Source organism: Salmonella sp. SAL04214, from assembly GCF_046550615.1.
Classification (GTDB): domain Bacteria; phylum Pseudomonadota; class Gammaproteobacteria; order Enterobacterales; family Enterobacteriaceae; genus Salmonella; species Salmonella enterica.
In genome coordinates this window covers 115,343-172,032 of the sequence record NZ_JBGDXT010000010.1, presented here as the reverse complement: position 1 = coordinate 172,032, position 56,690 = coordinate 115,343, and the positions used below count along the sequence as shown (strand labels likewise).

At 54.3% G+C, this 56,690-nt stretch carries 55 protein-coding genes (2 of these 55 running past the window's edge); 23 read left to right on the top strand and 32 right to left on the bottom strand.

What is annotated here, in order from left to right; all coding sequences use genetic code 11:
• The 8 genes from ACLJQD_RS17420 to ACLJQD_RS17385 form a co-directional block, all read right to left on the bottom strand.
• A protein-coding gene (locus tag ACLJQD_RS17420; RefSeq protein WP_077907239.1) for a glutamine--fructose-6-phosphate aminotransferase crosses the window boundary here: on the bottom strand, positions 1-334 show its start. 710 nt of this gene lie to the left of the window's left edge; only the first 334 of its 1,044 coding nucleotides appear in the window; it begins with the start codon at positions 332-334; the stop codon falls past the left edge of the window.
• A 32-nt stretch (positions 335-366) separates the two neighbouring features.
• Positions 367-1,221: a PTS system mannose/fructose/sorbose family transporter subunit IID gene (locus ACLJQD_RS17415; RefSeq protein ID WP_000005802.1), complete on the bottom strand. Its 855-nt coding sequence runs from the start codon at positions 1,219-1,221 to the stop codon at positions 367-369.
• A 2-nt stretch (positions 1,222-1,223) separates the two neighbouring features.
• On the bottom strand, positions 1,224-1,967 hold the full coding sequence (locus tag ACLJQD_RS17410) for a PTS mannose/fructose/sorbose/N-acetylgalactosamine transporter subunit IIC (RefSeq protein WP_000927523.1): 744 nt from the start codon (positions 1,965-1,967) through the stop codon (positions 1,224-1,226).
• A gap of 14 nt (positions 1,968-1,981) precedes the next feature.
• Positions 1,982-2,452, bottom strand: a complete 471-nt coding sequence (locus ACLJQD_RS17405) for a PTS sugar transporter subunit IIB (RefSeq protein ID WP_000594177.1) — start codon at positions 2,450-2,452, stop codon at positions 1,982-1,984.
• Positions 2,430-2,879 (bottom strand): PTS sugar transporter subunit IIA, encoded by a 450-nt coding sequence (locus ACLJQD_RS17400; RefSeq protein ID WP_001216659.1) that lies wholly within the window; start codon positions 2,877-2,879, stop codon positions 2,430-2,432. Before ACLJQD_RS17400 ends, ACLJQD_RS17405 begins: the two co-directional genes overlap by 23 nt.
• Before the next feature lie 199 nt (positions 2,880-3,078).
• Positions 3,079-3,732, bottom strand: coding sequence for an oxygen-insensitive NAD(P)H nitroreductase (gene nfsB, locus ACLJQD_RS17395; RefSeq protein ID WP_017441641.1), 654 nt, complete (start codon positions 3,730-3,732; stop codon positions 3,079-3,081).
• A 96-nt stretch (positions 3,733-3,828) separates the two neighbouring features.
• Positions 3,829-4,197 (bottom strand): MmcQ/YjbR family DNA-binding protein, encoded by a 369-nt coding sequence (locus tag ACLJQD_RS17390; RefSeq protein ID WP_000348999.1) that lies wholly within the window; start codon positions 4,195-4,197, stop codon positions 3,829-3,831.
• Complete coding sequence (locus ACLJQD_RS17385; RefSeq protein WP_000113609.1) at positions 4,197-4,778, bottom strand: TetR/AcrR family transcriptional regulator; 582 nt, start codon at positions 4,776-4,778, stop codon at positions 4,197-4,199. Before ACLJQD_RS17385 ends, ACLJQD_RS17390 begins: the two co-directional genes overlap by 1 nt.
• Positions 4,779-5,066: 288 nt before the next feature.
• Here ACLJQD_RS17385 and ACLJQD_RS17380 point away from each other — a divergent pair, with 288 nt between their 5' ends.
• Positions 5,067-5,408, top strand: coding sequence for a RamA family antibiotic efflux transcriptional regulator (locus ACLJQD_RS17380; RefSeq protein WP_000155633.1), 342 nt, complete (start codon positions 5,067-5,069; stop codon positions 5,406-5,408).
• Between the two features lie 6 nt (positions 5,409-5,414).
• On the opposite strand, the gene ACLJQD_RS17375 is transcribed toward ACLJQD_RS17380, so the two are convergent.
• From ACLJQD_RS17375 to ACLJQD_RS17360, 4 genes are all read right to left on the bottom strand, one after another.
• Positions 5,415-5,663, bottom strand: coding sequence for a DUF1158 family protein (locus tag ACLJQD_RS17375; RefSeq protein WP_000682497.1), 249 nt, complete (start codon positions 5,661-5,663; stop codon positions 5,415-5,417).
• Between the two features lie 66 nt (positions 5,664-5,729).
• Complete coding sequence (locus tag ACLJQD_RS17370; protein WP_001529047.1) at positions 5,730-6,848, bottom strand: YbdK family carboxylate-amine ligase; 1,119 nt, start codon at positions 6,846-6,848, stop codon at positions 5,730-5,732.
• Between the two features lie 11 nt (positions 6,849-6,859).
• Positions 6,860-7,564 carry an enterobactin synthase subunit EntD gene (gene entD / locus ACLJQD_RS17365; protein ID WP_017441642.1) on the bottom strand — a complete coding sequence of 235 codons (705 nt, stop codon included), beginning with the start codon at positions 7,562-7,564 and terminating at the stop codon, positions 6,860-6,862.
• A gap of 45 nt (positions 7,565-7,609) precedes the next feature.
• Positions 7,610-9,865, bottom strand: coding sequence for a TonB-dependent siderophore receptor (locus tag ACLJQD_RS17360; RefSeq protein ID WP_001034952.1), 2,256 nt, complete (start codon positions 9,863-9,865; stop codon positions 7,610-7,612).
• Positions 9,866-10,053: 188 nt separating this feature from the next.
• Here ACLJQD_RS17360 and fes point away from each other — a divergent pair, with 188 nt between their 5' ends.
• The 4 genes from fes to wzz(fepE) all read left to right on the top strand — a co-directional run bounded on the left by fes (position 10,054) and on the right by wzz(fepE) (position 16,784).
• Positions 10,054-11,268, top strand: a complete 1,215-nt coding sequence (fes, locus tag ACLJQD_RS17355; RefSeq protein ID WP_000656603.1) for an enterochelin esterase — start codon at positions 10,054-10,056, stop codon at positions 11,266-11,268.
• Positions 11,269-11,298: 30 nt separating this feature from the next.
• Entirely contained in the window at positions 11,299-11,517 is a 219-nt protein-coding gene (locus tag ACLJQD_RS17350; protein WP_000396006.1) for an MbtH family protein, read from the top strand.
• Positions 11,514-15,398: an enterobactin non-ribosomal peptide synthetase EntF gene (gene entF, locus ACLJQD_RS17345; protein ID WP_017441643.1), complete on the top strand. Its 3,885-nt coding sequence runs from the start codon at positions 11,514-11,516 to the stop codon at positions 15,396-15,398. Before ACLJQD_RS17350 ends, entF begins: the two co-directional genes overlap by 4 nt.
• A 249-nt stretch (positions 15,399-15,647) precedes the next feature.
• Positions 15,648-16,784, top strand: coding sequence for an LPS O-antigen length regulator Wzz(fepE) (wzz(fepE), locus tag ACLJQD_RS17340; protein ID WP_017441644.1), 1,137 nt, complete (start codon positions 15,648-15,650; stop codon positions 16,782-16,784).
• 52 nt (positions 16,785-16,836) lie between these two features.
• Here the strand turns inward: wzz(fepE) and fepC are convergent, their stop codons facing one another.
• Genes fepC through fepD form a run of 3 tightly spaced genes read right to left on the bottom strand, consistent with a single transcriptional unit; the run spans position 16,837 to position 19,624 of the window.
• A complete protein-coding gene (gene fepC, locus ACLJQD_RS17335) occupies positions 16,837-17,631 on the bottom strand; it encodes an iron-enterobactin ABC transporter ATP-binding protein (protein ID WP_000140620.1) in 795 nt (264 codons plus the stop codon).
• The gene (gene fepG, locus ACLJQD_RS17330; protein ID WP_000480064.1) at positions 17,628-18,617 is read right to left on the bottom strand and encodes an iron-enterobactin ABC transporter permease; all 990 of its coding nucleotides are present in this window, start codon (positions 18,615-18,617) and stop codon (positions 17,628-17,630) included. Before fepG ends, fepC begins: the two co-directional genes overlap by 4 nt.
• On the bottom strand, positions 18,617-19,624 hold the full coding sequence (gene fepD, locus ACLJQD_RS17325; protein WP_001277880.1) for a Fe(3+)-siderophore ABC transporter permease: 1,008 nt from the start codon (positions 19,622-19,624) through the stop codon (positions 18,617-18,619). Before fepD ends, fepG begins: the two co-directional genes overlap by 1 nt.
• A 110-nt stretch (positions 19,625-19,734) precedes the next feature.
• On the opposite strand from fepD, the gene entS reads away from it, so the two are divergent.
• Positions 19,735-20,979 (top strand): enterobactin transporter EntS, encoded by a 1,245-nt coding sequence (gene entS / locus ACLJQD_RS17320; RefSeq protein WP_017441645.1) that lies wholly within the window; start codon positions 19,735-19,737, stop codon positions 20,977-20,979.
• A 62-nt stretch (positions 20,980-21,041) separates the two neighbouring features.
• Here entS and fepB read toward each other — a convergent pair whose 3' ends face one another.
• Complete coding sequence (fepB, locus tag ACLJQD_RS17315) at positions 21,042-21,998, bottom strand: Fe2+-enterobactin ABC transporter substrate-binding protein (protein WP_001238992.1); 957 nt, start codon at positions 21,996-21,998, stop codon at positions 21,042-21,044.
• A gap of 307 nt (positions 21,999-22,305) precedes the next feature.
• On the opposite strand from fepB, the gene entC reads away from it, so the two are divergent.
• The 7 genes from entC to ACLJQD_RS17280 all read left to right on the top strand — a co-directional run bounded on the left by entC (position 22,306) and on the right by ACLJQD_RS17280 (position 29,691).
• Positions 22,306-23,481, top strand: coding sequence for an isochorismate synthase EntC (gene entC / locus ACLJQD_RS17310; protein WP_017441646.1), 1,176 nt, complete (start codon positions 22,306-22,308; stop codon positions 23,479-23,481).
• Between the two features lie 9 nt (positions 23,482-23,490).
• Positions 23,491-25,101 (top strand): (2,3-dihydroxybenzoyl)adenylate synthase EntE, encoded by a 1,611-nt coding sequence (entE, locus tag ACLJQD_RS17305; RefSeq protein WP_017441647.1) that lies wholly within the window; start codon positions 23,491-23,493, stop codon positions 25,099-25,101.
• Positions 25,102-25,114: 13 nt separating this feature from the next.
• Positions 25,115-25,972 (top strand): isochorismatase, encoded by an 858-nt coding sequence (locus ACLJQD_RS17300; protein ID WP_017441648.1) that lies wholly within the window; start codon positions 25,115-25,117, stop codon positions 25,970-25,972.
• A complete protein-coding gene (gene entA / locus ACLJQD_RS17295) occupies positions 25,972-26,727 on the top strand; it encodes a 2,3-dihydro-2,3-dihydroxybenzoate dehydrogenase EntA (protein WP_000145518.1) in 756 nt (251 codons plus the stop codon). The genes ACLJQD_RS17300 and entA overlap by 1 nt, the downstream gene beginning before the upstream one ends.
• 2 nt (positions 26,728-26,729) lie before the next feature.
• Complete coding sequence (gene entH / locus ACLJQD_RS17290; protein WP_017441649.1) at positions 26,730-27,143, top strand: proofreading thioesterase EntH; 414 nt, start codon at positions 26,730-26,732, stop codon at positions 27,141-27,143.
• A gap of 181 nt (positions 27,144-27,324) precedes the next feature.
• On the top strand, positions 27,325-29,430 hold the full coding sequence (cstA, locus tag ACLJQD_RS17285; RefSeq protein WP_001043108.1) for a pyruvate/proton symporter CstA: 2,106 nt from the start codon (positions 27,325-27,327) through the stop codon (positions 29,428-29,430).
• A 63-nt stretch (positions 29,431-29,493) separates the two neighbouring features.
• Positions 29,494-29,691 carry a YbdD/YjiX family protein gene (locus ACLJQD_RS17280; protein ID WP_000460619.1) on the top strand — a complete coding sequence of 66 codons (198 nt, stop codon included), beginning with the start codon at positions 29,494-29,496 and terminating at the stop codon, positions 29,689-29,691.
• Between the two features lie 35 nt (positions 29,692-29,726).
• On the opposite strand, the gene ACLJQD_RS17275 is transcribed toward ACLJQD_RS17280, so the two are convergent.
• Positions 29,727-30,815, bottom strand: coding sequence for an oxidoreductase (locus tag ACLJQD_RS17275; RefSeq protein WP_017441650.1), 1,089 nt, complete (start codon positions 30,813-30,815; stop codon positions 29,727-29,729).
• 126 nt (positions 30,816-30,941) lie between these two features.
• Between ACLJQD_RS17275 and ACLJQD_RS17270 the strand changes: the two genes are divergently transcribed.
• Complete coding sequence (locus ACLJQD_RS17270) at positions 30,942-32,102, top strand: pyridoxal phosphate-dependent aminotransferase (protein WP_001245604.1); 1,161 nt, start codon at positions 30,942-30,944, stop codon at positions 32,100-32,102.
• Here ACLJQD_RS17270 and ACLJQD_RS17265 read toward each other — a convergent pair whose 3' ends face one another.
• The 4 genes from ACLJQD_RS17265 to dsbG all read right to left on the bottom strand — a co-directional run bounded on the left by ACLJQD_RS17265 (position 32,103) and on the right by dsbG (position 36,059).
• A complete protein-coding gene (locus ACLJQD_RS17265) occupies positions 32,103-32,720 on the bottom strand; it encodes an IbrB-like domain-containing protein (RefSeq protein ID WP_001164755.1) in 618 nt (205 codons plus the stop codon). It lies immediately after the preceding gene.
• Positions 32,693-33,928 carry a phosphoadenosine phosphosulfate reductase gene (locus ACLJQD_RS17260; RefSeq protein ID WP_000118142.1) on the bottom strand — a complete coding sequence of 412 codons (1,236 nt, stop codon included), beginning with the start codon at positions 33,926-33,928 and terminating at the stop codon, positions 32,693-32,695. The genes ACLJQD_RS17265 and ACLJQD_RS17260 overlap by 28 nt, the downstream gene beginning before the upstream one ends.
• 165 nt (positions 33,929-34,093) lie before the next feature.
• The gene (gene citR, locus ACLJQD_RS17255) at positions 34,094-34,996 is read right to left on the bottom strand and encodes a DNA-binding transcriptional repressor CitR (RefSeq protein WP_017441651.1); all 903 of its coding nucleotides are present in this window, start codon (positions 34,994-34,996) and stop codon (positions 34,094-34,096) included.
• A 316-nt stretch (positions 34,997-35,312) separates the two neighbouring features.
• The gene (dsbG, locus tag ACLJQD_RS17250; RefSeq protein WP_000597128.1) at positions 35,313-36,059 is read right to left on the bottom strand and encodes a thiol:disulfide interchange protein DsbG; all 747 of its coding nucleotides are present in this window, start codon (positions 36,057-36,059) and stop codon (positions 35,313-35,315) included.
• A 440-nt stretch (positions 36,060-36,499) separates the two neighbouring features.
• On the opposite strand from dsbG, the gene ahpC reads away from it, so the two are divergent.
• The 6 genes from ahpC to ACLJQD_RS17220 all read left to right on the top strand — a co-directional run bounded on the left by ahpC (position 36,500) and on the right by ACLJQD_RS17220 (position 43,356).
• Positions 36,500-37,063, top strand: a complete 564-nt coding sequence (ahpC, locus tag ACLJQD_RS17245; protein WP_000052802.1) for an alkyl hydroperoxide reductase subunit C — start codon at positions 36,500-36,502, stop codon at positions 37,061-37,063.
• 241 nt (positions 37,064-37,304) lie between these two features.
• On the top strand, positions 37,305-38,870 hold the full coding sequence (gene ahpF, locus ACLJQD_RS17240; protein ID WP_017441652.1) for an alkyl hydroperoxide reductase subunit F: 1,566 nt from the start codon (positions 37,305-37,307) through the stop codon (positions 38,868-38,870).
• A gap of 332 nt (positions 38,871-39,202) precedes the next feature.
• Entirely contained in the window at positions 39,203-39,763 is a 561-nt protein-coding gene (locus ACLJQD_RS17235) for a molecular chaperone (protein ID WP_017441653.1), read from the top strand.
• Positions 39,756-42,035, top strand: a complete 2,280-nt coding sequence (locus ACLJQD_RS17230) for a molybdopterin-dependent oxidoreductase (RefSeq protein WP_017441654.1) — start codon at positions 39,756-39,758, stop codon at positions 42,033-42,035. Before ACLJQD_RS17235 ends, ACLJQD_RS17230 begins: the two co-directional genes overlap by 8 nt.
• Positions 42,032-42,589, top strand: a complete 558-nt coding sequence (locus ACLJQD_RS17225) for a 4Fe-4S dicluster domain-containing protein (protein WP_001250381.1) — start codon at positions 42,032-42,034, stop codon at positions 42,587-42,589. Before ACLJQD_RS17230 ends, ACLJQD_RS17225 begins: the two co-directional genes overlap by 4 nt.
• Positions 42,589-43,356 (top strand): dimethyl sulfoxide reductase anchor subunit family protein, encoded by a 768-nt coding sequence (locus ACLJQD_RS17220; RefSeq protein WP_017441655.1) that lies wholly within the window; start codon positions 42,589-42,591, stop codon positions 43,354-43,356. Before ACLJQD_RS17225 ends, ACLJQD_RS17220 begins: the two co-directional genes overlap by 1 nt.
• Positions 43,357-43,423: 67 nt before the next feature.
• Here ACLJQD_RS17220 and uspG read toward each other — a convergent pair whose 3' ends face one another.
• Positions 43,424-43,852: a universal stress protein UspG gene (uspG, locus tag ACLJQD_RS17215; RefSeq protein ID WP_000278499.1), complete on the bottom strand. Its 429-nt coding sequence runs from the start codon at positions 43,850-43,852 to the stop codon at positions 43,424-43,426.
• Positions 43,853-44,074: 222 nt separating this feature from the next.
• Between uspG and ACLJQD_RS17210 the strand changes: the two genes are divergently transcribed.
• Positions 44,075-45,313, top strand: coding sequence for a zinc-dependent alcohol dehydrogenase (locus ACLJQD_RS17210; protein WP_000646118.1), 1,239 nt, complete (start codon positions 44,075-44,077; stop codon positions 45,311-45,313).
• A gap of 82 nt (positions 45,314-45,395) precedes the next feature.
• On the opposite strand, the gene rnk is transcribed toward ACLJQD_RS17210, so the two are convergent.
• The 9 genes from rnk to citC form a co-directional block, all read right to left on the bottom strand.
• On the bottom strand, positions 45,396-45,806 hold the full coding sequence (gene rnk, locus ACLJQD_RS17205; protein ID WP_000089748.1) for a nucleoside diphosphate kinase regulator: 411 nt from the start codon (positions 45,804-45,806) through the stop codon (positions 45,396-45,398).
• Between the two features lie 234 nt (positions 45,807-46,040).
• Positions 46,041-46,847 (bottom strand): ribonuclease I, encoded by an 807-nt coding sequence (gene rna / locus ACLJQD_RS17200; protein ID WP_001092569.1) that lies wholly within the window; start codon positions 46,845-46,847, stop codon positions 46,041-46,043.
• Positions 46,848-46,956: 109 nt separating this feature from the next.
• Positions 46,957-48,420: a citrate/succinate antiporter CitT gene (gene citT, locus ACLJQD_RS17195; protein ID WP_000059029.1), complete on the bottom strand. Its 1,464-nt coding sequence runs from the start codon at positions 48,418-48,420 to the stop codon at positions 46,957-46,959.
• A gap of 37 nt (positions 48,421-48,457) precedes the next feature.
• Entirely contained in the window at positions 48,458-49,354 is an 897-nt protein-coding gene (gene citG / locus ACLJQD_RS17190; protein WP_017441656.1) for a triphosphoribosyl-dephospho-CoA synthase CitG, read from the bottom strand.
• Complete coding sequence (citX, locus tag ACLJQD_RS17185) at positions 49,326-49,877, bottom strand: citrate lyase holo-[acyl-carrier protein] synthase (protein ID WP_001236063.1); 552 nt, start codon at positions 49,875-49,877, stop codon at positions 49,326-49,328. Before citX ends, citG begins: the two co-directional genes overlap by 29 nt.
• A 3-nt stretch (positions 49,878-49,880) precedes the next feature.
• Complete coding sequence (gene citF / locus ACLJQD_RS17180) at positions 49,881-51,410, bottom strand: citrate lyase subunit alpha (RefSeq protein WP_000192323.1); 1,530 nt, start codon at positions 51,408-51,410, stop codon at positions 49,881-49,883.
• Positions 51,411-51,419: 9 nt separating this feature from the next.
• The gene (gene citE / locus ACLJQD_RS17175) at positions 51,420-52,328 is read right to left on the bottom strand and encodes a citrate (pro-3S)-lyase subunit beta (RefSeq protein WP_000622342.1); all 909 of its coding nucleotides are present in this window, start codon (positions 52,326-52,328) and stop codon (positions 51,420-51,422) included.
• Entirely contained in the window at positions 52,325-52,621 is a 297-nt protein-coding gene (gene citD / locus ACLJQD_RS17170) for a citrate lyase acyl carrier protein (RefSeq protein WP_000700679.1), read from the bottom strand. Before citD ends, citE begins: the two co-directional genes overlap by 4 nt.
• On the bottom strand, positions 52,618-53,694 hold the full coding sequence (citC, locus tag ACLJQD_RS17165; protein ID WP_000467874.1) for a [citrate (pro-3S)-lyase] ligase: 1,077 nt from the start codon (positions 53,692-53,694) through the stop codon (positions 52,618-52,620). Before citC ends, citD begins: the two co-directional genes overlap by 4 nt.
• Before the next feature lie 385 nt (positions 53,695-54,079).
• Here citC and dpiB point away from each other — a divergent pair, with 385 nt between their 5' ends.
• Entirely contained in the window at positions 54,080-55,741 is a 1,662-nt protein-coding gene (dpiB, locus tag ACLJQD_RS17160; RefSeq protein ID WP_017441657.1) for a sensor histidine kinase DpiB, read from the top strand.
• Positions 55,710-56,390, top strand: coding sequence for a two-component response regulator DpiA (gene dpiA / locus ACLJQD_RS17155; protein ID WP_000138786.1), 681 nt, complete (start codon positions 55,710-55,712; stop codon positions 56,388-56,390). The genes dpiB and dpiA overlap by 32 nt, the downstream gene beginning before the upstream one ends.
• Before the next feature lie 53 nt (positions 56,391-56,443).
• Here the strand turns inward: dpiA and dcuC are convergent, their stop codons facing one another.
• Positions 56,444-56,690, bottom strand: the 3' portion of a protein-coding gene (gene dcuC, locus ACLJQD_RS17150; protein WP_000958619.1) for an anaerobic C4-dicarboxylate transporter DcuC. It continues 1,139 nt past the right edge of the window; only the last 247 of its 1,386 coding nucleotides appear in the window; its start codon lies off the right edge, out of view; it ends in the stop codon at positions 56,444-56,446.

Sequence of the window (56,690 nt, the reverse complement as noted above, 5' to 3'; positions counted from 1 at the left end):
CCATTGAGGCGGTGATATGACCAACATTGCGGGCGCGCTCCATCGCCGCCAGCGTTGAGAGGCTGCCGCCGCCCTGGGAGATGCCGACAACCAGCGCCTTGCCGCTGCGGGCAAGCGTCTCGTCGTCAAGCATAAACGGCCAGCAGACATCCACCGGCAATGCGCACCAGCGCTGCATAAACGCGCGAGCGGTCAACGCGCCGTGGTATGACGTGCCGGAGCCTGTCAGAATAATGCGGGTGACGCCGCGTTCCGTTAGCGCCTGCGCCGCGCGCCAGAGATCTTCCCGCGTCTGCGTCAGCATCTCCAGCAGGCGAAGGGGCGTCTCGTTCATATAGTCTTCTACTTGCATAGTGTTACCTCTCGTCAAAGCAGGCCCAGCGCGCTGGCAAGAAGCCCAAACGCGACGGTGCCTAACAGGATCCAGTTAATGTTCACGCCCTTACGGATAAGTTTGTACATGCCGAGCGTGAAGAGCAGCGGCAGCAGGGAAGGGAGGATTTTGTCAATAAAATCCTGCACTTTCATGGTAGTCTGCCCGGCGGTAAAGCTCAGCGGGGTTGTAATGTCGATCATGCTGGCGGTCATGGCGCCGACGACCATCAACCCGACGATTGACGCGATATAAGTCACCCTGTCCATCAGCCCGCTTTGCCAGAGGCGCATCAGCCAGGTGGTCCCCGCCCGGTAGCCCAGTTTGAGGGCGTACCAGCGGCAGAGGATGTGCGGAATGTTATAGACCAGTAGGGCGAGAATCGGCCCCAGAATGCTGCCCTGCTGGGCAAAGTAGATCCCCATCCCGGCGGCGATAACTTTCAGCGATCCCCAAAAGATGGAATCGCCGATCCCGGCCAGCGGCCCCATCAGGCTGGTTTTAACGGCATTGATCGACTCTTCGTTAAAGTCCGGGTTGCGTTGATTTTCCTCCTCCATCGCAATCGACAGGCCAAAGACAAACGTTGACAGATGCGGCGTGGTATTAAACAGCACCAGATGGCGCTGTAAGGCGCGCCCCAGTTCGGCGGGGTCCTGGTAGATACGCTTTAGCGCTGGCGACATAGCGAAGGCATAGCCCATATGCTGCTGGCGTTCATAGTTCCACGATCCTTGCAACGTAAAGGAGCGCCAGAACACGCTGCGTAAATCGCGGGCGGTGATGCGGCTTTCGCTTTGCGAGTGAGCCTGTGCGTCGTCGATCAGGGTCTGCGTCACTTCACTCATGATTAGCCCTCCTGTTGGGATGTGTTAAGAAACTGGCTGATAATGAAAGCCAACACCACGGCAAACAGCGCGATGGCGATGATGTCCAGTTTGGTATATGCGGCGATCAGAAAGCCCAGCCCAAGGTAAGGCATTAATTTGCTGCTAAGCATCATGCTGATCAGCAACGCGAAACCCAGCGCCGGCAAAATCTTACTGGCGACAACCAGGCCATTGGTAATAAAGGCGGGAATGGCGTCGAGGAACCAGGTGACGGCGGCAGAACCGAGCAAAATGGCGAAAAAGACCGGCAGAAAACCGCTTAGAAAATAGAGCAGCGTTGGGCCCCCCAGGTGCATAACGGCAACCATCCGGGTATTACCCTGCGCCGCATAACGATCGGCCATGTGGCCAAAGCGGGCGTTAACTACGCGCACCAGGACGCCGAGGGTCTGCGCCAGCATAGAGATAGGAATCGCGATGGTCAGCGCCGCTTCGGGCCCGCGCCCGGACATAATAGAAAACGCGGTCGCCAGTACCGAACCGGTGACGACATCAGGCGGTACCGCGGCGCCGATAGCGACATTACCTAAAAAGATCAGTTCCAGCGTCGCGCCGATCAGAATGCCTTCGTGTAAATTGCCGCAGACCAGACCGGTGAGGGCGCACATCACCAGCGGACGGTCAATCATCGACACGCCGAGTAAACGCCCGTCAAGAATGCCCAGTGCGGCAATCAGGCCGAGCAGCGTTGCGGTGAGCAACATAGTGACCTCCAGGTTCAGAGTTTATCGTTAAGCAATTCGGCGGAATGGGCCGGAACCTGGCGCATTTCCAGACGGATGCCTTTGGCTTTTAGCGCCTGGCTATCGGCAATCTCCTGCTCGGTCAGGTATATGGCTTTGCCGAACTGCTGCGCGCCCTCTTTTTGCGCGATACCGCCGTAGTTGATAACGCTAATCCCTGGCACTTTCTCGACGAAGGCGAGGGTTTCAGCGGTATTTCCCAGCACCACCATCACTTTTTTGTGATCCAGCTTGCCGCTGGCGAGTTTTTCCGCCGCCTGTTCCACCGTGATAATGTCCAGCGACACGCCAGCGGGTTTTGCCAGACTTAATGACATAGAGACAAACGCGTCGCCGGCGGCGTTGGCGTTAGCGACGATGATATGGTCGATATCCAGCGCCCGGGTCCAGGCGAAGACCACCTGGCCGTGCAGCAGGCGGTAATCAATGCGCACTAATTTGATCATGGGATTCTCCCTGTAGGTCAGCGGATGGTTGTGTTATTAGCGTGTTGATAAAGACAATGGATTCACGCGCCGCATTGGTGGCGTAGGTAATGGCCGCGTCTGTGCTTTCTTCTTCACAGAGTAAAAACTCCAGCAGCAGGGTCATGTTGACGCCAGCCACCACAAAAACGTGACGGTGACGCATCAGCACTTTCGCGGCGCTATTGTTGATGCTGCCGCCGAGCAGATCGGTAAACACCACCACTTCTTCGCCGTTGGCTTGCGCGATCAGATTTTCGAGGGTTTGTTCAAGCTGCTCCGTGGTGACAATATCGCCATCGTAGGCGCAAACCGGTGTCACGCCGTGTTCGTCGCCAATCAGCAGCGATAGACTGTTAATAAGTCCGCGGGCAAAAGGGCCATGGCTGGCTACATAAACATGTCTCACCCGTTTTCTCCTTCATCCAGATAGGGGGTATCCAGATATGGCAAACGGCGTGCCAGTTTTAAATGTTATTTATTTTCAATGTCTTGAAAGAGAAAGTTAACACTAGCGATGTAAAACCTGGCACTTCGCGCCATTGATCATTGGGGAACCTGGCAGAAAGGTGAAAAAAGCCGGACGGGCGTCCGGCTTAGGCAGGGGATTAGACTTCCGTCAGTGTGGTTTCAAGCGGCAGACGTGATTTCGGCAGCCCGGCGTTGAAATCCTCGACGCTATGATGGCCGACCGGCACCACGACCAGACTGGTATAGCCTTTTTCTTTCAGACCAAATTCAGCGTCGAGCACCTCGGCGTCGAAACCTTCAATGGGGACGGCGTCGAGACCCATCGCGGCGACGCCCAGCAGAAAGTTGCCGACGTTCAGATAGACCTGTTTCGCCATCCACTGGTGGTCATCTTTTAGCGAGACGCGGTGCATATCGGCGAAAAAGCGGCGACCTTTATCATTTGCTGCTTTAGCTTCCGGCGTAGCGAAACGGCCATCGGCTTCTTCCTGATCGACGACGCGCTCAAGCCATGCGTCATCCATTGCGGTTTTCGCGCAGAAGACCACCACATGGGAGGCGTCCAGCATTTTGCGTTCGTTGAACGTGTAGTTTCCGGCAGCGGATTTTGCTACGCGCGCTTTGCCTTCTTCCGTACTGGCGACAATAAAGTGCCACGGCTGGGAATTGGTGCTGGAGGGGCTGTACTGTAGTAGTGTTTTTATTTTATCCGCTTCTTCGGCGGTCAGTTTTTTGCTGGGATCGAACGCCTTAGTGGAGTAGCGCTTTAAGGCGACAGAAACGATATCCATAAATGCTCCTGGTTGGTTTAGTACCCTTTTGTATCAGCAGGGTACCGGGTTATCGGTAAAAAGATAAGGGAGGAAAATGCGAAAACGGTTATTGCATCAGCGCGGCCGCAGGCGCAGTTGCTCTCTTTTAGGCAGCCCGTCTACGACCAGATTCCATGAGTCATTTATCAAATCGTTGAGTAGCGAGACGGTGATATCCTCGCCCGCATAGACTGAAATCCAGTGTTTCTTATTCATGTGATAGCCAGGCGCAATGCTGGGGTAAATTTGTTGATTTACCAGGGACTTTTGGGGATCCGACTTCAGGTTCACCACTGGGCGACAGTGATGTTCAGTGAACAGCATGAATATTTTGCCGCCGACTTTAAACACATCGTACTGTGGGCCGAAAGGCCAGCAGTGTTCGGTAAAAGGCAGTTCCAGCGCAAAGCGTTTTGCCCAGGCGTGCAGTGTTTGACCGTCCATTATTGCTCCTCGCGAGTCAGCGCGCGCCACATGGCTTCGAATCCCAGCGCAATATATTCGCCAGCGCGAGCGGGATCGCGCGCGGCGAAATCCATTGTTGTTTCAGCCAGCGCCAGAAAAAGGCCGTCGCCGAAGGCGCGGTACTCATCCGACATAAATACCATCAAAACGGAACGATGACATAAATCGCGCAATTCGGGGAACATATCGTCGGCCCGTTGTTCCGTCTCTTTGGTGAGCTTTTCGCTGACGGCCAGTTGACGGATCGCCCGATGGCGCGCGGGATGGTTCAGACCCCAACTGATGTAACTGTTCCAGATAAAACGAGTCATCATTTTGGCATCGGTAATGGATCGATCCAGCTCCATTATCATTGACTGGCAGAGATCCTGCTTTAAATGCAAATACAACGTGTTAATCAGCTCATCTTTGGTCGCGAAATAGCGAAACAATGTTCCTTCTGCAACACCTGCGTTACGTGCAATCACCGCCGTTGAGGCGGCGATACCGGATTGCGCTATCGCCTGGGTTGCCGCTTCCAGTAATGCTTGTTTTTTGTCTTCACTCTTCGGACGAGCCACTACACGTTACCCTTATGTCTGTAAAAACATGATTGAATCATGCCCGTTGTCGCGTCGCAACGGTGAATGTCAACCTTTGAAAAGTACCTTGACGGCGTATCTTTGCTTTCTATAATGAGTGCTTACTCACTCATAATCAAGGGCTGCCGCATGAAGTGGTAGAAAAGCATATTGCAGGCCATGCGATAAGCCGTCTCACAATTTGTGTGGTTATTACTATGCTTATTGCTGTTGCCGTAAATGTGCGGTGCGGGAGCCGCTGACGAGTTTGATAGAGGGGAGAGCACGATGACCATTTCCGCTCAGGTTATCGACACGATTGTCGAGTGGATTGATGATAATTTGAATCAGCCGTTACGTATTGATGATATTGCCCGTCATGCGGGATATTCCAAGTGGCACCTGCAGCGCCTTTTTATGCAGTACAAAGGGGAGAGTCTGGGGCGCTACGTGCGTGAACGGAAGCTAAAACTGGCGGCGCGCGACCTGCGCGACACCGACCAGAAGGTGTATGATATTTGTCTCAAGTATGGTTTTGATTCGCAGCAAACCTTTACGCGCATTTTTACCCGCACGTTCAACCTGCCGCCAGGCGCTTATCGTAAAGAAAAGCATGGCCGTACGCATTGAAATGTTTTAATCGGCCAGCGAAAACCAGCGCCGCCAGATAAAGCGAATAACATAATATTCCAGCGCGCCGAGCAACAGAAACCATAAACAAAACAACAAAGTATAAAGCTGGTTGAGATCCATAAGATGAAAGATCCCGACCAGTTTTTGCGCCAGCGCAAGGCCGAGCGAAGGGGCGGGCAGCAGCAGGCTGGAGAGCAACGCCATCAGCAAAATACCGGCAGCGGTCATCAATGATTCAAGCGGGTGTTTCATGGCTTTGTTAAACGTAAGTTAAAACGCCATTGTCCGGGATATCGCCTGGTAAGGCAAATATGCTGTCTATTGTCCCGCCCAGATTTCACAATGTTTTTGTACCAGACCTATCAGCGATCCGCCGTCGGCAATAAACTCCCGCATATATTGCGCTTCGTTACCGCCTTTTTTCACCTGCAGACGTAGCGCGTCAATGGCGCTGTCGGCGCCCAGCTTGCGCGCAGAGGGGGTAACGTTGTCCAGCAGACGCAGCGTATCATCTGCCAGGCGACGGCGGTCGCCGGTATAGGCATCGGTTAGCACGCCCTCCAGACCATAGCGGCAAGCCTGAAAACGGTTGAATTTATATAACAGATAGTCTTGTTCCTGCGGTTTAAAGGGACGCTCGGTCAGCAGCCAGTGCGCGGTCGCCTGAATCAACCCTGCCATATTGATGGCATGATCAAGGGTGAGCGGCGTATCCATCACCCGAACTTCTACCGTGCCAAAGGCCGGGCTGGGGCGGATATCCCAGTGCAAATCTTTGATGCTGTCGATCATCGTGGTGTAAGACAGACGGCGAAATAGTCCGGCAAACTCTTGCCAGTTACTGACCCACGGCATGGGACCGTTATCGGGAAAAGCGGAAAAAATATTCAGGCGCGCGCAGGCAAAACGGGTGTCAGATCCTTGCATATAGGGGGACGCGGCGGAGAGCGCAATAAAGTGCGGCACAAAATGCGACAGCCCGTGTAAAAGATAAATCGCATCGTCGCCGTTCGCGCAGCCGACGTGGACATGCTGACCGAAAACCGTTGCCTGTTGAATTAAGTAGCCGAAATTTTCCAGCGTGCGTTGATAGCGTTCATTATCACAGACCTCCTGACGCTGCCATTTTTGAAAAGGGTGCGTACCGCCGCCGCAAATGCCGAGATGGTGTTCCGACGCCGCCTGTAAAATAACGTGCTGCATGGCAGAAAGTTGGGCCGCCACCTGGTCAATATCGCGGCAGACGCCCGTGGCCATCTCCAGCATACTTTCGGTGATATCGTGCTTAATTTCTCCCGCAGTAAGTTGGGGCTTAACGGCGTCGATCAGCGTAGAAGAGTCCTGGCTTAAATCGTAGCCAGGTGGATTGATCACCTGCATCTCCAGCTCAATACCAAGCGTATAAGGTTCAGAAACGTGAAAATCATTCAGCGCCATAGCGATCTCATTTATCGGGGGATTGCGCTAAGTATAGAAGCGGGAGCGCTCCTGTCGTGGGGAAAGCGCGTTATTGCAGAAACTAGAGTAATAACGCTATTGTCACGTTGAAACCATTCTGTACGGACGGTACGTTCAGCCATCGTGGCGGCAAAGGCTGGCAGCAGATGTAACGAGATGTGCGTGGCGGTAAGCGAGGTAACTTTTGCGCTATTGAATCCCGGGAGCGTGACGCGGTCTGAAAAGGCTTTATAAACGCTCTCTTTGGCGGAGAAAGCCAGCGTCAGGGCAAGCGGAAAAGGGAGCGAGCTCGCCTGGAGAATTTGGCGCTCATCGCTATCGATAATGGACGGCGCCAGCTCTGTCGCCGTGTGCTGACTCATGATTTTTTCTATATCAATGCCGATACGCTGTCGGGATATGACGGCCAGCGCCGTTGTCGCACAGTGGCTGATGCTGCCAAATAGGCCGTCCGGCCATAGCGGCTGTCGCTTGTCGCCAATACCGGGCACTGTCCTGACGCCCACCTCGCGTAGCGCATGAACGGCGGCGATGCGGCCTGCCAGATGTTCAGCTTTACGCTTGCGTCCGGCAGACCGGAGCCGATCGTGATGAGGCAGCCATAGCAGGTCGTGTTCGTGAAAGCTGCTCGCATCAAAGTCGACGATATGCAGCCTGTGTCCGGCAAAGGGAAGGGGAAAATGAGATGTCAGCATCGTTTTTGCCAATTCCCTCCCCGAATGAGGGAGGGAAGGTTGCCATCAGAAATGGGTATTAATGCTCATATACCACGTACGCCCCGGTTCGTTATAGGTGTACGCGCCAGCGCCCGCCATATAAGCGCCAGTTTGAGTATCCCTGACGGTTTGCGCGTTACCTTCACGCCACAGACGTTTGTCAAAGAGGTTATCCACGCCACCGGTCAGGCTGACATTTTTGGTCACGTCCCAGGTCGCGCTCAGGCCAACAATACTGTATGGGCTGACCGCTTGCTTATCTGTTCCGGTAACGGGGTTACCCTGATAATCATATTTCTTCGGCTCTTGTTTGCCGTACCAGGTGAAGGTCGATTGCAGAGAAACGTCCTGACGTACCTGCCAGCTCAGGGTTGAGTTAAGCGTGTACTGTGGAATAATCGACAGGCGTTCGCCGGTCTCTTTGTTTTTGCTCTGCAGCATATACGTAACGTTATTCGTCCAGTTGACGGTGTCGCTAACCGGTACGTTTAACGTGCCTTCCAGACCTTCAACGACCGCTTTCGGCACGTTCTCCCACTGATAAACATCCGTTTTGCCGTTGTTGATACGCTGCAACGGCACCGTACCCGCTTCGATCTTATTGCGGTAATCATTGCGGAACCAGGTGATGCCGGCCAGCCAGCCATCGCGTTTAAATTCCAGACCGATCTCTTTATTGATGCTGGTTTCGGCTTTCAGATCATCGTTACCCATCATATAGCAGCCGATGCCGGTACCCGCGCCAGTCGCGTAGCAACCCTGACCTTTACTGTACAAAATATAGTTTGGGTTAGTCTGGTACAGACTCGGGGCTTTATAAGCGCGGGCGATTCCCATTTTCAGGGTAAAGTCATCCCCCAGACCTTGCGACAGGTTCAGCGACGGGCTCCAGTTATCCCCCACAATACTGTGATGATCGAAACGTAGCCCCGGCGTCAGCATGGTGCTGTCGGTCAGTTCCATGTTGTTTTCAGCAAACAGAGAGAAAATTTCCGCTTTTGAATAGGGGCTACGATTGGTACTGCTGTAACCCGGGATATTTCCCCCCATAAAGGTTTGCGAGTTGGAGAGCTCGTCTTTCATACGCTGTTGGGCCCATTCGGTACCCAGCGTCAGGTTTTGATTGACCAGCAGATCGAAAGGGAGGCTCACTTCGCTGTGTAGGGTGACGTCATTCAAATCGGCATCGGCATATTTTTGCGATGCTTTGGGATCGAAAATTCCTTCGGTGCCGCCTGCCAGGCCTTCCGGCATCCGGGAGTTACGGGTATGTTCGTATTGCACCCAGTTACTGGTGGTTACGCCATTATTCCAGCCGCCGTTCCAGGTCAGAGAGTAGTTCTGCCGATAGAGGCGGTTCGTCTCTTTTCCGTAATTATCTTTCACCAGTTGGTTCGTATTGGTGTTCTGAGTATCGCCGGCATAGAGGTTGCCCTGGCGACTGTAACCGGCCTCCAGTTCCAGAGACTGAAGCGGAGCAAAATCCCAACGAACCACGCCGTTGATATCTTTGTTAATGACCCCCTCGCGTCCTGCCGGTAGCGTGTCGGCGTAACTCCCGGTACGTTCAGACTGATGCCCCTGGTTAATATTACGCGCATCCGCCTGCGTTTTGTCGAGGTTGCCATACAGACGGAAGCTGAAATCCCCGCCCAGCGGGCCGTTCAGGCTAAAGTTAGTGCGTTTGGTCGCGCCTTCGTCTTTATGTTCCGGCGCGTTGAAATAGGTATTCCAGGAACCGTGCCACTCGCTACCGCCTTTTTTGGTAATGATATTGACCACGCCACCCGCCGCGCCGTTACCGTAGCGTGCAGCGGCAGGGCCACGCAGCACTTCAATGCGTTCGATCATCTCCGGCGGCACCCACGCGGTATCGCCGCGGGTATCGCGTTCGCCGCGCCAGCCCAGGCGCACCGAGTTACGGCTGGTGACGGGTTTACCGTCTATCAGGATGAGGGTGTTTTCCGGCCCCATGCCGCGAATATCGATTTGGCGGTTATTCCCGCGCTGACCGCTGGTGGAGTTGCCGGTCAGGTTTACGCCCGGCATGGTGCGGATGATTTCTGACACGTCGCGCGCGGGCGGATTTTTGCGGATCTCATCGGCGGTGATGGTGGATACGCCTGGCGCCTGTAGGTTTTGCTGGGCAGCGGTCACCACGATGGTGTCTTCATTGGTGAGCGCAGCGCTATCGGTTTTGTCTTCCGCCATCACGGGCAGAGCGGCCCCGTAAATCCCTAAATTGACCAGTAAGGTCAGGGAATGAATCTTCTTGTTCATTGTATATCCTGCTTTTCTTTAGCCACATAAGCCAAAGCGCCCGTCAAAGGCATTGGCCGGGTGGTGAAATTGTGTTCGCGCGTCCCATAGCGCGACAATACGCTATTGCAAATGCAAATAGTTATCAATAATATTATCAATATATTTCACCTTTTATATACAAAATTCATAATAAACACAGGGTTATAATGAAAGAGGCGCTGGCAACGGGAAGTGAGGCCTGGTGGAGGACGAAAACCGGGCCGGAATGGATACGGGAAAAAGACGGAAATTATCGGGTCACTTTTTGGTGGCGCGACCCGCAGGGAAACGAAACACACTCCCCGATACGGCGTGTCTGGGTCTACATCACTGGCGTAACCGATCATCATCAAAACGCGCAGCCTCAGACGATGGCGCGTATTGCCGGAACGGATGTCTGGCGCTGGAGTACGGCGCTTAGCGCTAACTGGCGCGGCAGCTACTGTTTTATTCCTACCGAACGCGATGACGTTTTTGCCGATTTTGCGCCGGGCGAAGCGCCCGATCGGAACGCGCTGCGTGAAGGCTGGCGACAGCTATTACCGCAGGCGATTGCCGACCCGCTTAATTCGCAAAGCTGGCGGGGAGGACGTGGTCATGCGGTTTCAGCGCTGGAAATGCCGGATGCGCCCCTTCAGCCGGGATGGGATCGTCCTGAAACGCCGTACTCGCCGCCTTTGATGATGCAGTGGCATAGCGAACGTCTGGATAACTCCCGCCGCGTATGGATATTGACGACCGGAGACGAGGCGCCGGAGGAAAGACCGTTGGCTATTCTGCTGGACGGTCAATTCTGGGCGGAAAATATGCCCGTCTGGCCCGCGCTCGCCTCGCTGACTCATCAACGCCTGCTTCCTGGTGCCGTCTACCTGCTGATTGACGCGATTGATACTCAACACCGCAGCCAGGAGTTGCCCTGCAATGCCGACTTCTGGCTGGCGGTGCAGCAGGAACTGTTGCCGCAAGTCAGAGCCGTGACGCCTTTTAGCGATGATGCCGGGCGAACGGTGGTCGCCGGACAGAGTTTTGGCGGCCTGTCGGCGCTGTATGCCGGCCTGAACTGGCCGACGCGTTTTGGCTGTGTACTAAGCCAGTCAGGATCGTTCTGGTGGCCTCATCGCATCACCCCGCCGGAGGGGGAAGTCATTACCCGGCTGAAAACCGGCGCATTATGCGCGCGCGGACTGCGTATCGTACTGGAAGCCGGCGTGCGTGAGCCGATCGTGTTTCAGGCAAATCAGGCGCTTTATGCCCAACTGAATACCTCGCAGCAGTCCATTTTCTGGCGTCAGGTTGACGGCGGACACGATGCGCTTTGCTGGCGCGGCGGGCTAACGCAAGGGCTGATGCTGCTTTGGCAGCCGCTTATCGACACGCTTTAACCGGGCACATGTCCATGACAGGAGTTGAGTATGGAATTCAGTAATCCCTTCGATAATCCGCAGGGACAGTTTTACATCCTGCAAAATGCGCAGCGTCAATTCAGCCTTTGGCCAGCGGCATGTGCGCTTCCCGCAGGCTGGGACGTGGTATGCGAACCGCAATCGCAGGACGCGTGCCAGCAGTGGCTTAATACGCGCTGGACAACACTGAATCCGGCCCATTATGCCGATAAGCAGGAGGCTAAATGACGCAGCGTTTACCGTTAGTCGCCGCCCAGCCGGGGATCTGGATGGCGGAAAAACTCTCTGATTTACCCTCCGCCTGGAGCGTGGCGCACTACGTGGAACTGAACGGCGAGCTGGATGCCCCCTTGCTGGCAAAAGCGGTAGCGGTAGGGATGCAACAGGCGGATACGCTACGGATGCGTTTTACCGAAGAGAACGGCGAGGTCTGGCAATGGATAGATCCTGAGCACACCTTCGGCGAGCCCCCGATTGCCGATTTACGCGACCAGCCCGATCCGCATCACGCGGCGCTGGCGTTAATGCAGGCGGATTTACGGCAAAACCTGCGCGCAGATAGCGGTAAGCCGCTGGCGTTTCACCAGTTAATCCGCATTGATGATACCCGCTGGTATTGGTATCAGCGCTATCACCATTTGCTGGTGGATGGCTTTAGCTTCCCGGCGATAACCCGCCAGATTGCGGCGATTTATCGCGCCTGGCAGAGCGACGCCCCTACGCCGGAGTCGCCTTTTACCCCCTTTGCGGATGTGGTCGAGGAATATCAGCGCTATCGCCAGAGCGAGGCCTGGCAGCGTGACGGCGCCTTCTGGGCGCAGCAGCGCCGCGAGCTGCCGCCGCCGGCGTCAATTTCTGCCGCGCCGTTGCCGGGGCGGTCGGCGAGCGCGGATATTCTGCGTATGAAATTGAGCGAGCCGGCGGGGGCGTTTCGCCAACTGGCGGCGCACATGCCTGAGATACCGCGAGCGGATCTTGCCCTGGCGCTGGTGACGTTGTGGCTGGGACGATTATGCGGGCGTATGGATTATTCCGCCGGATTTATCTTTATGCGGCGGATGGGCTCGGCGGCGTTAACGGCGACCGGGCCTGTCCTTAACGTGTTGCCGCTGGCGGTTAACCTTCATGCGACGGAAGATCTGCCAACGCTGGCGAAGCGTCTTGCGGCGCAGTTAAAGAAGATGCGCCGCCACCAGCGTTACGACGCCGAACAGATTGTACGCGATAGCGGGCGAGCCGCAGGGGAGACGCCGCTATTTGGCCCGGTGCTCAATATAAAAGTATTTGATTATCATTTGGATCTTCCTGGCATACAGGCGCAAACCCATACCCTGGCGACGGGGCCGGTTAACGATCTTGAACTGGCGCTTTTTCCGGATGAAAACGGCGGTCTGGATATTGAATTGCTGGCGAATGCACAGCGTTACGATGACGCCACGCTCTCCCGCCATGCCTTACGATTGATGGCGCTTATCACGCAGTTTGCGGATAACCCGGCGCTGCGCTGCGGCGATGCGCAAATGCTGCTGGCGGAAGAACAAACGCAATTAACACACCTTAATAATACGGCGGTAACGATTCCCGCCGCCACGCTTAGCGATTTGGTGGCGCAGCAGGCGCAAAAAACGCCAGAGGCTTCCGCGTTGGCAGATGCGCATTATCACTTTACCTACCGTGAAATGCGTGAACAAGTTGTGGCGCTGGCATACGCGCTGCGGGAACGCGGCGTTCAGCCTGGCGATAGCGTGGCGGTGGCGTTGCCGCGGTCGGTTTTCCTGACCTTAGCGCTGCATGGCATTGTCGAGGCGGGCGCCGCCTGGCTGCCGCTGGATACCGGTTATCCTGACAATCGGCTGCGAATGATGCTGGAAGATGCGCAGCCGAAACTTTTAATTACGACTCAGGCGCAGCTGGCGCGCTTTCACGATATTCCGGGGATGGAATATTTGTGTTATAGCCAACCGCTACCGGTCAGTAACGCCACTCCGCTGGGGCTGTCGTTACCGCATCATACCGCTTACATCATTTTCACCTCTGGCTCGACGGGCAGGCCGAAAGGGGTGATGGTGGGACAAACGGCGATAGTCAACCGACTGCTGTGGATGCAGGATCACTATCCGTTGACGGCGGATGATGTAGTAGCGCAAAAAACGCCGTGCAGTTTTGACGTCTCAGTATGGGAGTTTTTCTGGCCGTTTATCGCCGGGGCGAAACTGGTGATGGCTGAACCGGAAGCGCACCGCGACCCGCTCGCGATGCAACGGTTCTTTGCGCAATACGGCGTCACGACCACTCATTTTGTGCCGTCGATGCTGGCGGCCTTTATTGCCTCGCTCACGCCAGCGTCGGCTGGGAAAAGCTGCACTTCCTTAAAGCGCGTTTTCTGTAGCGGCGAGGCCCTGCCGACGGCGCTGTGCCGCGAATGGGAGACGTTAACCAATGCGCCGCTACACAATCTGTACGGGCCAACGGAGGCCGCGGTGGATGTGAGCTGGTATCCGGCCTGTGGCGATGAGCTGGCGGCTGTTGACGGCAACAGCATCCCGATTGGTTATCCCGTCTGGAATACCGGTTTACGTATTCTCGATGCGCATATGCAGCCGGTGCCGCCGGGCGTGGCTGGCGATCTCTATCTTACCGGTATCCAACTGGCGCAGGGCTATCTGGGGCGTCCGGATCTTACCGCCAGCCGTTTTATCGCCGATCCTTTTGCGCCAGGCGAACGGATGTACCGTACCGGAGATGTGGCGCGCTGGCTGGATTCCGGCGCGGTAGAATACCTGGGGCGCAGCGACGATCAGCTCAAAATTCGGGGTCAACGTATTGAACTGGGCGAGATTGACCGCGTCATGCAAACGCTGCCGGATGTTGAACAGGCGGTAGCACATGCCTGCGTCTTTAATCAGGCGGCGGCGACGGGCGGGGATGCCCGGCAACTGGTCGGTTATCTGGTGTCGCACTCCGGTTTGCCGCTGGATTTACCGGCGCTGCAGGAAAAATTACGCCAAAAACTTCCCGCGCATATGGTGCCGGTTGTGTTGTTGCAACTTGCCGGTTTGCCGCTTAGCGCTAATGGCAAGCTGGATCGCAAAGCCCTGCCGCTGCCGGACCTGACGCCGCGCGTGAAAGGGCGTGCGCCGCAGTCCGCCACGGAGATTGCTGTCGCCGCGGCGTTTTCCCGCCTGCTGGGCTGTGAGATTAATGACGTTGAAAGTGATTTCTTTGCGCTGGGCGGACACTCGCTGCTGGCGATGAAACTGGCCGCGCAGCTAAGCCAGACGTTTAACCGCCAGGTGACGCCGGGGCAGGTGATGGTGGCGTCTGACGTGGCGCAGTTAAGTAAGCTGCTCGATACTGACGATGACGAACGCTCGCGCAATCTGGGGTTCGGGCCGCTGTTGCCGCTGCGTGAAAGCGATGGTCCAACGTTATTTTGTTTCCATCCGGCGTCGGGGTTCGCCTGGCAATTTAGCGTATTATCACGCTATCTCAGCCCGTCGTGGTCGATTATGGGGATTCAGTCGCCGCGCCCCGCTGGCCCTATGCAAACCGCAACCACTCTTGATGAGGTATGTGAACATCATCTGGCGACATTGCTCGCCCGGCAGCCGCATGGCCCTTATTATTTATTAGGCTATTCGCTGGGCGGGACGCTGGCGCAAGGGATCGCCGCCCGGTTGCGCGCACGTGGCGAAACGGTGGCGTTCTTGGGATTACTGGACACCTGGCCGCCGGAAACACAAAACTGGCGGGAAAAAGAGGCGAATGGCCTCAATCCGGACGTATTGGCGGAAATTGAACGTGAACGCGCTGCGTTTGTCGCCGCGCAGCAGGGAAATGCCTCCGAAGCCTTATTTACCGCCATTGAAGGCAATTATGCGGATGCCGTCCGTTTGCTGACGACGGCGCATAGCGCACCGTTTGATGGGCATGCTACGCTCTTTGTGGCGGATAAAACGGTGCCGGAAGGCGTATCGCCTGAACAGAGCTGGTCGCCGTGGATAGCGTCTTTGGCTATTTATCGCCAGCCGTGCGCGCATGTAGATATTATTTCTCCCTCCGCTTTTGAAACTATCGGGCCCATCATCAGCGAGCTTATTAATAAATAACGGGCGTTGTTTCTAGCTTTAACAAATTAAATCCTGAAACCCATAATAATGACTAATTATTATGGGTTTTTTATTGCAACTATTAATTCTTTTAACATAAGTGATACATGCTACAGGCAAGTTTAATTCCGAATATTTAGCTTTTCGGGCACTGGCGCGCAAAGAGTGTTTCGGATAATTCTGACTTGCTGTTAGAATCTCTGACAGGAATGTGTTCTTTCATTGGATAAAGTTTTCAGGTCATACGGCATGCCATCTCTTAATGTAAAACAAGAAAAAAATCAGTCACTTGCAGGTTACTCACTGCCGCCCGCCAACAGTCATGAAATCGATTTGTTTAGCCTTATAGAGGTGTTATGGCAGGCGAAACGTCGTATTCTTGCTACCGTTTTCGCCTTTGCGTGCGTGGGGTTGCTTCTGTCCTTTCTGCTGCCGCAAAAATGGACCAGCCAGGCGATTGTCACACCGGCGGAGTCGGTACAGTGGCAGGGGCTGGAGAGAACGTTGACCGCGCTGCGCGTGTTGGATATGGAGGTAAGCGTTGATCGGGGCAGCGTATTTAATCTGTTTATTAAAAAGTTTAGCTCGCCCTCGCTGCTGGAAGAATATCTTCGTTCTTCTCCGTATGTCATGGATCAATTAAAAGGCGCGCAAATAGACGAGCAGGATCTTCACCGGGCGATTGTCCTGCTGAGCGAAAAAATGAAAGCGGTGGACAGCAATGCCGGCAAGAAAAATGAAACGTCGTTATTCACGTCGTGGACATTGAGTTTTACCGCGCCGACGCGGGAAGAAGCGCAAAAAGTGTTAGCTGGCTATATTCAGTACATCTCTGATATCGTCGTGAAAGAGACGCTGGAAAATATTCGTAACCAGCTGGAAATCAAAACCCGCTACGAGCAGGAAAAGCTGGCGATGGATCGGGTGCGTCTCAAAAACCAGCTTGATGCCAATATTCAACGTCTCCATTATTCGCTGGAAATCGCCAACGCCGCTGGCATTAAGAGACCGGTTTACAGCAATGGTCAGGCGGTAAAAGATGATCCGGATTTTTCTATTTCCCTCGGCGCGGATGGTATTTCCCGCAAACTGGAAATTGAAAAAGGGGTAACGGATGTGGCCGAGATCGACGGTGATTTGCGTAACCGTCAATACCATGTTGAACAACTGGCGGCAATGAATGTGAGCGACGTGAAGTTTACCCCGTTTAAATATCAACTGTCGCCGTCTCTGCCAGTGAAAAAAGATGGCCCGGGTAAAGCGGTCATTATTATCCTGGCGGCGTTGATTGGCGGTATGATGGCCTGCGGCGGCGTATTACTGCGTCACGCGATGGTCTCGCGTAAAATGGAAAACGCGCTGGCGATAGATGAACGGTTAGTCTGATTTACCCGAAAAGCCGGATAGCGATATCCGGCTTTGTCATCTGTGTGGGCGACTATCGCCGCCCCAACGGTACCACCAGCGGCGTCCCGGCAACCGGATCGTCGATAATCATACAGCGCAGCCCATAGATTTTTTCGATAAGCTCTGCGGTAACAATCTCTTTCGGCGCGCCCTGTGCGACAATGTTACCTTCGCGTAATGCAATCAAATGCGTGGCGTATCGGCAGGCCTGATTCAGGTCGTGCAGGACGGCGGCGAGCGTATAACCTTTTTCGCGGTTGAGATCGCTTAACAACTCCAGCAAATCAATTTGATGGCTAATATCCAGCCACGTTGTCGGCTCATCCAGCAGCATGATGGACGTTTCCTGCGCCAGCACCATGGCTATCCACGCCCGCTGGCGTTGGCCGCCGGACAGAGTGTCTACACTTTGCGCCGCTAGTGAGGTGATACCTGTTGCACGCATGGCACTGGCGACGGCATCGGCATCTTCCTTACGCCAGCGGGTAAATAACGGCTGATGCGGATAACGCCCTCTGGCGACCAGCTCTTGTACGGTGATATCGCCCGGCGTAGTGGCGTTTTGCGCCAGCAATCCGATGCGCCGCGCCACCTCTTTACTGGCGTAACGCTGTATTTGTTCGCCATCCAGCCAGACATGGCCGTCAACAGGCGTCATCAGACGGCTTAGCGTGCGTAGCAACGTTGACTTGCCGCAGCCGTTAGGGCCGATGATGGCGGTAAAATGGCCGTCCGGAATCGAAACATTAAGGTTTTTTGCGACGGTATAGCTGCCATAACCCAGCGTTAACTGGTCGCCGCGCAAACGGGCTACGGATTCGGTCATTTTTTGCGGGACTCCTGAATTAACAAGACGATAAGGTAAATACCGCCGAGGCTGACGGTGACCACGCCTACTGGAAGCTGATAAGGCATAAACAGTTGCTGCGCGCACGCATCGGCGGCCAGTAGTAACAACGCACCGCACAGCGCCGACTGGGTTAATCCCCAGCGCGCTGTGCCGCTAAGACGGCGGGCGATGTGCGGCGCGACAAGAGCAATAAACGAGATGGGGCCTGCCAGTGCCGTTGCCGCAGCGGTGAGCGACACCGCCACCAGCATCAACATCAGGCGTGACCGCTCCACGCTAACACCCAGCGCGCAGGCGCTGTCATCGCCCATCTCCAGCAGCCGCATACGACGCACCAGTAGCGCGGCGCCTGTCAGCATCACAATAATCAGCGGCGCCGAAGGCCAGGTTTTTGCCCATGTCAGACCGTTGAGCGACCCGGCGTTCCATAAGCCAGCGGTGAGCGCCGTTTCCAGCGACGCCTGCAACAGAAGCCAGGTATTAAAGGCGACTAACATCGCGCGGATGCCGATACCGATGATAATCAGCCGGAAAGTTTCAATCCCGTTACGCCAGGCGAGCAGCCAGACAATCAATGACGTGACGATACCGCCCGCCATTGCCGCCAGCGCGATCGCGGTAAGATGCTGGCCAAACAGGACCATTGCGACCAGTACGCCGCTCCAGGCGCCGGTATTAAAGCCCATCACATCAGGGCTGCCTAGCGGGTTACGCATCAACGACTGAAAAATCGCGCCACTGACGCCAAGCGCAGCGCCAATCAGCAGCGCCATTAATACGCGCGGTAGTCGCCATTCGGTTACGACAAGGGTGATGTTACGCGGCGCGTCGCCCAGCAGCGCGGCAATAATCTGCCCGGTCTCAAGAGGCACGGCGCCGCTTTGCAGACTCCATAAGCCAATGGCGAAGCAGCCAGCCGCCAGAAGCAGGCAACTTACGATAAGCCGACGAGAAAGAAACATCACAGGCCGCCTCCGCTCGATTTACGACGTACCAGAAAGATAAGTACCGGCGCGCCGATAAACGCACTGACGACCGATACGCGGAGTTCGCCCGGCACCAACAGACGACCAATAATATCGGCAAAAAGCAGCAGAGCAGGGGTTGCCAGTAGCGTCACTGGCAGCGACCAGCGGTGGTCTGCGCCCACCAGCCAACGCGCCATATGCGGCATCATCAGACCAATAAAGGCGATAGGGCCGACCAGCGCCGTTGCGCTGCCGCACAAGACGGTAATCGCCAGTAAACCGATAAGTTGGGTGCGCGCCACTTTACTCCCCAGCGCCGTCGCGGTATCGCTGCCGAGGCTCAGGCTGTTCAGCGCACGGCTCAGAAATAGCGCCACGATCCCAGCGATAACCACGGGCGCGAGCGCGACTTTCAACGTTTGCAGGCTGCGAATGTCCAGCGATCCCGCCTGCCAGAAGCGAAGCTGGTCATAGACCTCTGGGTTTAACAGCGCGATGCCGCTGGTCAGTCCTTCCAGTACCGCGCCAAGCGCCACGCCCGCCAGTGTCAGGCGGACCGGGCTTAACTGGCCGCCGCCCTGACTACCGGTGAAGGCGACAATCAGCGATGCGATAAGCGCGCCGCTAAATGCCATGAAAAGCTGTTCCAGCGGCGTGGAGAAACCAAACAGCGCCGCGCCCAGTACAATGGCGAAGCTGGCGCCGTTGTTAACGCCCAGAATCCCCGGGTCGGCGAGCGGGTTGCGAGTAAGTGTTTGCATGAGCGCCCCGGCGAGACCCAACGCACCGCCTGCCAGTAATCCGGCCAGCGTACGCGGCAAACGCGCATCCAGGACGATAGTGCAATCGGCGCTTTGGCATACGCCGGTGAACGCCTCCAGCACGACGGCGGCGGGCAGCGGTTTCGCGCCAATGACCAGGCTTAAAACCGCGGCGAGACTCAGTAATAACAACAATCCGGGCACGGCAAACGCGCGCGTCACGGAAAACGAGCATGACATAGTAACTTCCCTGATAATGATAGTAATTATCGTTATCTATCTTATTTGGTTATGTTAGCATGTGCAGCCATTGAATGGATATTTAAAAAAACTCGCATTAAGGCGTTGTAATGAATCGACAATCCTGGCTGCTCAATCTCAGCCTGTTGAAGACGCACCCTGCATTTCGCGCAGTATTTCTGGCCCGTTTTATCTCTATTGTCTCGCTGGGGCTGCTTGGCGTGGCGGTTCCGGTACAGATCCAAATGATGACGCACTCCACCTGGCAGGTGGGGCTGTCGGTAACGTTAACCGGCGGCGCCATGTTTATTGGCTTAATGGTGGGCGGTGTGCTGGCCGATCGCTACGAACGTAAAAAGGTGATTCTGCTGGCGCGCGGTACTTGCGGTATTGGCTTTATTGGCCTGTGCGTGAACGCGCTGTTGCCGGAACCGTCATTGCTGGTGATATATCTCCTTGGCCTGTGGGACGGCTTTTTCGCGTCTCTGGGCGTGACCGCGTTACTGGCGGCGACGCCAGCGCTGGTCGGAAGAGAAAATCTGATGCAGGCCGGCGCGATTACCATGCTGACGGTACGTCTGGGATCGGTTATTTCCCCGATGTTGGGGGGCATATTGCTTGCCAGCGGCGGCGTAGCCTGGAACTATGGGCTGGCGGCCGCCGGGACGTTTATTACGCTATTGCCGTTACTGACGCTGCCGCGACTGCCTGTTCCTCCGCAGCCGCGGGAAAATCCTTTTATCGCGTTACTGGCGGCATTTCGTTTTTTGCTCGCCAGTCCGCTTATCGGCGGTATTGCGCTGCTTGGCGGTCTGGTGACGATGGCAAGCGCGGTACGCGTCCTCTATCCGGCGCTGGCGATGAGCTGGCAGATGTCGGCGGCGCAAATCGGTTTGCTGTATGCGGCAATTCCGCTGGGGGCGGCCATTGGCGCGCTGACCAGCGGACAACTGGCGCATAGCGTTCGTCCGGGGCTCATTATGCTGGTTTCGACAGTCGGTTCTTTTCTGGCGGTGGGGCTGTTCGCCATCATGCCGGTCTGGATCGCAGGTGTTATCTGTCTGGCGCTGTTTGGCTGGCTTAGCGCCATCAGTTCGTTATTACAATACACTCTGCTGCAAACCCAGACGCCGGAAAATATGCTGGGGCGAATGAACGGCCTGTGGACCGCGCAAAACGTCACGGGAGACGCTATCGGCGCGGCGCTGTTAGGCGGTCTTGGCGCAATGATGACGCCGGTCGCGTCCGCGAGCGTGAGTGGATTCGGGCTGGTAATTATTGGTTTGCTGCTGCTGTTAGTGCTGGGCGAGCTACGTCGTTTTCGCCAGACGCCGCCGGTTAGCGATGCTGGCTGATGAAGGGGCGTTTATCCGACTGACAAAATCTGTCTGGTCAGTCGGATAAGACTCCGATAAGGCTAAAACAGGGCGGCCAGCCGGTTAAGCAACAATGTTGCGCTGTAATAATCCAGACGGAACGTCTCCGTACCCAGGGCATAGACGCGCTTATTTTGCACCGCTGGCAGGTGCGCCAGCAGCGGATTGGCGTAAAGGGCCGCGACATCTTTGTTGTCGCCGGCAAACAGGAAAAGAGATTCGCCGTTTAACCCGGCGGCCAGATTTTCACCGCCAAGCTGAATAATATCGTGGCGCTTACCCTGGCTTTTGCTGGTTTGCAGCCCTCGGGGCAATGTCGCCAGCGTAAAGCCTAACTGCGTCAATAGCTTGCCTTGTGCTGATTCTGGCGTCCACAGATTGGCGCTATGCGCGGCAGGGGTATACACCAGCGCGCTAACCGGCTGCGGCGGCAGGGCGATTCGCTGTTTAACCGTCGTCAGTTGCGCCTCAAATTCCGCTATTCGCGCGGCGGCCTGTTTCTCCTGACCGGTGATCTCGCCAAGCTGCGTGAGCAAACTCTGCCAGCTTTTATCGTCATAATTGATGACGAGCGTCGGCGCGATAGCGGAGAGCTGATCGTAAAGCGCCAGCGCGGAGTCGCCGCCGGTGGCGCTAATCAAAATGAGATCCGGCATTTGCGCGGCGACCGTTTCGGCATTCGGTTCGCCGATGTACAGCCGGGCGACATGGCGAGCCTTTGCTACGTCGCTCCACTGGCGCATAAACCCTTGATCGTCGGCAAAGCGGTTATTCGGCGTAGTGGCTCCGCTGGCGACGACGGGCGCATCAATCGCCAGCAGCGAGCCTGTCAACGTCACGCTGGTAGAGACGATACGCGCGGGTTTGTGGTCCAGAGTATGAACGCCGCGGCTGTCCTGAATTTGCCGGGGCCAACCGGCGTCCTGGGCTAAGGATATTCCTGAAATTGATAAACCAACCACTAAAAGCAGCCAACGATAAAAGGCGGGGAGTCTCACAATAGCGTCCTGTTATTAATAAAGTTAATGCTTCTCATTTTCATGTCAGCGGCAGCGAGATGCAAGCCTTAGTGCCATTTAAGTCATGACCAGAGTTGACAGAGCGACGTTTTACTCTTAGGTTAGCGCACTAAAAATAGAAATAATAATCATTATTATACACAAAATCATTCAAGAAGCATCGCAACGGCAAGGGAAGAAATCCCCGCGAGCATAGATCACTGTGTGATCGGGTTTCTGAGCGCAGCCAACAAAGAGGCAGCTTGAAAGATGAAGTGTATATAAGCCTTTATCATTGGAGGATGATATGGATATGTCACTGGCCGAGGACGCTCAGGAGACAATGGCAACGCTTGCTCCCGATCGCTTTTTCTTCATGTCGCCGTATCGCAGTTTTACCACTTCCGGGTGCTTCGCCCGTTATACCGAGCCTGCGGTTGCCGGAGATTCGCCGGATAGCCCTTTCCAGCAGAAATTGCGCCAGCAGTTTGCCGAGGCCAAATCGCAGGGCATCGCCAACCCTATCCTGGTGGGGGCGATCCCCTTTGATACCCGTCAGCCGTCGTCGCTATTTATCCCGATGGCGTGGCAGCCCTTTTCCCGCCAGCAAAAGCAGCGCACGGCGCGTTATTTTACTGACCATCAGCCGCTGACGGTGACGGCGCGAAAGGCGATTCCGGAGCAGGATGCTTTTGAAGCGATGGTCGCACGCGCGGCTATGCTGACCGCCACGCCAGACGTCGATAAAGTGGTGCTTTCCCGGCTAATAGATATCACCACTGATGTGGCGGTGGATAGCGGAGCATTGCTGGAGCGGCTGGTTGCGCAGAATCCAGTTAGTTACAACTTCCATGTGCCACTGGCGGATGGCGGCGTTCTGCTGGGCGCCAGCCCCGAATTGCTGCTACGCAAGGAGGGCGAGCGGTTTAGTTCGCTGCCGTTAGCAGGCTCGGCACGCCGACAGCCCGATGACGTTCTGGATCGCGAGGCGGGAAACCGACTGCTGGCTTCACAAAAAGATCGCCATGAACATGAGCTGGTGACGCAGGCGATGAAGCAGATCCTGCGCGATCGCAGCACGGAACTGCAATTACCTTCCTCTCCGCAGTTGATCACCACGCCGACGCTATGGCATCTCGGTACGCCGTTTGAGGGCAAGGCCAACGCCGGAGAAAACGCGCTGACGCTGGCCTGTCTGCTGCATCCAACGCCTGCGTTAAGCGGTTTCCCCCATCAGGTCGCGAAAAAGCTGATTGCTGAACTGGAACCGTTCGATCGTGAACTGTTTGGCGGCATTGTCGGCTGGTGCGACGCCGAAGGAAACGGCGAGTGGGTAGTAACGATTCGTTGCGCGAAATTGCACGGTAATCAGGTGCGCCTGTTCGCCGGCGCCGGGATTGTCCCTGCCTCTTCGCCAGTCGGCGAGTGGCGGGAAACCGGCGTCAAGCTCTCTACGATGTTGAACGTTTTTGGACTGCATTAAGGAACGATGATGCGTATACCTTTCACCCGTTGGCCGGATGAATTTGCCCGCCGTTATCGTGAAAAAGGCTACTGGCAAGACGTGCCGTTGACCGATATTCTGACCCGCCACGCTGACAGCGACAAGACGGCGGTCATTGAAGGCGAGCGCGCATTCAGCTATCGCCAGCTCAACCAGGCCGCAGATAATCTGGCCTGCAGTTTACGCCGTCAGGGCATCAAACCTGGCGAAACCGCTCTGGTGCAACTGGGGAATGTACCGGAACTGTATATCACCTTTTTCGCCCTGTTGAAGCTTGGCGTAGCGCCCGTTCTGGCGCTGTTTAGCCATCAACGTACCGAACTTAACGCCTATGCGATGCAGATCGCGCCGACGCTGGTGATTGCCGATCGCCAACATACGCTGTTCGCCGGGGAGGACTTTCTCAACACGTTTGTGGCTGAACACCGCTCTGTGCGGGTGGTGTTATTGCGCAACGACGACGGCGATCACAGCCTGGACGCGGCGATGCGGCAGGCGGCGGAAGATTTCACCGCCACGCCATCACCTGCTGACGAAGTGGCCTACTTTCAGCTTTCCGGCGGTACTACCGGCACGCCAAAGCTTATTCCCCGTACCCATAACGACTATTACTACAGCGTGCGCCGCAGCAATGAGATTTGCGGTTTCAACGAGGAGACGCGTTTTCTGTGCGCGATTCCCGCCGCGCATAACTACGCCATGAGTTCGCCGGGCGCGCTGGGCGTCTTTCTTGCCAAAGGAACGGTAGTGCTGGCGACCGATCCCAGCGCCACGCTCTGTTTCCCGCTGATTGAAAAACACCAGATTAATGCCACGGCGCTGGTGCCGCCCGCGGTCAGTCTATGGCTACAGGCTATCCAGGAGTGGGGCGGCAATACGCCGCTGGCGTCATTAAGGTTATTGCAGGTCGGCGGCGCGCGGCTTTCTGCGACGCTGGCCGCCCGTATTCCGGCTGAAATTGGCTGTCAGTTGCAGCAGGTCTTCGGCATGGCGGAAGGGTTAGTGAATTATACCCGGCTGGACGATAGTCCGGAACGGATTATCAATACCCAGGGAAGACCCATGTGTCCGGACGACGAAGTGTGGGTGGCGGATGCTGACGGGAATCCACTGCCGCCGGGCGAGATTGGTCGTCTGATGACGCGCGGCCCCTATACTTTTCGCGGCTATTTCAACAGTCCGCAACACAATGCCAGCGCCTTTGACGCCAACGGTTTTTACTGCTCCGGCGATCTGATCTCCATTGATCAAGACGGTTACATCACCGTTCACGGGCGTGAAAAAGATCAGATCAACCGGGGCGGCGAGAAGATAGCCGCCGAAGAGATAGAAAACCTGTTACTGCGCCACCCGGCGGTGATCCATGCGGCGCTGGTCAGCATGGAAGATGAACTGCTGGGAGAAAAAAGTTGCGCATATCTGGTGGTAAAAGAGCCGCTGCGAGCGGTACAGGTACGCCGTTTCCTGCGAGAGCAGGGCGTGGCGGAATTTAAATTACCGGATCGCGTGGAGTGCGTTGCGTCACTGCCACTGACGCCGGTTGGTAAAGTCGATAAAAAACAACTACGCCAGCGGTTGGCGTCACGTTCACCGCTCTGAAGGAGAAAGAGAGATGGCCATTCCGAAACTACAGTCTTACGCGCTGCCCACCGCACTGGATATCCAGACCAACAAAGTGAACTGGGCATTTGAGCCGGAGCGCGCGGCGCTGCTCATCCACGATATGCAGGATTACTTTGTCAGCTTTTGGGGCCTCAACTGCCCAATGATGGACCAGGTGATTGCCAATATCGCCGCTCTGCGCCAGTACTGTAAGGAACATCATATCCCGGTCTATTACACCGCTCAGCCGAAAGAGCAAAGCGATGAAGATCGCGCGTTACTCAATGATATGTGGGGGCCGGGACTGACGCGCTCTCCGGAACAGCAGAAGGTGGTAGAAGCCTTAACGCCGGATGAGGCAGATACGGTGCTGGTGAAGTGGCGCTATAGCGCGTTTCACCGCTCGCCGCTGGAACAGATGTTAAAAGATACCGGACGCAATCAACTCATCATTACCGGCGTGTATGCGCATATTGGCTGTATGACCACCGCTACCGATGCGTTTATGCGCGACATTAAGCCGTTTATGGTGGCGGATGCGCTGGCGGATTTCAGCCGGGAAGAGCATCTGATGGCGCTGAACTATGTGGCGGCGCGTTCAGGTCGCGTCGTCATGACTGAATCGCTGCTGCCGACGCCGGTTCCTGCCAGTAAAGCGGCGCTGCGGGCGTTGATTCTGCCGTTGCTGGATGAGACCGACGAGCCGCTGGATGATGAAAACCTGATTGATTATGGCCTGGATTCAGTACGCATGATGGGGCTGGCGGCGCGCTGGCGTAAAGTACACGGCGATATCGACTTCGTGATGCTGGCGAAAAATCCGACCATTGACGCCTGGTGGGCGCTGCTTTCTCGCGGGGTAGAGTAATGACCGGCTTTGATTTTTCAGACAAAACGGTATGGGTGACCGGGGCGGGGAAAGGGATCGGTTACGCGACGGCGCTGGCGTTTGTCGACGCCGGGGCGCGGGTGATCGGCTTCGATCGCGAATTTACGCAAGAGAATTATCCCTTTGCTACCGAAGTCATGGATGTGGCGGATGCGGCACAGGTTGCGCAGGTGTGCCAGCGTGTGTTGCAAAAAACGCCGCGGCTGGATGTGCTGGTCAACGCCGCCGGTATTTTGCGTATGGGAGCGACCGATGCGCTTAGCGTCGACGACTGGCAGCAGACGTTTGCGGTCAATGTGGGCGGGGCATTTAACCTGTTTTCGCAGACGATGGCGCAGTTTCGCCGTCAGCAGGGAGGGGCGATTGTCACCGTAGCCTCAGATGCGGCGCATACGCCGCGTATCGGTATGAGCGCCTACGGCGCCTCTAAAGCGGCGCTGAAAAGCCTGGCACTAACCGTAGGGCTGGAGCTGGCGGGCTGCGGGGTGCGCTGTAATGTGGTGTCGCCCGGTTCGACTGACACCGATATGCAGCGCACGTTATGGGTGAGTGAAGATGCCGAACAACAGCGTATTCGCGGTTTCGGCGAACAGTTTAAGCTCGGCATACCGCTCGGTAAAATCGCCCGTCCGCAGGAGATAGCCAATACCATTTTGTTTCTTGCCTCCGATCTGGCCAGCCACATTACCTTGCAGGATATCGTGGTGGACGGCGGTTCAACATTGGGAGCCTGACGATGATCTGGAAACGGCATTTAACGCTGGATGAATTGAACGCTACCAGTCAGAACACGCTGGTGGCGCATCTGGGCATTGTTTACACCCGTCTGGGCGATGACGTGCTGGAGGCGGAAATGCCTGTCGATGCCCGCACTCATCAACCGTTTGGTCTGCTACACGGCGGCGCATCGGCAGCGCTGGCGGAGACGTTAGGATCAATGGCGGGTTATCTGATGACCCGCGACGGGCAGTGCGTGGTCGGGACCGAGTTAAACGCCACCCACCACCGCGCCGTCTCGCAGGGGAAAGTACGCGGCGTTTGCCTGCCGCTGCATCTGGGGCGGCAGAATCAAAGCTGGGAAATTACGCTCTTTGACGAGCAGGGGAGGCGCTGCTGCACCTGTCGCCTGGGAACGGCGATAATGGGATAGTTCTGGCAAAGTAAAATGCAATTGCAGCATTAACCAAGAAAGGAAGTGATCTGGTTAACACTGTAATGTAAAAAATGGGTAACGATCCGGTTTTATCATGTTGTTGTGTTGTTAATTACGGTAAAGGTGTTATAGAAACAAAATGTAACATCTCTCTGGAACACCCAAACGGACAACAACTATGAATAAATCAGGGAAATACCTCGTCTGGACAGCGCTCTCAGTATTGGGTGCGTTTGCCCTGGGCTATATTGCGTTAAATCGTGGGGAACAGATCAACGCGCTATGGATCGTAGTGGCGTCGGTCTGTGTCTATCTTATTGCGTATCGTTTTTATGGGCTCTATATCGCCAAAAAAGTGCTGGCGGTTGACCCAACGCGTATGACGCCCGCGGTACGTCATAATGATGGTCTGGATTATGTCCCGACCGATAAAAAAGTGCTGTTCGGTCACCATTTTGCGGCCATTGCTGGCGCAGGTCCGCTGGTCGGGCCGGTACTGGCGGCGCAGATGGGCTATCTGCCGGGGATGATCTGGCTGCTGGCGGGCGTCGTGCTGGCGGGAGCGGTGCAGGACTTTATGGTGCTGTTCGTCTCGACCCGGCGCGATGGGCGTTCGCTTGGCGAGCTGGTTAAAGAGGAGATGGGCGCGACGGCAGGGGTGATCGCGCTGGTGGCCTGCTTTATGATCATGGTGATCATTCTGGCCGTCCTGGCGATGATCGTGGTGAAAGCGCTGACCCATAGCCCGTGGGGAACGTACACTGTCGCGTTCACCATTCCACTGGCGATTTTTATGGGCATCTACCTGCGTTATCTGCGTCCGGGGCGCATCGGCGAGGTGTCGGTCATTGGGCTGGTATTTCTTATTTTCGCTATTATTTCCGGCGGATGGGTGGCGGCAAGCCCAACCTGGGCGCCGTACTTTGATTTTACTGGCGTGCAGCTTACCTGGATGCTGGTGGGGTATGGTTTTGTCGCGGCGGTACTGCCGGTCTGGCTGCTGCTCGCGCCGCGTGATTACCTCTCTACCTTCCTGAAAATTGGTACGATTGTCGGTCTGGCGGTCGGGATTCTGATCATGCGTCCGACGCTGACTATGCCGGCGCTGACCAAATTTGTTGATGGTACCGGACCGGTCTGGACGGGCGACCTGTTCCCGTTCCTGTTTATTACCATTGCCTGCGGCGCGGTCTCCGGTTTCCATGCGCTCATTTCCTCCGGCACGACGCCGAAGATGTTGGCAAACGAAGGCCAGGCCTGCTTTATCGGCTACGGCGGGATGTTAATGGAATCTTTCGTCGCTATTATGGCGCTGGTCTCCGCCTGTATTATCGATCCGGGCGTTTACTTTGCGATGAATAGCCCGATGGCGGTACTGGCGCCAGCGGGGACTGCGGATGTCGTGGCTTCTGCTGCGCAGGTGGTCAGTAGTTGGGGTTTCGCTATCACGCCGGATACGTTACACCAGATTGCCAATGAAGTCGGCGAACAATCCATTATCTCCCGCGCAGGCGGTGCGCCAACGCTGGCGGTAGGGATGGCCTACATTTTACATGGCGCGTTGGGCGGCATGATGGATGTGGCGTTCTGGTATCACTTCGCCATTCTGTTTGAAGCGCTGTTTATTCTGACGGCGGTGGATGCGGGTACCCGTGCGGCGCGCTTTATGTTGCAGGATCTGTTGGGCGTAGTGTCGCCAGGGCTGAAACGTACCGATTCGCTGCCAGCGAACCTGCTTGCTACGGCATTGTGCGTGCTGGCGTGGGGGTATTTCCTCCATCAGGGCGTGGTCGATCCGTTGGGCGGTATTAACACCCTGTGGCCGCTGTTTGGCATCGCTAACCAGATGCTGGCGGGCATGGCGCTGATGCTTTGCGCCGTGGTACTGTTCAAAATGAAGCGTCAGCGTTATGCGTGGGTCGCGCTGGTGCCGACGGCCTGGCTGCTGATTTGTACGCTGACGGCGGGCTGGCAGAAAGCGTTTAGTCCGGATGCGAAAATCGGCTTCCTGGCCATTGCCAATAAGTTCCAGGCGATGATCGACAGCGGCAATATTCCGCCGCAGTACACCGAATCGCAGCTCGCGCAGTTGGTATTCAATAACCGTCTGGATGCCGGGCTAACCATCTTCTTTATGGTGGTGGTCGTGGTGCTGGCAGTCTTCTCTATTAAGACGGCGCTGGCCGCTCTGAAGATTGATAAACCGACGGCGAATGAAACGCCGTATGAGCCGATGCCGGAAAATGTGGATGAGATCGTGACGCAGGCGAAAGGCGCGCACTAATCTTTTTTCATCAATAGCCCTCTCCAGAATAAGGAGAGGGCATTTGAATGACAGGTGACAACGATGTTCGATACGCTTTCGAAAGCCGGAAAATATCTGGGACAAGCCGCAAAAATGATGATTGGCGTGCCAGACTACGACAACTATGTGGAACATATGCGCATAACGCATCCGGATCAGACGCCGATGACCTATGAAGAATTTTTCCGCGAGCGGCAGGATGCGCGTTATGGTGGAAAAGGCGGCGCGCGTTGCTGCTGATGGTTGCCAGGCCTGATAAACGCAACGTCACCAGGCTATATTCTGAAAAATTCAACTTTTTCAAACGCCGCACGCAGGGTGTCTGGCGTTAACGTCACCGGTAAATAGTGGATGGATTCGACCGGGCGCAGGGTATGCGCGATTACCCTATCGATCTCGGCGGTGTTATTAATATCCACGTCCAGTTCGCTAAGCCGGGCCGGCAGATGAAATCGCCGGTACGCTGCAATCAATTGCGCCAGCACGTCATCTTGTCCCAGTAGCGCGCTTTGCACCAGAATGCCATAAGCCACTTTCGTTCCGTGCAGGAATTTTTCCGTTTGCGGCAGGACGGTCAGACCGTTGTGTACCGCATGGGCGGCGGCGACACGGGTATAGCGTTCCCCAAGGCCGCCGACCATACCGCCGCCAGCGATAATCGCATCCACCACGTCGCAAAATGCCTGGGTCAGCCGACGCTGCTGTTTATCCGCTAATGCTTGTTCGCTGTTGTCCAGCAGGAGATCGCGAATAGCGCACGCGCTGTTAATGCCCAGTCTTACGGTCAAAGGTAACGTTTCAGGCTGCGGCGCAAGCACAACGGCTTCATACCATTTCGCCAGCGTATCGCCAATGCCAGCTAACAGATAGTCATCGGGCGCCTGCAGAATAATGCGCGGTTCGACCAGCACCAGAAAATTGGCATCATCAAAAATTTCGAACTGTAACGCCTGTCCCGCGTCGTTATACCAGACGGAAAGCGGTGTCCAGGCGGCGCAGGTCGCTGCGATGGTCGGGATAGCGACAAACGGCAGCGCCAGACGGCGGGCGAGCGCTTTGGCGGTATCGAGCAGCGCGCCGCCGCCGACGCCTATTACCACCTGACGATCGTCGTTGCAGGCGTGCGCCAGTTGGGCAACATGGCGTTCGCTACAATGGCCGGTAAACTGCAGATGTTTTGCGCCAGCACGTTCAAACGCTTCCGGCAGGTAAGGCCGGGCGGCGGCAATCGCGCGTTCGCCGTACACCCAAACGGCGTGGGAAAGCTGTTCCGGCGTGAAAAAGTCTGTCAGTCTTCCGAGACTTCCGGCATGGGAATAATAATTCGCCGGGCCGGTAACGACGCGGATTTCAGTGTGGTTCATGTTGTGTTGTCCTTAGGGTCTTCTCACCGCTGTTATTATATTTAGACATCTAAACGTCTTGATTGCCAAATACTAACACCCTGTGATAGTGTGTCAATAACCACATCACTGGCGGGTATGAAGATAATGAGAAATAACCCACTGATTCCAAAAAGCAAATTGCCCAATCTTGGCACCACGATTTTTACGCAAATGAGCGCGCTGGCGCAGAAACATCAGGCAATAAATTTATCGCAAGGCTTCCCTGATTTTGATGGTCCTTCTTATTTGCACGAGCGGTTGGCTTATCATGTCGCGCAGGGCGCGAATCAATATGCGCCGATGACAGGCGCGCAGGCGCTGAGGGAGGCCATAGCCGATAAAACGGCGGAAATATATGGTTATCGACCCGATGACGTCAGTGATATCACCGTCACGGCGGGCGCGACAGAAGCGTTGTACGCGGCGATTACCGCACTGGTGCGGGCAGGGGATGAGGTTATCTGTTTCGATCCCAGTTACGACAGCTATGCCCCGGCCGTGGCGCTTTCCGGCGGCGTGTTAAAACGCATAGCGCTTACGCCGCCGCATTTTCGCGTCGACTGGCAGGCGTTTTCGGCGTTGCTTAGCGAGCGCACGCGACTGGTGATCCTCAATACGCCGCATAATCCCACCGCTACCGTCTGGCGCCAGGCGGATATCGAGGCGCTGTGGCAGGCTATCGGCGAGCGGGAAATTTATGTATTAAGCGATGAAGTGTACGAACATATTTGTTTTGCCGCCGAAGGTCATGCCAGCGTACTGGCGCACCCTCAGTTACGAGAGCGGGCGGTTGCCGTTTCATCGTTTGGTAAAACCTTTCATATGACGGGATGGAAGATTGGTTACTGCGTTGCGCCTGCGGCCATTAGCGCCGAAATCCGCAAAGTTCACCAGTACCTGACGTTTTGCGTCAATACGCCGGCGCAACTGGCGCTGGCGGATATGCTGCGCGCCGCGCCGGAACACTATCGCGCGTTACCCGATTTTTACCGGAAAAAACGCGATGTGCTGGTTAACGCGCTGGCGCAAAGCCGATTAAAAGTGCTGCCCTGTGAAGGTACCTATTTTCTGTTAATCGATTACAGCGCAGTGTCGACGCTAAATGACGTTGAGTTTTGTCAGTGGCTAACCGAAGAAGTCGGTGTCGCCGCTATTCCGCTTTCTGTCTTTTGCGCCGCCCCTTTCCCGCATCAGCTTATACGTTTATGTTTCGCTAAACAGGAATCAACGCTGCTGGCCGCCGCAGAGCGCCTGTGTAAACTGTAGTTATTTAACCGTCCACGCTCTGGAGAATCGACGGTCTGCAAAAAGCTCCTGCAGGCCGTTGATCTGTTTCAGACGCAGGACTTCATCGGCGTCCATACCTAACTCCTGGCCGATTTTGCTCTCGTCCCAGCCTAGCAGAGAAAGTTCGCGCACGATTTCTGACATGGCGTGGATCTGGTGACGCCCGCGCGCGCGATTATGCCGAATGGTTGCCGCCATGCGTTCGTGACGTTCTCTGTCCAGACACGTTATCGGCAGGTAGCCTTTCAGACGCCTTTTCAGGGCCGCTTTTCCTTTGCCCAGCTCATGACGGTGAAAACCGTCCACAATCTCGTACTCCTCGGCATCGGCCTTTACCACCACGATCGGCTGCGTAAACCCATCTTGTTCAATCGATTTAAGCAGCAGTTTTTTCTCCGGCGGCGCAACGTTATTCGGGTTGTAGTCATTAGGTGAAATATGATCGTTTTTCACCCACAGGACACAATCGACAGGCTCATCGCGAAAAGGACTAACGCTATGTATCGCCATTCTAAATTCATTAATGGCGGCGATCCTCTCCTCTTCAGGCAGTTCAGAGAGAAAGTGAGTTATTTCGGTTGTGAGTCGGTGTTGCATAAGATCCCCCATTCCTGGCGTTTAGCTTTCATACGTTCGTTATAACGCTGGTAATTCTTAGGTTTTGTCGGACTGAATGACAGCGCCCGGCACCAGTAATCATTGTTCAGTAATACCTTGCAGATCCGTCGCCATGACGGAATATCGCGCGATCCGATATCGCCATGCTGCGTCTGTGGAATAGTGTTCATGCCTTTTTTCTTATACCACTGCAAATAAACGGCGATTTTATTACGGTAATGTTCGGCAGTGACTTCAGGCATACTGTGTAGCAGGAGCAGCGCGTACTCTTCCCAGTTAAGGTGATCGGGTTTTAAAATTTTCCGGTGGCCATAAAAATGGCTGTCTTGTCCGGCGTATATTCCTCCGCTGAGTGCGCCGCTGACTCTGGCGCACATGGCCGCCCAGCGCTCAGGTTCGATAACATGATACAGCCATAACCCCTGTCGTTGTTCCGGGCCGAACGGTTCGCAAATACGCATGTAACGGGGCGGTACGCCAGCCTGATACATCAAATTATACAAAGGGTTACAGGGTTTACCTGTTTTGGCGAACCAGGTCCAGATATCTGCGGTTTTCCAGTCATAGATGGGATAGATATACCAGGTGTGCCCCTTAGGGGCTAACGTGGTCCAGGGCTTATCGTCGGCAAAGCGCAGCTTATGCGAGTTAGCGATAGCGGCAAATCGGTTATAGGATTCGTCGGAACGAATACCGACCAGCATAGCGGCAGGACGTTTTTCTGAAAACCAGTCGGCAAAATCGCGAACAAACTGTTCAAAGGTCATGCCTTGTTGATAAAAGGAAAAAAAGGCCGGATCGGTAATCGCATCTTCTGGCGGTTGTCGTACCCAGTCGGTACCCGGCTGCCAACACTGCCACTCCGGCTGGTATTGTGAAAGGGAATTTTGTGTGGTTAAGGGTAATGCGACCCAATAAAAACGCTCAATAACGTCCGCGTAGTATTCACGTAACGATTCAATATAGGCGATGGTACAGGAGAATTGCGCTTCCCAGTCAATGAAGAGAACATGGATCTTTTTATTCATTTTGCGCGCCAACGTTGCCGTCAGGTGCAACATAAGTCCTGAATCTTTACCACCAGAAAATGAGACGCAGACCCGGGGTAAGGTTTCCAGGGTCCACATTATACGCTCTTGAGCCGCTTCCAGAACATTTTGCTCAAGCGGAACTTTATAAACCGACATCTCTGGATAGTCTCCGATGTGTTAACTACAGTATATTCGAAATAATTAACATAAAGGATAAGCAGATTAGATGAACTTGCAATGCTTTATTATATTTGTAAAATAAATATATTCCATAAACATATACATTAAATTTATATTAATACCCGTTATCAGACCTTCTTATTAACGCTTTTTTGTGATGTGCTCAATGAGCTCAGCAAATCCGCTATTATTCAGCGAAGCCCTATTATACATAAGATAGAATTGTATGGGAGCAATGGTAAAAGGTGTGGTGACTTTTTTAAGTTTGATAGAGGAAGAGTAATAGTCAACAAATGTTTGTGGTAAAAAACCAATAAGCTCCGTGGAGCTGATGGAGTTGGCGATGGTCATCAGCGATTTGCTTCTGAAACCAATTATTCTTTCCCCCAGCACATCATCGATAAGTGAATGATACTCTTTCATACCGGTTGCCCGGGAGACGAGTTGCGTAAATGACTCTTGTAGAATTTCATCGATAGTTGCGGTGTCGCCTAGTCGGGGATGGTTTTCACTGCAAGCCAGGATGCATTCTAGCCTATTAAAGTGAGTACAAACAATAGAACGATTATTAAGTGGGGCCATTGAAACCACAATATCTGCTTTGCGGTAGGCAAGAAGATCTTCAGGCAGCTCGTCAGTGGTCAAAATGTCGTGATGTTCAATTTCAACCTGTGGATCTTGGCGGATATATTTAACTAATTTCATCACATATTGGGTGATCAACAGCTGTGGGCTGTAGATAATAAACTTTTTCTTCAGGCTGGACTGATTCATTATATTAATAGTTTGTTCCAGGCTGTTAAGGTTATTTTCTAAATGATAATGTAAATTGATGCCTGTTACGGTAGGCGTAATTCCTTTACCTGAACGAATAAATAGAGGGTCGTTGAATTGCGTGCGCAGGCGTTGCAATGACTGGCTTACGGCAGAAGGTGTAATATAGAGTGTTTCTGCTGCTTTGCTAATGCTTAAATGTTGATAGATACATTCAAATATAACCAACAAGTTAAGATCAAATTTTTTAAGGTCGTAAAGGTTAGCCATAGTATCTTCCCGGCATAATCATGGTATCTTCCATGATTATGACTTAATCTCAATAATTTACCAGAGTTATGTTTATTAAACTTAATGTAGAGTTTATTTAAACTAAAATACCACAGTTATGAATATTTTAGCGAGTAAATAATCACAGTAAAGGCGGACATAACGTACACTTTTATAATCACGCCGTTAGTCTAAAAAGGCTGTGCCGGATGACATGCTGGTCTGGCGTCGCGTTAATGCCGGGAGGAGGTTGGCCCGACAAACGCAGCGCTATCGGGCGGGGTACGGTTAAGCTTCTGCCTTGCTAATTTCTGCGTTAAGGCTGCCCCATCATGGCGTCCAGTTGCGCTTTTTCCGGTAAACCCACAACCTGTTGCAAAATCTTATCTTTATTCATGTAATAAATTGCTGGCGTCGCGTTAGCGCCAAGATCGTCCATTAACTGCTGATTCTGATTAATGACTTTCATCTGCGCCGGGGGGATGGACGCCGGAACCTCCAGCTTCATCTTTCCTGCGGAGGCTTCATAGTCATACCAGGTTTTCGCCGGGTCTTTCGCGGCTAAAATCGCTGCGGCTGTGGCCGGGCTTTCCGGTTTAATCACGCCGACCAGTAACGTACGTAATTGTACCTTGCCGGATTCGACCCACGGGCGAGCTTGCTGCCAAAACTGCTTACAATAGGGGCAGAAAGGGTCGGCGAAGACATACAGCACCACCGGCGCGTCTTTTTTACCGTCGAGTATCCATGACGCTTTTTCCATTTTCTGCCACATTTCACGTCCGGCCGGTGCATAGATCTCTTTTTCTATCAGGGCGTTGCTAAGATTTTCGCCTTTTTCATTATACATATAGCCGGAAATCGCGTGTTTACCGTCCGGCGTCAGGTAAATCGTGACGCCCATATCCTGATACTTTCCGAGATAGCCCTTCATGCCCCCCGGCGCCTCGAAGGATTTCAGGATAGTTATGCCCTGTTTTTCAATGGCTTTAACTGGCGCAGGCAGTTCTTCCGCGTGGGCGAGAATGGGCAGCATAGCAAGCAGCAATGTACGTTTAATCATATTTTTTCCTTTTAAGATCAAAGCGAAAAGAGTATTAATGATGATGCCTATCACAGACATAGGTAAGAGCTGGCGTGCCGGGATTGCCCTTTCTATGCTGGGGTGATGTAATCCTTTTCGCTGTTACAGCCTTTGTTAAGGTAATGTAGAGCGCAACACTTAGCCAGCATATACGCTATGGATTTCGAGTTGCAGACAATACGTCTGTAATTTGCAAGACGAGTCGTACTGGCTCTGAAGTTACCTACGGGTAGTTCAGGTAATGGGGCCGCCTGTCAGGCGGCCTTTTTACTTTAGATGGCTGACAGGGCGCAGTGTTCACAATGTCGCCCGAATCGGGTTGTTAGTTAACGCTTATTGATTTGATAATGGAAACGCATTAGCCGAATCAGCAAAATTTCGTTAACTTACTCCTCAACGAAAACACGGAGGAAGTATAGATGTCCTTAATTAACACCAAAATCAAACCTTTCAAAAACCAGGCGTTCAAAAACGGTGAATTCATTGAAGTCACCGAGAAAGATACCGAAGGCCGCTGGAGCGTCTTCTTCTTCTACCCGGCCGATTTTACCTTTGTTTGCCCGACTGAACTGGGTGACGTTGCCGACCATTACGAAGAACTGCAGAAGCTGGGCGTAGACGTTTATTCCGTCTCAACCGATACTCACTTCACGCACAAAGCATGGCACAGCAGCTCTGAAACTATCGCAAAAATCAAATATGCTATGATCGGCGACCCGACTGGCGCCCTGACCCGTAACTTCGACAACATGCGTGAAGATGAAGGTCTGGCAGACCGTGCGACCTTTGTTGTTGACCCGCAGGGTATCATCCAGGCGATCGAAGTTACCGCTGAAGGTATCGGCCGTGACGCGTCTGACCTGCTGCGTAAAATTAAAGCAGCACAGTACGTTGCCGCTCACCCAGGCGAAGTATGCCCGGCGAAATGGAAAGAAGGTGAAGCGACTCTGGCTCCATCTTTAGACCTGGTTGGTAAAATCTAAATTTCCGTCGTCTTTCACGCCATAGCTGCGTTGGCGTCGCCTGCTCACCCCGGTCACTTACTTCAGTAAGCTCCCGGGGATTCTCAGGCTAGCCGCCTTACTCTGACGTGAAATACTTTGGAAATTGTTTCAGTCATGGGCGCACCCGCGCCCATTTCATTTCAGCACCATGACGCAAGTTGCATTAATGCAGTCCCGTGAAGTCGGCTTGCATGATGATGTTTTCAGAGAGGGAAGAAGAATGCTCGACACAAATATGAAAACCCAGCTCAGGGCTTACCTTGAGAAACTGACCAAACCTGTTGAGCTGATTGCCACGCTGGATGACAGCGCTAAATCGGCGGAAATCAAGGAACTGCTGGCTGAAATCGCCGAGCTGTCCGACAAAGTCACATTTAAAGAAGACAATACTCTGCCGGTGCGCAAGCCGTCTTTCCTGATTACGAATCCAGGTTCTCAGCAAGGGCCGCGCTTTGCCGGTTCTCCGCTGGGCCACGAATTTACCTCGCTGGTTTTGGCGCTGCTGTGGACCGGCGGTCATCCGTCAAAAGAAGCGCAGTCGCTGCTGGAGCAGATTCGCGATATTGACGGCGATTTTGAATTCGAAACTTATTATTCACTCTCCTGCCATAACTGCCCGGACGTAGTGCAGGCGCTGAACCTGATGGCGGTGCTGAACCCGCGTATTAAACATACGGCAATTGATGGCGGCACCTTCCAGAACGAAATCACCGAACGTAACGTGATGGGCGTTCCGGCGGTGTTTGTCAACGGTAAAGAGTTCGGCCAGGGACGTATGACTCTGACCGAGATTGTCGCTAAAGTGGATACTGGCTCAGAAAAACGCGCGGCGGAAGCGCTGAACAAACGCGATGCGTATGACGTGCTGATTGTCGGCTCCGGCCCGGCGGGCGCGGCGGCGGCGGTCTACTCGGCGCGCAAAGGCATCCGTACCGGTCTGATGGGCGAGCGCTTCGGCGGTCAGGTGCTGGATACCGTGGATATCGAAAACTATATCTCGGTGCCGAAAACCGAAGGCCAGAAACTGGCGGGCGCGCTGAAAGCGCATGTCAGCGATTACGACGTTGACGTTATCGACAGCCAGAGCGCAAGTAAACTGGTTCCGGCCGCGACAGAAGGCGGCCTGCATCAGATTGAAACGGCGTCCGGCGCAGTATTGAAAGCGCGCAGTATCATCATCGCCACCGGAGCGAAATGGCGCAATATGAATGTGCCGGGCGAGGATCAGTATCGCACCAAAGGCGTCACCTATTGTCCGCACTGCGACGGTCCGTTATTTAAAGGGAAGCGTGTGGCGGTCATCGGCGGCGGCAACTCTGGCGTTGAAGCGGCTATCGATCTGGCAGGTATTGTAGAACACGTTACGTTGCTGGAGTTTGCGCCGGAGATGAAGGCGGATCAGGTGCTACAGGACAAAGTGCGTAGCCTGAAAAATGTCGATATCATTTTGAATGCGCAAACGACAGAAGTGAAGGGCGACGGTTCGAAAGTGGTGGGGCTGGAGTATCGTGACCGTGTCAGCGGCGATATTCATAGCGTCGCGCTGGCAGGGATTTTTGTGCAGATTGGTCTGTTGCCGAATACCCACTGGCTGGAAGGCGCGCTTGAGCGTAACCGCATGGGCGAGATCATTATTGACGCCAAATGTGAAACCAGCGTTAAGGGCGTCTTCGCCGCAGGCGATTGTACCACCGTTCCTTATAAACAGATTATCATCGCCACCGGCGAAGGGGCGAAAGCCTCGTTGAGCGCCTTTGATTATCTGATTCGTACCAAAATCGCATAAAAAGAAGTAAGCACACCTGCAAGGTCAGTTAACTGGCCATCGTAAACGGCCCGATAGTGTAAGCTATTCGGGCCTGCGGTGTTTATGCCCGGGGAACGCCGCCGGCTAAAACACGTTCTTCATTATCAATACTCTGAAACCGTCTGTTAATAACAGACGGTTTTTTATTTCAACGGTCTTCTGTTTTTAAACTTTGAAACAATAAAAAAGTCTTCTACGGATTTAACTGGAATTTTTCTGTTTTTTTATCAAAGAAAGATTAAGCGCTTCCGTTAACATGCCCATTCTTTTTTCTTGATTTATATTGCATTTGTATGTGAGGTTATTTATTCATGGATTCAATCTATGAATCACTGACGGAATTAGAAAAAACAGGGCTTACATTGCGTGATTTTTTTAATTCTCATGATAGTCGTTCACTGAAATCTGCTTACGTGAGATTAAATCCCACTGCTGCGGTAAACCTTACCGATCGGGCGTGGCTGGAGGCGGAGTATGACTTTAATGCGCTATTCGTCGGTCCTGGCAAGCTGCTGGCTGCGCCTTTCGCTTCAGTGTATCTGGAAGAGGATGCGCTGGTGATGGGAAAGGCGACGCTGGAGATACGGGAGTTTATGGCAGCGTTGGGATTATCGGTTAATCAGGAGAGCAATATTCCTGACGATCATATTTCCTGCGTGCTGGAGTTGACCACACTATTACTGGCTAATACCCGGCAAACGTCACAATACCGCTCTACCCTCACTCAATATATCAATAATTATTTAACAAAGTGGGTGCCATTATATATCGAAAAAATAAAAACTCATGCACAAACGACCACGTTATATACGGTGGCGGACATCTTATTTTATTGGTTTGATGAATTAAAACGAGAGTATCAATATGAGTAATGAGACGGGACATCTGAACAGACGTTCTTTTTTAAAGGGGATAGTGGCGCTGGGCGCCGTTGCGGCTTTACCCGGAGGATTACTGACCTCCCGATGCGCGCTTGCGCAGCCGCCTGTTCCCTTTAACCCTAAAACGTACAAAATTTATCGTAACGCGTGTCCGCGTAACTGCTATGACACCTGTAGCCTCAAGACGTGGGTAAAGGACGGAGTCATTACTTTCGTGGAAGGCGCGCCGGAATCAACATTTACTCACGGTACCCCTTGCGTCAAAGGGTTAAGCTATCCGCGCCGGGTTTATAGCCCCGATCGTATTAAATATCCCATGGCGCAGGACGTTCGCGGTAGCGGCAACTGGCGTCGCATCTCATGGGAAGAGGCGATGCAGCGCATTGCCGCCAAAATGCTGGAGATTAAGAAAAAAGACGGTTCTATGCTCGGTCTGGCGCTGACCAAATATTCCGGTAAGTTTGGTGTGCTGAACTATGCCGTTGAAGGGATGATGTCCTCGCTTGGCTATACCACCCGTTTTGCCGGTACGCCGTGCTGGCCTGCCGGTATCGACGCGCAAAACTACGACATGGGCGACATGTGGTGTAACGACCCGGAAGATATGGTGAAAGCGAAATACATCATTATCTGGGGCGCCAACCCAGCCTGGTGCTCAATGCACAGCATGAAGTACATCTATCAGGCGCGCGAGAAAGGGGCGAAGGTCGTCGTTATCGATCCGCTGCTGTCGCAGACTGCCGCCAAAGCCGATCTCTACCTGCGCGTACGGCCTGGCTCAGACGGCGCGCTGGCGCTGGGGATGGCGCGTCATCTGGTGGATAAAGGCCTGGTGGATCAGGATTTTGTCAACAACGACGCTCACGGCTATCCGGAATTTGAAGCCTATCTGCGCAATAACGTCACCGTGGAATGGGCGGCAGAAATCTGCGGCCTGTCTGCGGATGTCATTCGCCAGCTGGCGGAAGAGTTTACGGCGGTTAAGCCGGCCACGGTCTGGATTGGTTACGGGATGCAGCGTCATGTCAACGGCGGCGCCAACGTTCGCGCTATCGATGCCTTTGTCGCTATGACCGGCAACATCGGTGTCGAAGGCGGCGGCGCGCGTTATGGCCATCTGCATACCTGGGGCTTTAACTATAACGCCATGCTGCAGAAGCCGCCGGTGGGCGCTATTGGCATACCGGGAGCGGCGGGCACCACCAGTGAATTCGGGGCTGCCGCTGGCAGCGACGCCGTGCAGTACTCCGATCGCTCTCTGAATATCAACCAGACGGCGCAGGGGATTCTGGAGGCCAACGATCCGCCGGTTCGTATGCTGTGGGTCGCCTGTAAAAACCCGTTTGCCCAGGATTTCGATCGCAGCAAGATGAAAAAAGCGTTTGAAAAACTGGAAATGGTGGTCTGCGCCGATCAGTTCTTCAACGAAACGGTGCAACACGCTGATATCGTGCTGCCTGTTACCACCGCGTTTGAAGAGTGGAACGTGGATGCTTCTTACTGGCACTACTGGCTTTCCATTAATCAGCCGGCGATTAAGCCGATGTATGAAGCAAAATGCGACCTCGAAATCGCTACCATGCTGTCGCGCACCATTAATAAGATGGCGCCGGGTTCCTGTACCTTCCCGCAAGAGTTCGATCACAAGCGCTGGCTGGATCAGGAGTTCAACGACGGTATGGCGAAAATGTTTGGCATCTCTTCCTGGGACGATCTGCTGGACGGGCCGAAAAAAGCGATCCTGCCAAGTTCTGCCGCCTGGTACGATCGCAAGTTCAAAACGCCGTCAGGCAAGTATGAATTTAAATCTGAACTGGCGGAGAAAAACGGCCACACCGCGCTGCCGGAATACAAACCGGAAGCCGAGAGCAAACTGCCGTTCCATCTGTTTACGCCGCACGTGCAGTTTGGCCTGCACTCGCAGTTTATCAACCTGGACTGGATGCAGGTGTTCTACCCGGAACCGTTCGTTTATATCCATCCTTCTTCCGCACAGAAAAAAGGCATCAGCGAGAACGATCTGGTCAAAGTTTTCAATGGCACCGGTGAAGTTGAGCTGCGGGCAAAAGTCACCACCAACGTACCGGAAGATTTTCTGGTGATGTATGAAGCGTGGTTCCCGAAACGGCAGTACAACGTGCAAAACGTCGTGGCCGATACGCCTGCTGATATGGGGCTGATGAAAACTGGCGCGCCGGGCGCCGCTATCCACAGTCAGTTTGCTGACGTTGTATTGATCGGTAAAGGGGAGTCCGTAGCATGAGACGTGCGTTTTTAGTGAATAGCGATAAGTGCATCGGCTGCCGCGGCTGTGCTATGGCTTGTAAAAGCTTTAACCAACTGGAGCCGGATCGCTTCTGGCGCTACGTTTATCCGTTGGATAAAGACATCTATCCACATGAAGAGCGGGCGTTTTACTCGCTGGCCTGTAACCACTGCGAACATCCGGCCTGCGTCGCCGCCTGTCCGGTCGAAGCCTATACCAAACGTGAAGATGGCGTGGTGGTGCATAACCCTGAGCGCTGCATCGGCTGTAAAAACTGTATTCGTAACTGCCCTTATGGCGCGCCGCGTTTTAATGAAGAGACGCGTAAAGCGGAAAAATGCAGTATGTGCTACGAGCGTCTTGATATCGGTATGAATCCGGCGTGCGTGAACGCCTGTCCGGTGGGCGCCTTGTCGATTATCGATTTGGATGCCGATCCTGTGCCCGATAATGCGGTGCAGTATCCGCCAGGGTTCCCGCATATGCCACAGCTTAATCCAGGAACGCGCTTTATTCTGGCGCGCCAGCCTAAGCAGCCGGAGGACAAGTAATGGAAAAATATGAACTGCCGCTGGTGTTTTTTACGGTATTAAGCCAGATGTCTGTCGGGATGGCTTTGGTACTGACATGGCGTACGCTGCGTGGTGAAGTGGAAGGCCTGCGTTTCTATTGGTTGGCCACCGGGCTGGTGCTGGCATTGGCGTCTATTGCCGCGATTCTGCATCTGGCGCATCCCGATCGCGCTTATAATGCGCTGATTAACCTGCGACATGCCTGGTTAAGTCGGGAAATCCTTGGCGCCACGTTGTTTGGCGCAGCGGTCGGCGTAACGTTCCTGGCAAAGGGACATAAAGCGATGGCTCTTATCGCCTCCGTGTTCGGCGTGTTACTGGTGGCGGTGCAGGGGATGACCTACGCCGCGCCAGCGATGGTGGCTATCGCTAATGGATTTACCATGCTGTTATTTTTTATTACGGTATGGGTCATGGGTTGCGCGGCGATTCCGCTGTTAAAACTCAGGCCTGCCGTTCCTGCGTTACGCCAGGGAATTGTGGTGTGTATCGCGGTACTTATCGCGGCGCCGCTGGTGTGGTTAAGCGGGGGAACGGTCATGCAGATGACGGCGCGTTCATGGCTGGCTTCACCGTTTTATCTGGCAAGCCTGGTCTGCCTTGCGCTCGCTTTTGTCGCCAGCCGTCACGGTGATTCGCGCCCGAAACTCCTGTTCGTCTTGTTATTCGTCGGCGTATTTCTGAGTCGGCTGGTCTTTTTTGGCGACACGGTGAGTACTATTGTGAATATCGGGCATTTGTACTAACGATGATGCAGTAAAAAGCCCTGCCAGGCGTGACCTGGCAGGGCGTGTCAGTTTTTAGCCACCAGGGTTAACGCACAACCAATACTGGCAGCGTCGCATGGCGCACCACGCTTGAGGCGTTAGACCCCAACAGGTGTGTCGTGATGGACGGATTACGCGAACCGATTACCACGACATCCGCATCCAGTTCTTCGCCCATCTCATTGACGACATCGCGCACGCTACCAAAGCGAACATGCGTTTTAATTCGTGAAGGATCGATACTGAAGTGTCCCACCATCGTTTGCAGACGCGTTTCCGCCTCATGCTGTAAATGTTCTTCAAAGCGACGCACGTCGGCGGCAAAGCGATGCAGACTCATGCTCGCGGACCCAGGCAGTACATGCAACAGATGAATGACGCCATCCTGTTGCGCCAGAAACTCAGCGTGGCGAATGGCTTTATCGCTAAGTTCCATTTCAAAAACATCAACCGGCATAATGATTGTCTTATACATACCCGTTACTCCCTGTTAATCAATACTGAATTTATTCAAGCATATAATAATGTTTCTTTCTGCTATTTGTCTGGCAATTTTAAATATTACGGCAACCTGACGTTAAAAAAGTCGTGTATTTTCCAGGAAAAATCCTAAAGCCGCCTGTTTTGCCGGCAGTCTCTCCGGGATAGCTACCCTTTTATAGTCGAACGCAACATTCACCGTTACCCCGGAGGCTGCATGAAAGCATTGACGTATCACGGTCCACATCACGTAAAGGTTGAAAACGTACCCGATCCCGGCATTGAGCAGCCTGACGATATCATTTTGCGTGTTACCGCCACCGCGATTTGCGGATCTGATTTGCATCTCTATCGCGGCAAGATCCCACAGGTAAAACATGGCGATATTTTCGGCCATGAGTTTATGGGCGAGGTGGTGGAAACCGGACATGATGTGAAGAATATTCGAAAAGGGGATCGGGTCGTTATCCCGTTTGTCATTGCCTGTGGTGACTGTTTTTTCTGTCGGCTACAGCAATATTCAGCGTGTGAAAACACTAACGACGGACACGGCGCGGCGATGAATAAAAAACAGATCCCGCCACCGGCGGCGCTGTTTGGGTATAGCCATCTATATGGCGGCGTTCCCGGCGGACAGGCCGAATATGTTCGCGTGCCAAAAGGTAATGTCGGTCCATTTAAGGTGCCGCCGCTGTTATCTGACGATAAAGCGCTGTTTCTTTCTGATATTTTGCCTACCGCCTGGCAGGCGGCAAAAAATGCTCAGATTCAGCAAGGTTCCAGCGTGGCGGTTTTTGGCGCAGGGCCGGTAGGATTACTGACTATCGCCTGTGCGCGACTGCTGGGCGCGGAGCAGATCTTCGTCGTTGATCACCACGCCTGGCGCCTGCGTTTCGCCGAAGAACGTTACGGCGCGATACCGATCAACTTCGATGATGAGAACGATCCGGCGGAAAAAATCATCGAGCAGACGGCAGGACACCGCGGCGTGGACGCGGTAATTGATGCCGTAGGCTTTGAAGCGAAAGGCAGCATGACGGAGACGGTGCTGACGAACCTTAAACTGGAAGGCAGCAGCGGCAAAGCGCTGCGACAATGTATCGCGGCGGTCAGACGCGGCGGCGTGGTCAGCGTGCCCGGCGTGTATGCCGGTTTTATTCACGGCTTTTTATTCGGCGACGCCTTTGATAAGGGGCTAACTTTTAAAATGGGTCAAACCCATGTTCACGCGTGGCTGGGGGAATTATTACCGCTTATTGAAAAAGGGTTGCTGAAGCCGGAGGAGATTGTCACGCACTATATGCCGTTTGAAGAGGCGGCGCGCGGCTACGAAATTTTCGAAAAACGCGAAGAAGAGTGCCGGAAGGTTATCCTGGTGCCGGGAGCGACGTCGGCACAAGCGGCGCAGAAACAGGCGACGGGAGTAATCAACCCGATGCCAGGCGGCGTTGTCTGAAACAGGCAGCAATGAAAGGGCTAACGGAAAGAGGATGCGCAGGCATCCTCTGTGTAAACGCATTAACGCTTATGCAGATGGTTTAACGCAGGAAGTCGCCCGCGGCTTCAGGCTGATATTCGAGTTCCAGCACTTCGAGATGGGTGGAGGCGCCGCCCGGCAGTTCCCAGTGAATGGTGTCGCCGACGCGCAGTCCCAGCAACGCCGCGCCGACGGGCGCCATTACCGAAAGCTGGGTACTGCTGTCCGTCATATTGGCGGGGTACACCAGCGTCCGCACGCGTGTTTCACCATCGCTCAAATTGCGGAATTTAACGCGGCTGTTCATGGTGACGACATCGTTCGGCATCTCTTGTGGCGAACACATTTGCGCGCGATCCAGTTCGGCGTTGAGCGCGTCGGCAATCGGCAGATCCGCATACGCAGGCTGTTCCAGAAGACGATCAATACGTTCGGCGTCAAGGTCGTTAATGATAATAGTGGGTCTGGACATTTCTTACTCCATGTCATCGATACTGCGAGTAGTGCAGGTAAATGGTCCCAAAAGAAAACCCTCACCGTCTGGCGGCGAGGGTTTAACTCTCATGATGATACTGAGACTTACCCCGTCTTTGAAGTGATTTAGTTCACATTCGGGTAAATCCTCAAACGTCATAGCCCTGAGTGAATTTTAGTCTACATTCGGGCGTGTTCTCAAATGTGGCTACGGTTTTAAACCTCTGCTTCGTCAATAACCGGCTTTATCGATAATAAACTGTTTCCCGCAGTTGCCGGGATGCGGTTGCGGCAGGAATGAGGCAGAGGAGAGCGGGGCGTTAATCATCGACGCCTTTAATGAAAACTGAATCTCTGTTAAATAGGCGGGATTGCCATGGCAGTTTACTTTAACGGCTTTGACATTATCCTGGCCCCACATTTGTGCGACGACGCTATCAAACTCAGCGCGGCTAACGGTTTTGCCGTAATTATCCGCCAGAAACTGCCCCAGCGCGCTGTCTTTTATCGCCTTATCCAGCCGTATCATGGTGCCGAAATAGGCATTGGGATCAAACCCGAAACAGGCGCCATGTTTGGCATATTCGTAGCGCTCCAGACAGGAATTCCCCCCCGCGCCGGGCATCACTTCCTTAAGCGCTGCCGCGATGTCAGGCGAAAGTCCGGGGGCGGGGGCGGAGCATTTCCGGCTGGCCTTGACTTCAGGCAGATTCGGGATTGGCCGCGTCGCACAACCAAAGCGCTGCCAGCGTCGCTGGTCAACACCGCGTGCGGCGATAGATTTGGGTAATCCTGGCCACAGGCCGTGGACGGTCAGAAAGTCTGCTTTGTTGGCTGGCTCTTTTTGCAGACGGCACTCATCGGGTTCCCGATGGCGGCGTTCATGCTGGCTTTGACAAAAACCAGTTTGCCAGGAAAGCGCCAGCACATAGTCAGTGAAATCACCGTACTGTTGCGCCTGAAGTTCGTCGGCGTTGGCGGCAAAAATCGGAGTTAAGAGGGCAGCCAGCAGCGGACTGTAATGCCATATTGTGTTCATGATGAATTCGATAATTTATACACATTATGAATGTTACCCATTTAATCATAAAAAATGCCGCTCAGGTGAACCTGAACGGCATCATTTTTAACCTACGTTGGCGTAATGTTTAATTCCACATTGCCAGAATCGGCCAGCCCACCAGCAACAGCATCGCGATATAGATAACGCCAAAGATTGCGCCAAGCCGCCAGTAGTCTCTGGATTTCACGTAACCGCAGCCGTAGATAATCACACCAGGGCCGGTGGCATACGGCGTCAGACAGCCCATGATACCGATAGACAGCACCAGCAGAATACACAGTTGTTCCATCGGAACGCCCGGAATGCCTTTACCCACCGCCAGAATGACCGGCAGCATGGTCGCGGTGTGAGCGGAAAGGCTGGCGAACAGATAGTGCGCGAAATAGAACACCAGTACCAGTACAATGACGGTTGCATCCGGCGAGAAACCTTCCAGATGTGTACTCATGGTATTGGCGAACCAGTCAATAAAGCCGGAGCGGGTTAAGCCATTGGCCATGACCACCAGCGTGGCGAGGTTCACCAGGGTGTTCCAGGCACTGTTGTAGCGCGTAATGTCTTTCCACGGCACAACATGCAGCGCCAGCATCAGCGAGACGGCCAGCAAACCCACGGCAGTGGCGTTGATGATTTTTCCACCAAAAACCCACAATCCTAAGCTAAGCAGCACCAGGCCAATCAGCGTCCACTCTTTGCGGGACAGACGCCCCATGTTTTTTAACTCGCCGCCAGCCCAGGCCGCGACTTCCGCACTGTGGGTCACTTCAGGTTTATAAAGTACATAGGAGAGCCACGGCGCAACGATCAGTAAAATAATCCCCACCGGCAGAAAGCTGAGAAACCACTGCAGCCAGCTAATCTGGACGCCGGCGATCTTGCTGACGAACTCCAGACCTAACACGTTTGGCGCCGCGCCAGTGACAAACATCGAAGAGCTCAGGCTGGTACTGATCACCATCATCCACATCAAATAACCGCCGATGCGGCGTGCGGAAGGATCGTTTGGAAACGATTTAAACAGCGGCGGCAGGTTCTTGATGACCGGGAAGACAGTCCCGCCGGTACGAGCCGTATTGGAGGGAGTAAACGGCGCCAGCAAAATATCGATAATGACAATCGCATAGCCGAGCGTCAGCGTGCGTTTACCCATGAATTTTACCAGAAACAGCGCAATGCGGCGCCCCAGCCCGGTCACTTCGTAGCCCAGCGCGAAAATAAACGCGCCGAAAACCAGCCAGACCGTGGTGCTGGAGAAACCGGCAAGCCCCCATTTCAGCGCCTGTTTACTGGCTTTAAACGCCGGATCGGCCAGTTCTGAAGCGTCAAATAGCAGGTAATTGCTGCCGATAACGCAAATGGTTACGGCGATAAAACTGATCGCTGTCGCCGGGATCGGCTCCAGGATCATACCGACAATCATCGCGACGAAAACCGCAAAATAGTGCCAGGCCTGCGGCGGCATACCATCTGGAACAGGAATTAGCAACATGACGCCCATCACCACTAATGGGGCCAACAACTTCCATATATTATCTTTGGATAAAGACATAAATGACTCTCCGGAAAGGATATTTTCTATAATTGTGTTAATGATTAACTTGCGAAATTTGCGCTAAAAACCAGGTCACGATCAGCAGATCGGCGCTACCGCCTGGGCTGAGATTGCGTTCAATGCATTGCTGATCGAACCGGTGGAGATAAACGAGATCGTCAGGCGTCCGTATGCCGCCCTGATGTAATAAGACCGCAGCCTGCTGCTGTAACCAGCGCAGACCGTCCGCCCCGCCGCGCGACGCGACGTTGGTATCGCCGTTAAGCGACATCAGCAGCAGTAAGGTATCAAGCAGCGCCAGTTCCGGATCGCGCCCCTGCGCCAGCAATGCGCGGTAGTGCGGCAACGCGTGGCGGATGACCAGCGGATAGCCCGCTTCCGCTTCACCGCGCGCGCCGGTTAATCCCAGTTGCTGATACAGCCGCTGGCCTGCGGTGAGCTGTAGGTTGTTCTGGCGCAGTTCGCGCGTGGTCAGGCCGCGGCAAAAATCGGCGGCGGTAGCGCAGAGTGTTTCTGCGGTGATCGGCTGGCGTAGCTGATACAGGCGGCCAATGGCGGCGCACAGTAACCCCAGCGAGAAAATGCTGCCTTTATGGGTATTGACGCCCGCCGTTGCGCGAAACATCGCTGCTTCACAGGCCATCCCCAATGGACGCAGGCCCACCAGAACCGACTCTGGCGGCAGGCGCGTGCAGCTGGCGCCATATTCCATAAAGCGCGGCAGCCAGTGTCGAATCGCCTCCGCGCTGCGGTGAAAATCCGCCAGCGCCATATCTTTGTGCGCGCCGCAGTTTAGTCGGTCTACCAGACCGGGTTTTGGCGATAAATTTACCTCGGTCAGCATGGCGCGCCAGGCCAAATCGGCCCAGGCGTCATACAGCGACTGAGGCTGAATGGAGGCGTTAGTCGGGTTGGCGGGAATCGGCATCATGCAGCAGCGCCTCCATATGAATCAGTAAATCAGTCAGCGCGTGGGTTTTACCCCGCGCGCATTCAGCCGCGCTTTGCCCGCACAGCAGACAGCGGCGAGCGGGAAGCGCGAAATGGCGGCGGGAGAGTATTTCGCCTTCCGCCGTCAGGACATCGATATCCCACAGGCGCCCCAGTGGATAACGCTGTTCAAGCGCGATGGTCGCCTGTTTGAGCGCCTGAGCGGGCGCGTCAATCGCCAGCAGCCCTTCCGGCCCGCTGGCGGAAGCCAGTGCAGCCTGCTCCCGGATGGTCCAGCCATACTCTTCTGCCAGCGTGTGCAGGGCAGTCACGCCGTGATTAAAGATCCGGCGGGTTAACGCGCTGTCTTTTATCGGGCCTGGCGCCACCACGGTAAAGGAGACCAGTGGAGTGGCGTGGCGCGTTAGCCAGGCGCGCTGTCTTGCTTGTCTCTCATCCCGGCTGGCGAGCAGCTCAGGAATAGAAACGTCGTGACAGGTGGCGAGTTCAGGAAACAGGCGCATGGCTTATTCCTTCACCTGATGCACCACATCGATCACTGAACCGTCGCGATAACGCACGACAGCAATCACGCGGTCGGTGAATTCGATAGGGCGGGGCTGACCGGTAAGCAGTTGCGCGCGTTCGCGCAGCCACTCAATCGATACCACTTTCATTCCCGCTGCTTTCAGGCGTTCAGCCAGCTCCGGACGCGCCGGATTGACGGCGATACCGTGATCGGTGACCAGAATGTCAACGCTGGAGCCCGGTGTGACGCAGGTGGTGACGTTATCAACCAGCGTTGGGATGCGACCGCGCACCAGCGGCGCGACGATGATGGACAGCGCCGCCGCGACGGCGGTATCGCAGTGGCCGCCAGACGCGCCGCGTAGAACGCCGTCGGAGCCGGTCAGCACGTTAACATTAAAGTGGGTGTCAACTTCCAGCGCGCTCAGCACCACCACGTCCAGACGGTCGACGGAAGCGCCTTTAGAGCCCCAGTTGGCGTACTGGTTAGCGCTGATTTCGATATGGTTCGGGTTGCGGGCCAAAGATTGCGCCGCGTTACGATCGAAGCTCTGCACGTCAAGCAGTTTGCGGATTAAGCCCTTTTCATGCAGGTCAACCATGGTGGCGGTGATACCGCCCAGCGCGAAATTAGCCACAATGTTGCGGCTACGCATTTTGTCTTCCAGGAAGCGGGTGACCGCCAGCGATGCGCCGCCGGTGCCGGTTTGCAGGGAGAAACCTTCGTTGAAGTAGCCGGAGTGAGCAATGACTTCCGCCGCGCTGCGGGCGATCAGCAGTTCACGCGGATTAGTGGTCATGCGGGTCGCGCCAGCGCCGATTTTGTTTGCATCACCGACTTCTTCGATTTGCACGATCAGATCAACCTGATCCTGAGCGATGCTTGCCGGGTTATGCGGATACGGCAGCAGTTGCTCCGTCAGCATCACGACCTGCTTCGCGCTGTCGGCATCCACCATCGCGTAGCCCAGTGAACCGCAACAGGCTTTGCCGGTATAACCGTTAGCATTACCGAATTCATCGCAGGAAGGCACGCCAAGAAACGCAACATCAATATTGAGTTCGCCGCTTTGTACCAGATGCACACGACCGCCGTGGGAGTGAATCTGAACCGGCTCAGCCAGCAGGCCGCGAGAAATTTCTTCCGCCAGCGGGCCGCGCAGGCCTGACGTGTAGATGCGGCTGACCACCCCGTTACGAATGTGTTCAACCAGCGGCGCGTGGCAGTCGCTCAGCGAGCTGGAGGCCAGGGTCAGGTTTTTGAAGCCCATCTTCGCGATGGTTTCCATCACCAGGTTAATCGTCAGATCGCCGCCGCGAAACGCGTGGTGAAAAGAGAGTGTCATGCCGTCGCGTAAACCGGAACGGCGGATGGCCTCTTCCAGGCTGGCGCACAGTTTGTGGTCGCGCGGTTTTTGCGCTTGTAGATCCAATTTTGCCGCACTTTGGTAAGCGCTTAGTTCGCTTTCAGCGTGACGGCTCCAGGCTGCTACGCGATCCTGGCGTTGAGATTCATTTTTCTGCGTCATTTTTTTGCCTTATTCTTCGCGAATACCGGAAAGTTCTGCACGGGAGAGCACCAGACGGGCGCGTTCAATCACCGGGCTGTCGACCATCTTGCCGTTAAGGGAAACGACGCCGAGACCTTCACGGGCGGCGGCTTCTGCGGCTTCAACGACCAGACGTGCATGGGCGACCTCTTTACGCGTCGGCGCATAAAGGTTGTGCAGCAGTTCTATTTGGCGGGGGTTGATCAGTGACTTACCGTCAAAGCCCAACTGTTTAATGTGGGCGGCTTCTTGCAGGAAACCGGCTTCGTTGTTGGCGTCGGAATAGACGGTATCGAAGGCCTGAATGCCGGCGGAACGCGCGGCCTGCAAAATGGCGCAGCGGGCGAACAGCAGTTCGGTGCCTTCCGGAGAGCGTTCGGTGCGCAGGTTGCGAACATAGTCTTCCGCGCCCAGCGCAATCCCGATCAACCGTTCAGAGGCGTGGGCGATTTCTACCGCGCGGGTAATACCCAGCGGCGATTCCACGGCGGCTAACAGGCCGGTACTGCCCGGTTCGCGACCGCAGGCGTTTTCAATGCGCAGAATTTCGTTTTCGATATCAATGACGTCCTGCGCAGTGTCGGTTTTCGGTAAACGCACCACGTCCGCGCCGCCGCGCACGACCGCTTCCAGATCGTTGACGCCCCATTCGGAGTCCAGCGCATTCACGCGGACGATGGTTTCGACGTCACGGTAAAGCGGATGTTGCAGCGCGTGATATACCAGACGGCGCGCCGCGTCTTTTTCGCGTAATGCAACGGAGTCTTCCAGGTCGAACATCAGCGCGTCGGCCGGGTAGATAAACGAATTGCTCACCATCGCCGCGTTGGCGCCCGGTACGAATAACATACTACGGCGGGTGCGGGTTTTACGTTGTTGCAGAGAGGCGGAAATCATTGGCGGTCCTCCCAGGGCAGAGCGGCAATACCGCTGGCGCGCGCCAGTAGCGTTTCCAGTCGGGCGCGCAAAATGCAGTCCAGAGCGCCTTTATCATCGACGTTCAGTTGTACGCCGCGCACGTCGTAGCGAGAAAGCACCTCCAGGATGGTGGCGCGAATGGCCTCGCCAAACTGTTTTTCAACGCTACTGTTGATTTGCAGGTCAATATCCTGCGTATCGAGCGGCGCAATGCGTATCATCACATCGCCGGACTCAAGCGTGCCTGCGACGGCTAGCTGGTTTATTTTCATTTTTCACCTGTTGCTAAGACGGGGGACTTTTGACGGGCTGCCGCGCTGCCCGGATGGCGTTCGACCATGCCCTGCAAATAGCGCAGGGTGGCGTCGGGAACCAGCGGCGCGATAGCCGTGAGATCGTGTTTAACCAGCAGCTTGCGTACCCAGGAGGCGGATATCGGCGTCTCCTGGAAGCAAAGCCGCTCTATTTCCACCAGCGTAATGGGTGGGGCGGGAAGCGTTGGCGTCTCCAGCCAGAAACGCATATCAAGGTTGTACTGGGCGGTAACGGTGCAAAACGGCTCCGTACCGACAAAGCGGTGTGTGATGCCAAGCGCGGGCGCCAGATACTGGCGAAAAATCTTCAGGTCGATTTCGGTATAACAGTGATTAATAACGCTCTGCTCTTTAATGAAATAGCAGGGGAACGTCGCCCGAGAGATAATGTATTCGGAGCCGCGGTGAACGGTTAAGCGCGGGATATCGGTGGTCCCTTTAAGGACCAGATCGAGTCGGTCTTCATAGGGAAAGCGTGACGTATCTTCTTTGACCAGGAACAGATGCAGCCAGTCGCACTGTGCCGCCGCCTGTTGGATCAGATAGCGATGGCCGTTCGTGAAAGGATTGGCGTTCATCACAATACAGCCAATTTTCTTTCCCTCATGACGTAATGTCGCCAGCGATTCCGCATACCGTTTCAACCGGGTCGCGCTATTTTCCATTAAGACCATCACGCCAGGGACGCTGGCTATCGTCGAAAAGCTGCACTGTTTAAACAGCGCTTCGTATTCCGTTTTGGTATAAATAAAAAGATGGGTGCAGTGCCGTTCCCAGGCGAGATTAATCAATTCCGTCGCCAGCGTTAACGCTAAGCCTTCGCCGCGTACTGATTCGCTAATGGCCACGCATTTAATGATATTTCCGGCAATACCGCCGCAGGCAATAAGACGGTCATCACGGCTGACGGTAATAAACACTTCTACAGTGGTATCGACGCTTAAATCATTCTCTTTGAGAAAGTGAGCGATCTCCGCCATTTTTTTATTTTCAGAGCGTTTTACCCGAGTGAATACATTATTGCCAAACATAGTAAGAAATATCCTGGTGATATGCTTGTTGCCACTTTTCTGTATATGTTGCGCTGTGTTGCAACTTGATAACTTTTTCTTTTCAGTCAGAGTAGGAGTATTTTTATGACGAGTTATTTATTTTTTCTCACTGACGTATACATCGTAAGGAGTATTTTGGTGGTAAATTTTGATTTATTTCACAAAGCGTTATATGGTTTTTAAGTGTTTTATGGTTTTAAGTTTTTTAATTAATTTAATCGCCATTCCGGCGATGGGTTTTAGTTGTTTAATTGATTTAATGTGGGGAATCTGTAACGATTGGTTTTTATAGGCTTCAAGATGCTCAAAACATTTTTATTACATTTGCGATAAATCTGCAGAGAAATACCCATAAGGAACCTTAATGTTCTATCAGAAAAATAAAAAGCTGTTTCCTTTTTTTCAGCAACTCGCGTTTCCGTTACGTATTTTTCTGCTCATTCTGGTGGTTTCTGTTTTCATCGTGGCAGCGTTAGCACAATATTTGTCTGCCAGTTTCGAAGATTATCTGGCGTCCCATGTTCGTGATATGGCGATGAATCAGGCAAAAATTATTGCTTCTAACGACAGCATTATCGCCGCCGTAAAAAACCGGGACTATAAACGCCTGGCGATAATTGCGAATAAACTGCAGCGCGGGACGGATTTTGACTATGTGGTGATAGGCGATCGCCACTCGATCCGGCTTTACCATCCGAATCCGGAAAAAATCGGCTATCCCATGCAGTTTACGAAACCCGGCGCGTTGGAAAGAGGAGAAAGTTATTTCATTACCGGTAAGGGCTCAATAGGGATGGCGATGCGCGCCAAAACGCCTATCTTTGACAACGAAGGCAACGTGATCGGCGTTGTTTCAATTGGCTATCTGGTCAGTAAAATCGACTCCTGGCGGCTGGACTTCTTATTACCGATGGCGGGGGTTTTTGTCCTGTTGCTGTTGGTATTAATGCTGCTTTCCTGGTTTTTCGCCGCGCATATCCGCCGACAAATGCTGGGCATGGAGCCGAAACAGATTGCGCGCGTGGTACGCCAGCAGGAGGCGTTGTTTAGCTCGGTTTATGAAGGGCTGATCGCCGTTGATCCGGAGGGACATATCACCGCGATTAACCGCAATGCGAGAAAAATGTTGGGGCTGCCGTCGCCGGGGCGTCAGTGGCTGGGCAAGCTGATAGCGGAAGTCGTCAATCCGGCAGACTTTTTTACCTGCCAGATCGCAGAAAGACGCCAGGACGTGATGGCCAACTTCAATGGCCTGAGCGTCATCGCCAATCGTGAGGCTATCCGTTCCGGCGAGGAGCTGCTGGGCGCTATTATTAGTTTTCGCAGCAAAGATGAAATCGCGACGTTGAACGCGCAGCTAACCCAGATTAAACAGTATGTTGAGAGCCTGCGCACGCTACGCCATGAGCACCTGAACTGGATGTCGACTCTGAACGGCCTGCTGCAAATGAAAGAGTATGATCGGGTCAGAGAGATGGTGCAGGGTGAGTCGCAGGCGCAGCAGCAACTTATTGATAGTTTACGCGGCGCCTTCGCCGATCGTCAGGTGGCCGGTTTGCTGTTTGGCAAAGTTCAGCGCGCGCGTGAACTGGGGCTCAAGATGGTGATTGTTCCCGGCAGCCAGCTACATCAACTGCCGGAGGGGCTGGATAGCACGGAGTTCGCCGCCATCGTCGGGAATCTGCTGGATAACGCGTTTGAGGCGAGTTTACGTACACAGGAAGGCGACAATACCATCGAACTTTTCCTGAGCGACGAGGGCGACGAGGTGGTGATAGAGGTCGCCGACCAGGGCTGCGGCGTTCCTGAAGCGCTGCGGGAAAAAATTTTTGAGCAGGGCGTAAGTACCCGAACTGACGAACCCGGTGAGCATGGTATCGGGTTATATCTGATTGCAAGTTATGTGGGGCGCTGTGGCGGGGTCATTACGCTGGAAGACAATGATCCTTGTGGCACCTTATTTTCTTTATTCCTTCCGAAAGTGAAAAAAAACGATGACAGAACCATTAACCCTATTGATCGTTGAGGATGAAACGCTGCTGGCGGAGATGCACGCAGAATATATCCGCCATATTCCTGGCTTTAACCAGATATGGCTGGCGGGCAATCTGGCGCAGGCGAGAATGATGATTGACCGGTTCAAACCTGGATTAATTCTGTTAGATAATTATCTGCCGGATGGGAAGGGGATTACGCTGCTGCATGAATTAATGCAGTCGCGCTATCCCGGCGGCGTCGTGTTTACGACCGCCGCCAGTGACATGGAGACGGTAGCGGAAGCGGTACGTAGCGGTGCGTTTGATTATCTGGTCAAACCTATTGCTTATGAACGTTTGGGACAGACGCTGACCCGCTATCAACAGCGCAGACGTATGCTGGCGAGCGCGGATAGCGCAAGCCAGAAGCAGATAGATGAAATGTTCAACGCCTATGCGCGCGGCGAACCGAAAGGGGATTTGCCGACCGGTATTGATGCCTTAACCCTTAATGCGGTGATGAAGCTGTTTGCCGATCCAACTGTACGCCATACGGCTGAAACGGTCGCGCAGGCCTTAACGATAAGCCGCACCACATCCCGACGCTACCTGGAATATTGCGCGAGTCGGCACCTGATTGTCGCAGAGATTATTCATGGCAAAGTGGGCAGGCCGCAGCGTATTTACCACGGCGGCTAAGCCTGGTTTAAGATGCCGGGGCGATGTTTTCCCTCGCCCCGGCTTACCGGCTATCAGCCGCCAGTAACGGCGGAAGAGGCGCCTGGCACCATAATTTCCGTGGCGATAATGACGATCAACAGACCGACGATGACCGGAACGGACGTGCGTTTCACCACTTCAAACGGTGATATTTTAGCCATCCCGGCGACAGCGACCACGACGCCGGAGACTGGCGAAATCGTGCGCCCCAGGTTTGAGGCTTGCAGCATTGGGATAGATAAATAGGCTGGGTTGATGCCGGAGGAGTGCGCCAGTTTA

Excerpts from the sequence above, each read along its gene's own strand:
- ACLJQD_RS17415 (WP_000005802.1), bottom strand. The coding sequence starts at position 1,221 with ATGAGTGAAGTGACGCAGACCCTGATCGACGACGCACAGGCTCACTCG.
- ACLJQD_RS17410 (WP_000927523.1), bottom strand. The coding sequence starts at position 1,967 with ATGTTGCTCACCGCAACGCTGCTCGGCCTGATTGCCGCACTGGGCATT.
- ACLJQD_RS17405 (WP_000594177.1), bottom strand. The coding sequence starts at position 2,452 with ATGATCAAATTAGTGCGCATTGATTACCGCCTGCTGCACGGCCAGGTG.
- nfsB (WP_017441641.1), bottom strand. The coding sequence starts at position 3,732 with ATGGATATCGTTTCTGTCGCCTTAAAGCGCTACTCCACTAAGGCGTTC.
- ACLJQD_RS17390 (WP_000348999.1), bottom strand. The coding sequence starts at position 4,197 with ATGGACGGTCAAACACTGCACGCCTGGGCAAAACGCTTTGCGCTGGAA.
- ACLJQD_RS17380 (WP_000155633.1), top strand. The coding sequence starts at position 5,067 with ATGACCATTTCCGCTCAGGTTATCGACACGATTGTCGAGTGGATTGAT.
- ACLJQD_RS17375 (WP_000682497.1), bottom strand. The coding sequence starts at position 5,663 with ATGAAACACCCGCTTGAATCATTGATGACCGCTGCCGGTATTTTGCTG.
- ACLJQD_RS17370 (WP_001529047.1), bottom strand. The coding sequence starts at position 6,848 with ATGGCGCTGAATGATTTTCACGTTTCTGAACCTTATACGCTTGGTATT.
- entD (WP_017441642.1), bottom strand. The coding sequence starts at position 7,564 with ATGCTGACATCTCATTTTCCCCTTCCCTTTGCCGGACACAGGCTGCAT.
- ACLJQD_RS17360 (WP_001034952.1), bottom strand. The coding sequence starts at position 9,865 with ATGAACAAGAAGATTCATTCCCTGACCTTACTGGTCAATTTAGGGATT.
- fes (WP_000656603.1), top strand. The coding sequence starts at position 10,054 with ATGAAAGAGGCGCTGGCAACGGGAAGTGAGGCCTGGTGGAGGACGAAA.
- ACLJQD_RS17350 (WP_000396006.1), top strand. The coding sequence starts at position 11,299 with ATGGAATTCAGTAATCCCTTCGATAATCCGCAGGGACAGTTTTACATC.
- entF (WP_017441643.1), top strand. The coding sequence starts at position 11,514 with ATGACGCAGCGTTTACCGTTAGTCGCCGCCCAGCCGGGGATCTGGATG.
- fepC (WP_000140620.1), bottom strand. The coding sequence starts at position 17,631 with ATGACCGAATCCGTAGCCCGTTTGCGCGGCGACCAGTTAACGCTGGGT.
- fepG (WP_000480064.1), bottom strand. The coding sequence starts at position 18,617 with ATGTTTCTTTCTCGTCGGCTTATCGTAAGTTGCCTGCTTCTGGCGGCT.
- fepD (WP_001277880.1), bottom strand. The coding sequence starts at position 19,624 with ATGTCATGCTCGTTTTCCGTGACGCGCGCGTTTGCCGTGCCCGGATTG.
- entS (WP_017441645.1), top strand. The coding sequence starts at position 19,735 with ATGAATCGACAATCCTGGCTGCTCAATCTCAGCCTGTTGAAGACGCAC.
- entC (WP_017441646.1), top strand. The coding sequence starts at position 22,306 with ATGGATATGTCACTGGCCGAGGACGCTCAGGAGACAATGGCAACGCTT.
- entE (WP_017441647.1), top strand. The coding sequence starts at position 23,491 with ATGCGTATACCTTTCACCCGTTGGCCGGATGAATTTGCCCGCCGTTAT.
- ACLJQD_RS17300 (WP_017441648.1), top strand. The coding sequence starts at position 25,115 with ATGGCCATTCCGAAACTACAGTCTTACGCGCTGCCCACCGCACTGGAT.
- entA (WP_000145518.1), top strand. The coding sequence starts at position 25,972 with ATGACCGGCTTTGATTTTTCAGACAAAACGGTATGGGTGACCGGGGCG.
- entH (WP_017441649.1), top strand. The coding sequence starts at position 26,730 with ATGATCTGGAAACGGCATTTAACGCTGGATGAATTGAACGCTACCAGT.
- cstA (WP_001043108.1), top strand. The coding sequence starts at position 27,325 with ATGAATAAATCAGGGAAATACCTCGTCTGGACAGCGCTCTCAGTATTG.
- ACLJQD_RS17280 (WP_000460619.1), top strand. The coding sequence starts at position 29,494 with ATGTTCGATACGCTTTCGAAAGCCGGAAAATATCTGGGACAAGCCGCA.
- ACLJQD_RS17275 (WP_017441650.1), bottom strand. The coding sequence starts at position 30,815 with ATGAACCACACTGAAATCCGCGTCGTTACCGGCCCGGCGAATTATTAT.
- ACLJQD_RS17270 (WP_001245604.1), top strand. The coding sequence starts at position 30,942 with ATGAGAAATAACCCACTGATTCCAAAAAGCAAATTGCCCAATCTTGGC.
- ACLJQD_RS17265 (WP_001164755.1), bottom strand. The coding sequence starts at position 32,720 with ATGCAACACCGACTCACAACCGAAATAACTCACTTTCTCTCTGAACTG.
- ACLJQD_RS17260 (WP_000118142.1), bottom strand. The coding sequence starts at position 33,928 with ATGTCGGTTTATAAAGTTCCGCTTGAGCAAAATGTTCTGGAAGCGGCT.
- citR (WP_017441651.1), bottom strand. The coding sequence starts at position 34,996 with ATGGCTAACCTTTACGACCTTAAAAAATTTGATCTTAACTTGTTGGTT.
- dsbG (WP_000597128.1), bottom strand. The coding sequence starts at position 36,059 with ATGATTAAACGTACATTGCTGCTTGCTATGCTGCCCATTCTCGCCCAC.
- ahpC (WP_000052802.1), top strand. The coding sequence starts at position 36,500 with ATGTCCTTAATTAACACCAAAATCAAACCTTTCAAAAACCAGGCGTTC.
- ahpF (WP_017441652.1), top strand. The coding sequence starts at position 37,305 with ATGCTCGACACAAATATGAAAACCCAGCTCAGGGCTTACCTTGAGAAA.
- ACLJQD_RS17235 (WP_017441653.1), top strand. The coding sequence starts at position 39,203 with ATGGATTCAATCTATGAATCACTGACGGAATTAGAAAAAACAGGGCTT.
- ACLJQD_RS17230 (WP_017441654.1), top strand. The coding sequence starts at position 39,756 with ATGAGTAATGAGACGGGACATCTGAACAGACGTTCTTTTTTAAAGGGG.
- ACLJQD_RS17225 (WP_001250381.1), top strand. The coding sequence starts at position 42,032 with ATGAGACGTGCGTTTTTAGTGAATAGCGATAAGTGCATCGGCTGCCGC.
- ACLJQD_RS17220 (WP_017441655.1), top strand. The coding sequence starts at position 42,589 with ATGGAAAAATATGAACTGCCGCTGGTGTTTTTTACGGTATTAAGCCAG.
- uspG (WP_000278499.1), bottom strand. The coding sequence starts at position 43,852 with ATGTATAAGACAATCATTATGCCGGTTGATGTTTTTGAAATGGAACTT.
- ACLJQD_RS17210 (WP_000646118.1), top strand. The coding sequence starts at position 44,075 with ATGAAAGCATTGACGTATCACGGTCCACATCACGTAAAGGTTGAAAAC.
- rnk (WP_000089748.1), bottom strand. The coding sequence starts at position 45,806 with ATGTCCAGACCCACTATTATCATTAACGACCTTGACGCCGAACGTATT.
- rna (WP_001092569.1), bottom strand. The coding sequence starts at position 46,847 with ATGAACACAATATGGCATTACAGTCCGCTGCTGGCTGCCCTCTTAACT.
- citT (WP_000059029.1), bottom strand. The coding sequence starts at position 48,420 with ATGTCTTTATCCAAAGATAATATATGGAAGTTGTTGGCCCCATTAGTG.
- citG (WP_017441656.1), bottom strand. The coding sequence starts at position 49,354 with ATGATGCCGATTCCCGCCAACCCGACTAACGCCTCCATTCAGCCTCAG.
- citX (WP_001236063.1), bottom strand. The coding sequence starts at position 49,877 with ATGCGCCTGTTTCCTGAACTCGCCACCTGTCACGACGTTTCTATTCCT.
- citF (WP_000192323.1), bottom strand. The coding sequence starts at position 51,410 with ATGACGCAGAAAAATGAATCTCAACGCCAGGATCGCGTAGCAGCCTGG.
- citE (WP_000622342.1), bottom strand. The coding sequence starts at position 52,328 with ATGATTTCCGCCTCTCTGCAACAACGTAAAACCCGCACCCGCCGTAGT.
- citD (WP_000700679.1), bottom strand. The coding sequence starts at position 52,621 with ATGAAAATAAACCAGCTAGCCGTCGCAGGCACGCTTGAGTCCGGCGAT.
- citC (WP_000467874.1), bottom strand. The coding sequence starts at position 53,694 with ATGTTTGGCAATAATGTATTCACTCGGGTAAAACGCTCTGAAAATAAA.
- dpiB (WP_017441657.1), top strand. The coding sequence starts at position 54,080 with ATGTTCTATCAGAAAAATAAAAAGCTGTTTCCTTTTTTTCAGCAACTC.
- dpiA (WP_000138786.1), top strand. The coding sequence starts at position 55,710 with ATGACAGAACCATTAACCCTATTGATCGTTGAGGATGAAACGCTGCTG.